Genomic DNA, 56,029 nt, shown 5'->3' on the forward strand with positions numbered 1-56,029 from the left:
TGGTCGTGACGATTGGTCGGAATGTGGGATTTAATGCGTCCGGGCGAATCTATGTTTACTCGACCGAGCCGCAGCAGCCTCCGCCAGACGCTCCTCATGCGTACGGTTTGAACTTTCACCAGTACGTTCGCGAAGGTTAGGCGGATTCCCGAAATGGGAGCAGCTATTTCCTCGCTTGAAGTCATCGGTCCCGTCGTACATATACGGAAAACCTAGACCTCAGCATTCCGGCGAGGCATCTAAGCGTGGTTTCTATTCATGGCTTCGACGACTTACACGACCGATCTCAAGGGTTTCGATGAGTTTTCCGCGCGGGAACTCTATGATGTCCTGAGAATGCGCGTCGACGTTTTCATCGTCGAGCAGAACTGCCCGTATCCCGAACTCGACGGCAAGGATATCGATGCGCTGCATCTGCGGCTGCTGGAGGGTAGCGAACTGCTGGCCTCGGCGCGGATTCTAAAACCGCATGAACCGCGGGATGCGTCGAAGATCGGCCGCGTGGTCGTCTCCCCTGCCCATCGCGGCAAGCGTCTGGGCGACGCGCTGATGAGCGAAGCGATCGCCGCTTGCGAGCGGCTTTATCCGGAAAACCCGATCGCCTTGTCGGCGCAGGCTCATCTGCGCCGCTTCTATGAATCCTTCGGCTTTATCGGGACATCGCAGGAATATCTGGAAGACGGCATCCCTCATATCGATATGGTCCGCCAGCCGGCCACTCAGCCGGCATGAGGATATTGCCATGATCTATGTCGACGCCGATGCCTGCCCGGTAAAGCCGGAAGTCCTGAAGGTGGCCGAACGTCACGGCCTCGAAGTCACCTTCGTTGCCAATTCCGGCCTGCGCCCCTCGCGCGATCCGATGATCCACAATGTCATCGTCTCCAACGCCTTCGACGCTGCCGACAACTGGATCGCCGAACGCGCCGGCGCGGGCGATGTCGTCGTCACCGCCGATGTGCCACTTGCCGTGCACTGTGTCGCGACCGGCGCCTTCGTCAGCGGCCCCACGGGGCGCGTCTTCGACGAGACCAATATCGGCATGGCGAGCGCCATGCGCGATCTCGGCGCGCACCTGCGCGAAACCGGCGAGAGCAAGGGCTACAACGCCGCCTTCAGCCCGAAGGACCGCTCACGCTTCCTCGAAACCTTCGATCGCCTCTGCCGTCGCGCCAAGGGCCTTGCCGCGGAGGCTGGCGGGCAAAATTGATGTGGCTCGCACAGGCTCGCAAGTAACGGGTGGCATGGCAGGCATGCCGATTCCAACCTTGAAGTCGGCCGTTTCCTCACGCATATAGGCACTATCGCAGACGACTGCGGCATCCTCCGGGATGCAACTGTCGCGGGGACGGCCTCGCTCTTGAACAAGGAGAGTCGCATGGCCTGGTTTCTGCTTTTTCTCGCCGGTCTTTTTGAATGTGGCTGGGCGATCGGCCTTAAATATACCGAAGGCTTCACACGGCCGATACCGACGGCGCTGACTGTCATATCGATGGTGATCAGCATCGTGCTGCTCGGCCTGGCGGTGAAGCATCTGCCTATCGGCACCGCCTATGCGGTCTGGACCGGCATCGGCACGGTCGGCACCGTCTTTCTCGGCATCTGGCTGCTTGGCGATGAGGCAAGTGTCTCCCGCCTTGCCTGCATCACGCTGATCGTCGCCGGCATCGCCGGCCTCAAGCTTACCGCCTGACATGAGATCGAGGGGCGCCGCTGACGCCCCTCGGCTTATAGTTCAAACCGTCTTGCGGGTATCGACGGCAAAAGCGCCGGGACCGGAAAAGACCAGATACAGGAAGACGAAGCAGAACAGGATCGCGGCATCGCCCTGGTTGACGGCCGGGAAGAAGCTGCTCGGGGCATGCGCCATGAAATAGGCGACGGCCATTTCACCGGCCAGCAGGAAGGCGACAGGGCGCGTCAGCAGGCCGACGAGAATGAGGATGCCGCCGATCAGCTCAAGAAGGGCGGCGAACAGCATCAGCGGCGACAGCGCGCCGGACATCTGCGAAGCCGGGAAACCGAAAAGCTTCATCGTCCCGTGTTCGATGAACAGCAGTGCGGTGATGATCCTGAGAGCAGCCAGCCCATAGGGCTGATAGACGGAAAGACGGTCGAAAATCGACATTAAAACCCCTCGTTAACAAGAAACAACCGAGCGTTAGCCTGTCCTCGGCAAGGATTGAACACACGGATCGCTGACATTCGGTCACTTTTTCGATAGCAGGTAAACGTTTGACCGGACAGTTTTATTCACCAGCCAGCCGTCAAAGCGGAATGTTGTCGTGTTTCTTCCACGGATTGGCGAGATCCTTGTTGCGCAGCATCTTCAAACCGCGCGCCAGCCGCCGCCGGGTCGAATGCGGCATGATCACTTCGTCGACATAACCGCGCTCGGCGGCGACGAAGGGCGAGAGGAACCGGTCCTCGTACATCTTGGTATGGGCGGCGATCTTTTCCGGATCGGCGATATCCTTGCGGAAGATGATCTCGACGGCGCCCTTGGCGCCCATCACGGCGATCTGCGCCGTCGGCCAGGCATAGTTGAGGTCGCCGCGCAGATGCTTCGACGCCATCACGTCATAGGCGCCGCCGAAGGCCTTGCGGGTGATGACGGTGAGCTTCGGCACCGTCGCCTCGGCATAGGCAAAGAGCAGCTTGGCGCCGTGTTTGATGAGGCCGCCATATTCCTGCGCCGTACCCGGCAGGAAACCCGGCACGTCGACGAAGGTGACGATCGGAATGTTGAAGCAGTCGCAGAAGCGCACGAAGCGGGCCGCCTTGCGCGAGGCGTCGCTGTCGAGCACGCCGGCCAGCACCATCGGCTGGTTGGCGACAAAACCGACGGTCGAGCCTTCGACGCGGCCGAAGCCGCAGACGATGTTTTTGGCAAAGCTCGCCTGGATCTCGAAGAAATCCCCCTCGTCCGCCACCTTCCGGATCAGTTCCTTGATGTCGTAAGGCTTGTTGGAACTCGCCGGCACCAGCGTGTCGAGCGACGCGTCTATCTCTGTCACCGACTGGTAACATTCGATCTCCGGAAGCGGCGCCGTGTTCGAAAGCGGCAGGAAATCGATCAGCCGGCGCACCTGCAGCAGCGTTTCGACATCATTCTCATAGGCGCCGTCGGCAATCGACGAGCGCACCGTATGCACCACGGCGCCGCCGAGTTCTTCTGCCGTCACCGTCTCGTTGGTGACGGTTTTCACCACGTCCGGCCCAGTGACGAACATGTAGGAAGTATCACGAACCATGAAGATGAAATCGGTCATAGCAGGCGAATAGACGTCGCCGCCGGCGCAGGGACCCATGATCACCGAGATCTGCGGAATGACGCCGGAAGCGAGCACGTTGCGCTGGAACACCTCGGCATAACCGCCGAGAGCCGCCACGCCCTCCTGGATACGGGCGCCGCCCGCATCATAGATGCCGACGATCGGCGCGCGGTTCTTCAGCGCCATGTCCTGCACCTTCATGATCTTCTCGGCATGCGCTTCCGATAGCGAGCCGCCGAAGACGGTGAAGTCCTTGGCGAAGACGAACACCGTGCGGCCATTGACCGTGCCCCAGCCGGTGACGACGCCGTCGCCGGCAATTCGGCTCTTGTCCATACCGAAATCGGTGGAGCGGTGTTCGACGAACATGTCGAATTCCTCGAAGGAGCCTTCGTCGAGGAAGAGATCGATGCGCTCGCGCGCCGTCAGCTTGCCGCGCTTGTGCTGAGCGTCGATGCGCGCTTCGCCGCCGCCCAGGCGGGCGACGTCGCGGCGCCGTTCCAGTTCTTCGAGAATTTCCTTCATGCGATCTCCCCTCGCCGCTGCGGGCGGCAATCCGGCGGTTAGAGCGTCGTGCTAATGAGCGCGCCCGCTGAGTGAGAAAACCGAGCGTATCCTTGCGGCGGCGTCTTCGGCCAGGATCTCGTCGGCAAGCTTGGGATCGGCAGCGATGCTGGTCACGTCGAAGGCGCTGACGGCGATGACCGAGCCGTCCTCGACCGAGGCCGCGTCGATGCTGACCTTGGCGACGTTGCGGTCCTTCTGGAAGCCGAGGCCCTTCTGGACGGAAACCACGCGGATCGTCAGCACCACCCGCGGCAGCACGGTGTCGCGCACGGTGGCGTTGATTGCCGCGTTCACGCGGTCGTTGATGCCGGAAAGCAACTCGGCCGGCATGTTCGGTCCGGAGAGAACGACGGCGCTGCGCACATCATAGACCGGCGCCGCCGGCTTGGTGGCCGAGAGGCTGCCGCAGGCCGTGAGCGCGACACAGACGAGTGTCGCCCGGCAAAAACACGACCTCAGCCAATTCATTGCAAAATCCCGCACCACCCGGTTGGAGTCGCAGACTTCGTCATAATGCATTGGAAGGCAATATGTTTCAGGCGCTTAAGGCGAAAAAAACATCCGCTGCGGCTTTGAACTCGGCAAAGCGCTTGGCCCGCCGCTCCTCGGCCTCCTCGTCGCTGCCCCAATGCTCGATCGTCCAATCCTCGTCGAGATGGGCAAGCGACCAGGCCTCCTCCACCGTCACCCGGCCCTCGGCGAAGGCAAGCGCCAGGATCGCCGAGCCGGTCAGCGTGGTGACCGTGTGGAGGGCGGCAAGCGCCATCGGGCTATCATATCTCGCGAGCGTAACGGCGAAGGCGGCAATCGCCTCGCGCGGCTGCTCATGCGGCATCACCCCTTCGACGAGGATGAAGCGGGCGCCGAGATCGGTCGCCGCCCAGTCGATCACCGGATCCCAGCGCTCGACCTGGCGCTCGACCAGCAGTTCCGGCTCCTCGGCGCGGTAGCAGATGAGGTCGCTGGATGAAAAGCGCAATATATCCTCGAAGATCGCCTGCGCGTTGGCGGCAACGCCGTCGAGTGCGGTGTTGACGAGCCGTGTCACCGGCATGCTCAGGGGATTGATCTCTTCGCCCTGTGCCTGCCATTCGGCGGCGACAAGCCGCGCCAGCGCTTCGGTCGGCACGGCGAGAACCTGCCGCGCCGGCGTGCGCACCATCTTGCCGTCGAGCGTGATCGCAAAACTACCCTCGTGCTCGGCAACGGAGACGTCGGTATAGAAGCGCTTCGGCAGCGGCTTCTTCATCTGGATCTGCGCGCGGCGGATAGGATCGGGATGGCTCAGGCCTTCGGAAAGGTCGTTCAGCAGATCGCGCATGGGATCACCTCAGGAAAAATTACGCAATATCTCGTTCGGATGGTAAGCGATCACATCGGCGCCGTTGGCGATCAACTCATCCACGCTGGCATAACCCCAGGCAACGCCGATCGCCTTGGCGCCGGCAGCTTTTGCCATCTGCATATCGTAAACCGCATCGCCGATGACAATGGTGTCGACAGCATTCATGCCGGTTTCATCGCAGCATTCGGTCACCATGGCCGGATGCGGCTTGGAGGGGCAATCGTCGGCGGTGCGCGCGACGATGAAATGCTTGTCGAAACCATGCGTCTCCATCACCACCTTGAGCCCGCGCCTGGATTTGCCCGTCACCGCGCCGATCAGCAAGTCATCGCGTCCGCTGATCGCGTCGATCATCTCGCGAATGCCGGGAAACAGCGGCTCCTTATAGTCAAGATCCTGACGCACGATCGAGAACAGCGATTTGTAATGCGCCGTCATGTCAATATCTTCCTGCTCCACATGCGGCCTGCCCTGCATGCGGGCGATCGCAATATCCAGCGACAGGCCGATGATGGCCTTGGTGTCTTCGAGTCGCGGTTCCAACTTGCCGAACTTGTCGAAGGTCCTGCGCATGGTTTCGTGGATCAGCGCAGCACTGTCCACCAGCGTGCCGTCGCAATCGAAAAGGGCAAGTTTCATTCGCTGTCCCTTTCAGCGCCGGCAAGGTCGAGACCGAGAAGGTTCCAGGTCTGCACCATATGCGCCGGCAGCGGCGCGCTGACGCGCAGTCGGCCGCCGGAGGGGTGCGGGATGTCGATGTGACGGGCGTGCAGATGCAGCTTCTTCTGAACGCCGCCTGGAAAATCCCAATTCGGATCGTCGTCGAAATATTTTGGATCGCCGATGATCGGATGGCCGATATGCAGGGCGTGGACGCGCAACTGGTGGGTACGGCCGGTATAGGGCTCCATCTCCAGCCATGCGAGGTTCTGTGCCGCCGTCTCCAGCACCCGGTAGAAGGAAATCGCATGGTCGGCGCCGTCCTCGCCGTGCTTGGCGATGCGCATGCGGTCGCCGTCGACGGTCGGCTCCTTGACGAGCCAGGTCGAAATCTTGTCCTCGTGCTTGCGCGGCACGCCCTTGACCAGCGCCCAGTAGGTCTTTTTGGTGTCGCGCTCGCGGAAGGCGGCCGTCAGCTTCTGCGCCGCGCCGCGCGTGCGGGCGATAACGAGAACACCCGATGTGTCGCGGTCGAGACGGTGAACAAGCCGCGGCTTCTCGCCCTTCGGGCTGGTCCAGGCTTCGAGCATCTGGTCGATATGCCTGGCCACACCCGAGCCGCCCTGCACCGCAAGACCAGGGGGCTTGTTGAGTACGATTACCTTTTCGTCCTCGTGCAGCACCATGCGCGACAAGAGTTGGAAATCCGTCGAATGTTTGAGATCCTTGCCGGCGATCGGTCCGGATTTCAGCTTCGCATCGACATCCATCGGCGGCACGCGCACCGTCTGGCCGGGCTGCACGCGCGCATCCGATTTGACACGCCCACCGTCAACGCGCACCTGGCCGGAGCGTAAGAGCTTCTGCAGCGGACCGAAGCCGAGCCCGGGAAAGTGCACCTTGAACCAGCGATCGAGCCGCATGCCGGCTTCGTCGGGTTCAACCTTGATATGTTCTATGCCAGCCATAAAAAAACTTTCGGAAATTGCAGCGCAGGCCAAGCCGGCGTTCTTGCCGCAGCCTTTAGAGCATTTTCATGCAAAACGGAAACCGGAAAAGAAATCAGGCCAAAGCGCGCATGACGGCGAGCCCGGCGATGACGGCCGCCATCGAAAGCCCGACGCTCGCAGCGATGTAAATACCGCCGGCGACGGCCTCGCCGCGCTCGAACAGCGAGATTGCATCCAGCGAGAAGGCCGAGAAGGTTGTGAAGCCGCCGAGGAAGCCGGTGATCAGCAGGAGGCGCAGCTCCACCGAAGCATTGAACTTCCGCGCAATCAGCTCGGCGAAGACGCCGATGACAAAACAGCCGACGACATTGACGGCGAGCGTGCCCCAGGGAAATGCCGGACCCATGAGTCTCAGCGCCCATTGGCCGACATAATATCTGAGAAGAGAACCGATGGCGCCGCCGACGGCGACGAGAAGAGCCTGGATCATCAGCCAGATTTATCGCAACTCTGCAGCGATTCCAATCGGGAAGGAATGAATTCTTACCATCCGGTAAAATGCCGATGATTTTTTTATAATGGCGCCAAGGTCGTACCGATACGCTGACGACATGACCCAGCTCCTGTCCATATCGGCGAGCACCGCCGCCATTGCCTTCGACTCGCTCCGAATCCCGCAGCGTGTCGCGACGAGCACCGCCGCCCGCGATGCGCGCCGCGTTGCCGACCGGCAGTTGAAGGCCGAAGGCACTCAGGAAATAGACGAGCCCTCCAGCATCATCCAGTCGACCGAAGTGGCCCTCGACCTGATGGCCAAAGGCAACCGCCAGCCGCAGGCCGGCCTGAAGCAGGCGCTGCGATCCTACGAAGACTTCTGAGGCCCATCACCTTCCAAACGAAAGCCTGCGACTGCGGTTACAGTCGCAGGCTTTTCTGTTTAATCAGTCTACTTCATTTGCCTTGGGCGGACAGCACCCGCAGGACCAGATCGACCTTGCCGGCCTTTTCGAAGGTCAGCGTCACCGGCACCGTATCGCCCTGCTTGAACAGCGTCTTCACTTTCTGGAACATCAGGTGCAGGTTGCCGGGCTGGAGCTTGACCGTCTCGCCGGCACCGATGGCGATACCGTCCTTCAGCTGGCGCATCCGCATAACATTGTCCTTCGTCACCATCTCGTGGATCTGAACCTCACCAGCTGCGGGCGAGCTGACGGACACCAGGCGATCGTCCGTCTGGCCGTTATTCTTCACCGTGAAAAAGCCGCCGCCGACCGGCTGGCCGGGCAGCATTGCCTTGGCGAACCCGCCGGAGATTTCGAGATCGCCGGCCTTGACCGTGTCGCCAGCCGGTGCGGCAGCGCCCGCCATAGCGGACATGTCCATGCCGGCCATATCGGCATGATCGTGACCATGATCCTCACCGGCAACGACCTTCAACAGCGGCGCCGGGCTTTTCATCCCATGCGCGTCACCGCCTTCCTTGGCCACCTGATCCCAGGCCTCGACCGTGTCGCCGCACATCTGCGTCACCGGAAAAGCGAGCGAGGTGCCGGCTTCGACGCCCGATACCTTACCCTGGATGACGAAGGTGTCGTAGAAATCGTCGGAGAGATTGCCGTTCTTCCAGCGCACTTCGATCGCACCCGTCTTCACCTTGTCGCCGTGATTGTCATAGGTCTTCTGGTAGTCGCCCTTGATCACCTCGAGTTCCCAGCCGGCCTTCGGCTGCGGTTTGGCGAAGACGAAGCCTTCCGGCAGCTTGACCCGCACTTCCGTGGTCGCCTTGCTGTCGCAGCCATGCGGCACCTGCAGCGTAGCGAGAATGGTGCTCTCCTGCTTCGCCTCTCTGTCGAGGAAGGTCACATGCGCCTCGGCGCCGGCAAAGGCGGTCACGGAAAGAAGGGCGGCAAGCCCGAATGTCTCGCCAAGTGTCTTGATAGTTTTCATCGGATGTCTCCTCGCCGGCCGCGGACTTCTCTCGGGCGGACCGGCATTCTGCATCATGGATTGCGAAGGCAAATCAGGCGAGGACGGGAGGCGCGCGGGAATTCGGCCGGCTGACAGCGCTTGCACCGGCAACGGCTGAAGTTTCGATCGGCGCGTTGATCAGCGAGGCGAACTTGCGCTCGAGCCAGGAGCCCGCATCCGGCGTCGGCAGGATGACGGATGCCGACAGCCGGCAGGCTTCGCAATTCGACTTGAAGGCGAAGGTCTTGCCGTCGGCTTCTTTCACGGTGATGCAGAGCGAGGCGAAAGTGCCGTCGGGCAGCACATAGGCCGCGGCATCGTAACCTTCGGAGGCGACAGCCTGCGGCGCCTGATGGGCGAGGCCGAGCAAAGCCAAGCTCAATGCGCAAAGCATGCGCAGGAAGAGCGTCGCTTTCAGTCCGGTCTGTCGCATGAAATCCCCTTCAACAGCATGTCGCGATAGCCGTTTTCCCCGCGAAATGCAAAAGCAGATTTGCTGCAGATCAGGGCTCAGCCGGCATATGGCGACAAAAATTTGTCCGGTCACGACATTTGGCCTTGCCAAGTGCTGCACCCGCCGGATAATTGCGCCAACCTTGTTGGGAGAAGCCGGTGCTTTCGCCACCGGTGCCGAAGGAGCAACCGCCCCGGAAACTCTCAGGCAAAAGGACCAGCAAGGGGCAGACGGAACTCTGGAGAGAAGCGTTCTCGAAACGCTCGCCGAAGGGATAACAATCTCAGGCAAAGGGACAGAGGGGGCTCAGGAGAGAAGTGCGCAGCCGCGCCTTCAGATTTGAGCCCGCGCCTTCGCGAGAAGGCGCAAACCCCGGAGGCGTCTTTTGGACGATACTGCTGCCCTGAAGAAAACCCCGCTGCATGCCCTGCATCTTTCGCTCGGCGCCCGCATGGTGCCGTTCGCCGGTTACGACATGCCGGTGCAATATCCCGCAGGCGTGATGAAGGAGCATCTTCATACCCGCGCCGAAGCCGGCCTCTTCGATGTCTCCCACATGGGCCAGGTCATCGTGAAGGCGAAGTCGGGCAGCTACGAGGATGCGGCGCTGGCGCTCGAAAGCCTGGTGCCGGTCGACATCCTAGGCCTTGCCGAAGGCCGCCAGCGCTACGGCTTTTTCACCGACGACACCGGCTGCATTCTCGACGACCTGATGATCGCCCATCTCGACGACCACCTCTTCGTCGTCGTCAACGCCGCCTGCAAGGAGGCCGATCTCGCCCATCTGCAGGCCCATATCGGCGACCAGTGCGACATCACCCTTCTCAACCGCGCTTTGATCGCGCTGCAGGGGCCGCGCGCAGTCGCCGTTCTCGCCGAACTCTGGGCCGACGTCGCTGCAATGAAATTCATGGATGTGCGCCACTGCCGCCTGCACGACGTTTCCTGTCTTGTTTCCCGCTCCGGCTATAGCGGCGAGGACGGCTTCGAGATCTCGATTCCATCAGACAAGGCCGTGGATGTCACCATGAGGTTGCTCGAACATCCGGACGTACAGGCGATCGGCCTCGGCGCCCGCGATTCGCTGCGCCTCGAAGCCGGTCTCTGCCTCTACGGCAACGATATCGATACGACCACCTCGCCAGTGGAGGCAGCGCTCGAATGGGCCATGCAGAAGGCAAGGCGCGGCAACGGTGCGCGTGCCGGCGGCTTCCCGGGCTCCGGCCGCATCCTATCCGAACTCGAAAACGGCGCCGCGCGCCGTCGTGTCGGCCTGAAGCCGGAAGGCAAGGCGCCAGTGCGCGGCCATGCCAAGCTTTATGCCGATGCCGAGGGCAAGATCGAAATCGGCGGGGTCACCTCGGGCGGCTTCGGCCCCAGCGTCGAAGGTCCCGTCGCCATGGGCTACGTACCGGTCTCCCATGCTGCGGCAGGCACGCTCGTCTATGCAGAGGTGCGCGGCAAATATCTGCCGACCACCGTCAGCGCCCTTCCCTTCGTCACACCGACCTACAAACGCTAAACCTTTTCCAGAGAGGACGAACAATGCTGAAATTTACCGAAGAACACGAATGGCTGAAGATCGAAGGCGGCGTTGCGACGGTCGGCATCACCACCTATGCCGTCGAACAGCTCGGCGACCTGGTTTTCGTCGAGCTGCCGGAAGTCGGCGCGACCTTCTCCAAGAACGGCAATGCCGCGACCGTTGAATCCGTCAAGGCTGCTTCAGACGTCTATTGTCCGCTGGATGGCGAGATCATCGAGGTCAATCCGGCCATCGTTGCAGATCCGTCGCTGGTCAATTCCGATCCTCAGGGCGCCGGCTGGTTCTTCAAGCTGAAGCTGGCAAACGCTGCGGACGCCGATGGCCTGCTCGACGAGGCGGCCTACAAGGAGCTCACTGCGTAATGACGACGCCGACAGAATTCCAGTTCACCGACTATCAGCCCTACGATTTCGCCAATCGCCGCCATATCGGCCCCTCGCCGGCCGAGATGACCGACATGCTGAAGGTGATCGGCTATAACAGCCTCGATGGTCTGATCGACGCGACGCTGCCGCCCTCGATCCGCCAGAAGGCGCCGCTCGTCTGGGGCGCGCCGATGACCGAGCGCGAGGCACTCGACAAGCTGCGCGAGACCGCCAACAAGAACAAGGTGCTGGTCTCGCTGATCGGCCAGGGTTACTACGGCACGATCACGCCGCCGGTCATCCAGCGCAACATCCTCGAAAACCCCGCCTGGTACACAGCCTATACGCCCTACCAGCCGGAGATCAGCCAGGGTCGCCTGGAAGCACTGCTGAACTACCAGACGATGATCTGCGACCTCACCGGCCTCGACGTTGCCAACGCCTCGCTGCTCGACGAGGCGACCGCGGCCGCCGAAGGCATGGCGATCGCCGAGCGCGTCGCCAAATCGAAGGCAAAGTCTTTCTTCGTCGATGCCGACTGCCATCCGCAGACCATCGCCCTGATCCGCACCCGCGCCGAGCCGCTCGGCTGGAGCGTCATCGTCGGCAATCCCTTCACCGATCTCGATCCTGTCGACGTCTTTGGCGCAATCTTCCAGTATCCTGGCACGCACGGTCACGTGCATGATTTTACCGGCCTGATCTCGCGCCTGCATCAGACCGGCGCCATAGCGATCGTCGCCGCCGATATCCTGGCGCTGACGCTGCTGAAATCGCCTGGCGAAATGGGTGCCGATATCGCCGTCGGCTCCTCGCAGCGCTTCGGTGTCCCGGTCGGCTACGGCGGCCCGCATGCGGCCTATATGTCGGTCAAGGATGCCATCAAGCGCTCCATGCCCGGCCGCCTCGTCGGCGTTTCCGTCGATGCCCGCGGCAACCGCGCCTATCGCCTGTCGCTGCAGACCCGCGAACAGCATATCCGCCGCGAAAAGGCAACGTCGAACATCTGCACCGCCCAGGTGCTGCTGGCCGTCATGGCCTCCATGTACGCCGTCTTCCACGGCCCGAAGGGTATCAAGGCGATCGCCCAGCAGGTGCACCAGAAAGCCGTGCTGATGGCCAAGGGCCTGGAAAAGCTTGGCTATAAGGTTGAACCGGACACCTTCTTCGACACGATCACCGTCGATGTCGGCCATATGCAGGGTCTCATCCTGCGTGCAGCCGTCGCCGAAGGCGTCAATCTGCGCAAGGTCGGCGAAACCAAAATCGGCATGAGCCTCGACGAACGCACCCGGCCGGCGACGCTCGAAGCCGTCTGGCGCGCCTTCGGCGGCAATTTCACCATCGCCGATTTCGAGCCTTCCTACCGCCTGCCGAAGGGCCTGCTCCGCACCAGCGATTACCTCACCCATCCGATCTTCCACATGAACCGCGCCGAAAGCGAGATGACGCGTTACATCCGCCGGCTTTCCGACCGGGATCTGGCGCTCGACCGCTCGATGATCCCGCTCGGCTCCTGCACGATGAAACTCAACGCGACGGCGGAAATGCTGCCGATCACCTGGCCGGAATTTTCCGACATCCATCCCTTCGTGCCGGCCGCCCAGGCGCTCGGCTACCGCGAGATGATCGACGACCTGATCGAAAAGCTCTGCGCCGTCACCGGCTACGACGCCTTCTCCATGCAGCCGAATTCCGGTGCCCAGGGCGAATATGCCGGCCTGCTGACGATCCGCAACTTTCATATCGCCAATGGCGACGGCCATCGCGACGTCTGCCTGATCCCGACTTCGGCGCACGGCACCAATCCGGCTTCAGCCCAGATGGTCGGCATGAAGGTCGTCGTCGTCAAGGTGCGTGAAAACGGCGATATCGATCTCGACGATTTCCGCGCCAAGGCGGAGCAGCATGCTGCAAATCTCTCCTGCTGCATGATCACCTACCCTTCGACGCACGGCGTCTTCGAGGAGACCGTCAAGGAAATCTGCGATCTCGTGCATGAGCATGGCGGCCAGGTCTATCTCGACGGCGCCAACATGAATGCCATGGTCGGCCTGTCTCGCCCCGGTGACATCGGCTCCGACGTTTCGCACTTGAACCTGCACAAGACCTTCTGCATTCCGCATGGCGGCGGCGGACCCGGCATGGGCCCGATCGGCGTCAAGGCGCATCTGGCACCCTATCTGCCCGGCCATCCCGAAACCGACGGCCGTTCGGGTGCGGTCTCGGCCGCCGCTTTCGGCTCGGCCTCGATCCTGCCGATCTCCTGGAGCTATTGTCTGATGATGGGCGGCGAAGGCCTGACGCAGGCGACCAAGGTGGCGATCCTCAACGCCAACTATATCGCCGCCCGGCTGAAGGGCGCCTATGACGTGCTCTACAAGTCGGAGGCCGGCCGTGTCGCGCATGAATGCATCATCGACACCCGCCCGCTGGTCGACAGCTCCGGTGTCACGGTCGATGACGTCGCCAAGCGCCTGATCGACTGCGGCTTCCATGCCCCGACCATGAGCTGGCCGGTCGCCGGCACGCTAATGATCGAGCCAACGGAAAGCGAGACCAAAGCCGAACTCGACCGTTTCTGCGAGGCGATGCTGGCGATCCGCGAGGAAGCCCGCGCCATCGAGGATGGCCGAATGGATAAGGTGAACAACCCGCTGAAGAACGCCCCACACACGGTGGAAGATCTCGTCGGCGATTGGGACCGCCCCTACAGCAGAGAACAAGCCTGCTTCCCGCCCGGCGCCTTCCGTGTCGACAAATACTGGTCGCCAGTCAACCGCGTCGACAATGTCTATGGCGACCGCAACTTGATCTGCACCTGCCCGCCGGTGGAAAGCTACGCGGAGGCGGCTGAGTAGCGGTCAAGCCTGACGCAGCGAAGGGCTGAGCAATCCAAGCCCCTTCCATCATGGGAGGGGCTTTCCTAATTCTGATAGAAATGTGCGGCTAACCTGTCTGGTTAGCAGCCGATGCAGGCTCAATTCCTCGGCAGGGGCACCAGTTTCCCAGTTCCCCTGCTCTCTTTTCGGCGTCGATGCCGTGCCGGTTTGCGGGCTAGAACAGGATGATTTTAGGCCCGGTGGCCTAAAATCTGAATCCTGTTCTACATTATATAGTTAGAGCATGATGTCGTCCGAAAACCGCTTACACTTTGCGGCATCATGCTCTAGAAGCGCTCGCCGACCATATCCTCGCTTTTGGCCCACAATGCCCTGGCCGTCTCGGGATCGAGCGCGTAGGTGCGCACGCCTTCGGAAATCGGGCTGATCTCCGCATCCGTCACTTCGGAGACGTGGCAATTCTCGCAATATTTGCCGCCGACCACGTCTGCCGGCGCGACGAAACCCGCCCAGACGGAGGTAGCCGCACCCTGAGGAATCGTCTTCCACTGGAAGGGCGGCTTGCCCTCGGCGGCGAGTGCTGCGTTGATCTGCGTCATCATGCCTTCAATCATGCCAGGGTCGAGATGACGGTCGAGCTCGGTCTGGATGCCGCCGGGATGTAGTGCCGTTGCACGGATGCCGTGCTCCTTGAGGCGCCGGTCGAGTTCCACCGCGAACAGGATATTTGCGGTTTTCGACTGGGCATAGGCCGCCCAGGGCTCATAGGTCTTGCTCGCGAAATTGAGGTCATCGAGGCTGAAAGGTGCCATGCGATGGCCCGAGGATGCGACGATCACCACTCGGCCGCCCGATTTGACGAGCGGTGCGATGCGGTTGACCAGCACGAAATGGCCGAGATGGTTGGTGCCGAACTGCGTTTCGAAGCCATCGGCGGTGCGGCCGAAGGGAGCGGCCATCACGCCGGCATTGGCAATGACGACATCGAAGGGGCGGCCATCCGAAATGAGCGCATCGGCGCAGGCGCGCACGCTTGCCAGAGAGGCAAGATCAAGCTCGACGATATCAACGCTGCCGCCATTGGCCGCACCGGCGCGCACGACTTCCGTTGCCGCCCTCGCCTTTGCAAGGTCGCGTGCCGTACCCGTCACCTGCGCACCATGGGCTGCCAGCACGCGCGCGGTTTCCACGCCGAGGCCGGCCGAAACACCCGTCACCAGAACACGCTTGCCCTTGAGATCGACGTCGGCAAGCACCTCATCGGTGGTTGATGTCGCGCCAAAAGGTCCACTCATGATTATCTCCTTGACTATGGACGCACCGCTCCAGGCTGGTGGACCATTGCCCGCCGGCCTCAAATGAAATAAAAGGAGGATGCCTCCAGATAAATATGGAGGGCTCCTCCGTTTATCAAGGGGACTTCTCGGAAATGGCCGAAAAAAGTGACGAGCCCACCGTCCGAAAGCCGCGTGCGGATGCCGAACGCAATCGTCTTCTGCTGATGGAAACGGCAAAGACCGTCTTTGCCGACAAGGGTTCCAGCGCCAGCCTGGAGGAAATCGCCCGCATCGCCGGCGTCGGCATCGGCACGCTCTATCGCCATTTCCCGACGCGCGATGCATTGGTTTCCGCCATCTACCGCAACGAGACGGCGCAGCTTGCCGCTGCCGCCAAAAGCCTTGCCGAGATACATCCGCCTGTCGAAGCGCTTCGCCTGTGGCTGGTGCAGTTCGTGGATTATGTCGTGACCAAACACGGCATGTCCGAAGTGCTGGATTCTTTGGTCGGCGGCACCTCCGAGCTCTATGCCGGTTCTGCCGATTTGATCATAGGTGCCGTCAATCTGCTGGTGGATCGCGCAGTCGCCACCGGTGAAATCCGTCTGGCGATGGACCCGCTCGATATCCTGCGCGCCCTGGCGGGCGGCGCGAGCATCAGCAGTGGCCCCGCCTGGCGGGATGCGGCAAGGCAACTCATCGATATTCTGATTGCGGGTATGAGGGCCAGTCGCTGAGGCTGTTTCGGATGGAGGTGCGCGAGAATGGCGACATCGACATGGAGGATTTCCGCGCACAAGGATCAAATTTAACCTTTCTTAGCAAGTCTCTGTTAGCAATTCAGAAAGGCGGCTTCCATCAACATGGATCTCCGTCGATCCCTTGTTCTGCGTGCAGGTTCCTATGCGTCCATCGGCAGTGCCAGCAATCCTCCTCGCCGCCCTGATCCTGTCGGGATGCGCTGCCAGTTCCGGCGCCGAAGATGTGCTGGGCAACGTGCCGTCGCCGGAAACGACCAATGCCATCGCCCAGCCGAGCGGCCCGATTCCTGCCGCCGCCGTTGGTGATCCTGCGCCGCAGGCAAGCCCGCCGCAGCAGGCGCTGCGCTGGGCGGGAGAGGTTCCGGAGCCGCAGGCGCTCGTGCCCGCCAACAGGCCGGTCGGCATGCCGCTGCCGACAGATAAACCGGTCGCGCTGCTGATGCCGTCCAATCCCGCCGGCAATGCAATGCCCGATGTCGGCACGAGATCGCCGACACGCGGACAAATTTACGGCCACCGCTTCCGCGATGCCAAGCCGATCAACTTCGGTTCCACTTCGCCGAGAAAGCTTGCCGTGCACGGCGTCGACGTGTCGCGCTGGCAGGGCGAAATCGACTGGGAGACGTTGCGGCGGCAAGGTGCCAACTTCGTCTATATCAAGGCGACCGACGGCGGCGATCACCTAGATCCGATGTTCAAGAAGAACTGGCGCCGGGCCAAGGAAGCCGGCCTGAAACACGGCGCCTATCACTTCTTCTACTGGTGCCGGACAGCCGGTGAGCAGGCCGACTGGTTTATCCGCAACGTGCCGAGGGAAGCCAACGCTCTTCCGCCCGTCATCGACGTCGAATGGAACGGCGAATCGAGCTGCAAGAGGCGCATCTCTCCCGCACGTGTCCGGGAAAAGATGCAGGTTTTCATGGACAAGCTGGAGCGCCATTACGGTCAGCGCCCGATCATCTATACCGCGCCGGATTTCTACCGCGACAATTTGAAGGGTCAACTGCTCGACTATCCCTTCTGGCTGCGCTCTGTGGCCGCTCATCCCTCCAAGGTCTATCCCGGCCGCAAGTGGGTCTTCTGGCAGTATTCCGGCTCCGGCCTTTCCGAAGGCGTCGACGGCAAGATCGACCTCAACGTGTTCAACGGCAACGAGAGCGATTGGCATGACTGGGTGGCGTCGCGATAGCGAAGCTGGCCATGGCCCCGCGCCCCGACCCCGTTCCGTGCCAATCCGGAACAAATGGATGCGAAGATGCGCGAACCTACAGGTCTTTGCTAACGCAACGCCTTCAACATTCCCTAAGCCCTTGCGTGTACAAGAATTTCATCCAGTTCCGGGGAAACGGCTGATGAGCATATCGGGCATTATGAGCACTGCTCTTTCGGGGATGCGAGCACAGACGACGCGTGTCGGCGCAATTGCCAACAACATCGCCAACAGCAGCACGCCGGGTTATGCCACGCTGAACACCAGCCTCACCTCCGTTGAGACGGGCGGCGTCCAGGCCGTCGTCAGCCCGACGGCGTCAGATGTCGATCCGGCTGCCGAATTGATCGACCTGATCGAAGCCGAGCAGAGCTACAAGGCAAATGCCGTGGTCTTCGAGACTGGCGCCGACATGTGGGAAGTGCTCATGAGCATCAAGCGCGACTGAACACGCCCAATTTCATCGGAGACTTGCTAGCGGAAATTTCCCACCAGCCTGAGGGCGGCTGTCAGGAATGCGCCGGTTCGCCCTGGCGTTGAGCCGCAAGGGCTGCCAGATCGGCGGGCTTCAGCTCGACCGATTCGCCGCAGCCGCAGGCCGATGTCTGGTTCGGATTGGTGAAGGTGAAGCCGGAGCGGAGCGTCGTCGTTTCGAAGCCCATCTCGGTCCCGAGCAAATAGAGAGCTGCCGACGGCTCGACCCAGACTTTGGCACCGTCGCGCTCGATCAGATCGTCCTTGGCATTGGGCTCGGTCACCAGATCGATGGTATATTCCATCCCGGCGCAGCCGCCCTTCTTGATGCCGACGCGCACGCCCTTGGCATCAGGCCCCGAATTCTCGACGATCGCTTTGACGCGGGCCGCAGCACCGTCCGTCATGCTCATGATTGCAAAGCCCATCGGCTCATTCTCCTTCCGCAACCGGGGTCAAGATCCGGTGCATCGTGATTCAAATGTAGTCGTCCGAGGTAAACGGATCAATACCGCGGGACGTCAATACCAGCCAACGGCGACCTGCGCCTCTTCGGACATGCGATCCGGCGTCCACGGCGGATCGAAGGTCATCGCGACCTCGACGCCCGACACGCCTTCGACGGCGCCGACGGCGTTTTCGACCCAGCCGGGCATCTCGCCGGCCACCGGGCAGCCGGGTGCAGTCAACGTCATCATGATCTTCACCATCCGGTCGTCTTCGATGTCGATCTTGTAAATCAAACCAAGTTCGAAGATGTCGGCGGGAATTTCAGGATCGTAGACGGTCTTCAGCGCGCTGATAACGTCGTCGCTCAGCCGCGCCAGCTCATCGGCCGGAATGCTGGAATGCACGATGCCTTCGCGCACGTCGATCTTCTGTTCGCTTTCGTCCAGGCTCATCACGGACACTCCTCAAGCAAAGAACTTGCGCGCATAATCAAGCGCATCGGCCAGGGCATCGACCTCGGCGCGAGTATTGTACATGCCGAAGGATGCACGGCATGTGGAGGTGACGCCGAAGCGTTTCAAGAGCGGCATGGCGCAATGCGTGCCAGCCCTGACCGCAACACCCTGCCGGTCGATCACCATCGAGACGTCATGGGCGTGGATGCCGGCAAGCTCGAAGGAAAAGATGCTGCCCTTGTCGGGCGCCGTCCCAAAGACGCGCAACGAGTTGACGGATTTCAGCCGCTCGACCGCATAGGCGGCAAGATCGGCCTCATGCTTGGCGATCGCCTCGCGGCCGATCTTCTCCATGTAGTCGAGCGCATAACCGAGCCCGATCGCCTGCACGATCGGCGGCGTGCCGGCCTCGAAGCGATGTGGCGGGACGTTATAAGTGACCATATCCTCGGCGACCTCGAAGATCATCTCGCCGCCGCCCTGGAACGGCCGCATCTCATAAAGCCGCTCCTTCTTGCCGTAGAGCACGCCGATCCCGGATGGGCCGTAGAGCTTATGGCCGGTCATGACGTACCAGTCGCAATCGATATCCTGCACATCGACAGGTAGATGGACCGCGCCCTGGCTGCCGTCGATCAGCACCGGAATGCCGCGCTCATGCGCGATCCGGCAGACCTCCTTGACGGGAACGATCGTGCCGAGCGCATTCGACATATGGGTGATGGCGACGAGCTTGGTGCGCTCCGTCAGGCTCTTTTCGAAATCCTCGATATGGAAGGCACCTTCATCATCCACGGGCACCCAGACGAGCTTGGCGCCCTGCCGCTCGCGGATGAAGTGCCAGGGCACGATATTGGAATGGTGCTCCATGATCGTGAGCACGATCTCGTCGCCTTCGCCGATCTTCGGCATGCCCCAGCCATAGGCGACGGTGTTGATCGCTTCTGTCGAATTCTTGGTGAAAACGACGTCGTTGACCGAAGGCGCGTTGAGAAAGCGGCGGACCTTCTCGCGCGCTGCCTCATAAGCGTCCGTCACCGCATTCGAGAGATAATGCAGGCCGCGATGCACGTTGGCATATTCGTGGCTATAGGCATGCGAGATGGCGTCGATCACCACCTGCGGCTTCTGCGCCGAGGCGCCGTTGTCGAGATAGACCAGCGGCTTGCCATGCACCTTCTCCGCCAGGATGGGAAAATCCCGGCGGATGGCTTCGACGTCGTATTGCGTGGCCGGCGCTATCTTGTCCATTGGTATATCCGATCAGGCGTGCTTTTCGAGCCACGCCGAAATCACGCCTTCCAGCGCCTCGACCAGGGCCTCGTCTTCCAGTTCCTCGACGATTTCGGCAACGAAGGCGTTGACGAGCATCGCCCGCGCCTTGTTCTCCGGAATGCCGCGCGCCATCATGTAATAGAGATGGTTGGCGTCGATATCGGTCACCGTCGCGCCGTGACCGCACTGGACATCATCGGCGAAGATCTCAAGCTCGGGCTTGACCGAGAATTCGGCGTCGTCGGACATCAGCAGCGTGTTGCAGGCCATCTTGGCATCGGTCTTCTGCGCATCGGGCGCCACTCGGATCATGCCCTGGAAGACGCCCTTGGCACGGTCGAAGACGACGTTGCGGATCACTTCGGTCGAGCCGGTATTCGGTACGTCGTGGCCGAGCACCATCGTCACGTCGGTATGGCTTTCTGCTCCGAGCAGGTTGATGCCGCGCAACGTCAGATCGGCGCCTTCGCCCGTCACCTTGATATGCAGCTCCTGCCGGACCAGCTTGCCGCCGGCATTGATGACGAAAAGCCGCAGCTTGGCGTCAGCGCGAAGATCGATGCGGATCTGCCCGAGATGCGTATCGTCAGCCCCCTGCTGCTGCAGAATGATCCAGGTCAGTTCGGCCCCTTCGCCAACCGTGATGTCGCTGACATGGGACACCAGCGCCGCATCGCCGGTCACCGTGAGGTGACGCTCGATGACCGTCGCCTTGGCACCGGCGCCGAAGGACACGGGAAGGCGCGTATGTGTCTGCCCACCGGCATGGATGAACTGGATTTCAAGGGGGTTTTCAAGCGCGGTATCGGCAGGCACGTCGACGACATAGCCGTCGCGCACGAAGCTGCCATTGATGCGGCCGACCGCGTCGTCGGAACCGAGTGCATCCAGGCCACCCGCGGCAGATCCGTCAAGCAGACGTTCGGAATAGGCCGAAACGCCAAGACCGTCGACCGTAGCCTTCTGGTTGGAATGGCCCTGGATCACCGCCAGCACCGTGGCATCAGCAACGAGCGGCTCCAAAGCCTGCGAGCCGGCATCGCCCGCCTGCTGCGGGACAGTGCGCAGCAGGTTCTTGAGGTCGCTATAGTGCCAGGCCTCGACGCGGCGCGTCGGCAGGCCGGCTTTCTTCAGGTCGTCGAGAAGCCGGTCGCGCAGTGCCGTCACCGCGCCATTGCCCGGCAGCTCGCCGATCTGCTGGTTGAAGGCCTCGATCAGCGCCGTCTCGGCCGCAGTCAGGCGGCTCGTCGTCTGCATATTCATGGACGTCGTCCTTTCCACCCGAAATCAGGCCGCCGTGCCGATGATGTCGGCATAGCCGTTGGCTTCCAGCTCATGCGCCAGCGTCTTGTCGCCCGACTTGATCACCTGGCCCTTGTAGAGCACGTGGACGGTATCCGGCACGATATAGTCGAGCAGGCGCTGGTAGTGGGTGATGACCACGACCGCGCGGTCTGGCGAGCGCAGCGCATTGACGCCGTCGGCGACGATCTTTAGCGCATCGATGTCGAGGCCGGAATCGGTTTCGTCAAGCACGCAGAGCTTCGGTTCGAGCAGCGCCATCTGCAGGATCTCGGCCCGCTTCTTCTCACCGCCGGAGAAGCCGACGTTCAGCGGCCGCTTCAGCATCTCGGTATTGATCTGCAGTTTGCCGGCGGCATCCTTGACGCGGCGCATGAAATCCGGCGTCGTCAGCTCGTCCTCGCCGCGCGCCTTGCGCTGCTCGTTCATTGCCACCTTGAGGAACTGCATGGTGGCGACACCCGGAATTTCAACCGGATACTGGAAGGCGAGGAAGATGCCCTTGGCGGCGCGTTCGGAGGGATCGAACTCGAGAATGCTCTCGCCATTGTAGAGAATGTCGCCCTCGGTGACTTCGTAATCGCTGCGGCCGGACAGCACATAGGAGAGCGTCGACTTGCCGGAGCCGTTCGGCCCCATGATCGCGGCAACTTCGCCGGCTTTCACGGTCAGGTTCAAGCCACGGATGATCTCGGTGCCGTCTTCGGCGATGCGGGCATGGAGGTTCTTGATTACAAGCATTTCGTTTTTCCTGTGTACTCGGGCACAAGCGACCCAGCGTCTGTACAAAAGTGGATGTGAAGATCAGTTTATAAGAGGCGCTTAAGTGCCACAAAGGCAATAAGCACCATGGCGGCTCCCGCAATGCTCATTATCCAGCTCATTCTCTCCGCGTTCGGCCGTTTGCGGCGAAAAACGAAAAGACTGGCAACCGCCACGCCAATCGGTGTGGCCACCTGATCAATAAACTGCGCAGTTTCCATGTCAGCCGACCGAGCCTTCCAGCGAGATGCTGATCAGCTTCTGCGCCTCGACGGCGAATTCCATCGGCAGTTCCTGCAGGACCTCCTTGACGAAGCCGTTGACGATCAGTGCGATCGCCGCTTCGGTCGGGATGCCGCGCTGCAGGCAGTAGAACAGCTGGTCCTCGGAGATCTTCGAGGTCGTCGCTTCATGCTCGAACTGCGCCGTCGAATTCTTCGCCTCGATGTAGGGCACGGTATGGGCGCCGCACTTGTCGCCGATCAGCAGCGAATCGCACTGAGTGAAGTTGCGCGCGTTCGACGCCTTGCGGTGAGCCGAAACCTGGCCACGATAGGTGTTGTTGGAAACACCGGCGGCGATGCCCTTGGAAACGATGCGGCTCGACGTGTTCTTGCCGAGATGGATCATCTTGGTGCCGCTGTCGATCTGCTGATGGCCGTTGGACACGGCGATCGAGTAGAATTCGCCGCGGCTGTCGTCGCCGCGCAGGATGCAGGACGGATATTTCCAGGTGATCGCCGAGCCGGTCTCGACCTGCGTCCACGAAATCTTCGAGCGATCGCCGCGGCAATCGCCGCGCTTGGTGACGAAGTTGTAAATGCCGCCCTTGCCGTTCTTGTCGCCCGGATACCAGTTCTGCACCGTCGAATATTTGATCTCGGCATCGTCGAGCGCAACCAGCTCGACCACGGCGGCATGCAGCTGGTTTTCATCGCGCTGCGGCGCTGTGCAGCCTTCGAGATAGGAGACGTAGGCGCCCTCTTCCGCGATGATCAGCGTACGCTCGAACTGGCCGGTGCCCTTCTCGTTGATGCGGAAATAGGTCGACAGCTCCATCGGGCAACGAACGCCCTTCGGCACGAAGACGAAGGAACCGTCGGTAAAGACCGCCGAATTGAGCGTCGCATAGTAGTTGTCGCTCGTCGGAACGACGGAACCGAGGTACTTCTTCACCAGTTCCGGATACTCGCGGATGGCTTCCGAGATCGACATGAAAATCACGCCGGCCTTTTTCAACTCTGCCTTGAAGGTGGTGACGACCGAGACGCTATCGAAAACGGCGTCGACCGCGATCTTCGGCTTCTCGACGCCGGCAAGGATCTCCTGCTCACGCAGCGGGATGCCGAGCTTTTCATAGACCTTCAACAGCTCCGGATCGACATCGTCGAGCGACTTCGGACCCGGCGTGCTCTTCGGCGCGGCGTAATAATAGATGTCGTTGAAATCGATCTTCGGATAGTTGACGCGCGCCCAGGTCGGCTCTTCCAGCGTCAGCCAGCGCCGATAGGCCTCGAGACGCCATTCCAGCATCCATTCCGGCTCCTGCTTCTTGGCCGAAATGAAGCGGATGATATCCTCGGACAGGCCTTTCGGCGCCTTGTCCATCTCGATGACGGTCTCGAAACCGTATTTATACTGGTCCACATCGATCAGGCGCACCCGGTCGATTGTTTCCTGCACGGCAGCCATCTCATTCTCCAATCTCGCCGGATACAAGGTCCGGCAGCTTGTAGTGTTTGGGCAATTGTCTTGCCCTTTATGTAAGAGGCCAAAAGGGACTTTTCAGCCCGATTGGCAAGCAGAAATTTGCGTTTCCGCAAGTTTTGATACGGGGCAAGCCGCCTCCCCAGCCGACCTGCGCCGGTTGGCGATCTTTGCGAAAGCCGCAATCGCCCTGTCGATATCCTCTTCCGTCGTCGAAAAGCCGAGCGAGATGCGCAGAGCGCCGAGCTTGGCGTCACGGCCCATCGCCGTCAGCACATGGCTTTCGCCGAGCCGGCCCGATGAGCAGGCCGAACCTGCGGAAAGTGCAACGCCTTCGAGATCGAAGGCGATCTGTCCGGTCTCGGCCTTCAGCCCCGGCAAGGTGAAGAAGATCGTATTGGTGACACGCTCGCCACCCTCGCCGTGGATCATCACATCGGCTGCCGCCTGACGCATGCCGGCTTCGAGCCGCTTGCGCAACGCGCCGATCGCCGCATTGCGCGCCTCGAGTTCGTCGGCCGCCGCTTCAGCTGCCGCGCCGAAGCCGATTAGCGCCAGCGAATTCTGCGTCCCTGAGCGGTGACCCCGCTCCTGCCCGCCGCCCTGAATCAGCGGCCTGGGCATCAGCGCTTCGCCCTGCGCAATGAGCGCGCCGGCACCCTTCGGCCCGCCGATCTTGTGCGAGGAAACGATCATGAAGTCCGCGCCGATCCTGACGATATCGAGCGCGATGCGGCCGGCCGCCTGCACGGCGTCGACGACGAAGAGCCCGCCATAGGCGTGGACGATCTTAGCCGCCGCCTCGACCGGCTGGACGATGCCCGTCTCGTTGTTGACGAGCATGATGGCGACCATCGGCAGGCCGGCGGCCTTGTCATGCGCATCGAGCAGGAGGCCGAGTGCATCGAGATCGACGATGCCGGCTTCCGTCACCGGGATCTCCGTCATATTCTCTTTGGCGAAGCGGCCGCCTTCGCGCACCGCTGGATGCTCGATCGCCGAAAAATAAAGATGGCCAAGGCGAAGCGGCGTGCGGCCCATGCGGAAATCCGGCGTCAGCACCAGATTGGCAGCCTCGGTCGCGCCGCTGGTAAAGACCACATTGCCGGCATCGGTGCCGGCAAGTGCTGCCACCTTGCGTCGTGCGCCTTCGATGGCGGCGCGCGCGGCGCGACCCTCGCCATGCACGCTGTTCGGATTGCCAAACACGTCGATGGCGCGCATGATCGCCGCGCGTGCCGCGGGGTGCAGCGGCGCTGTGGCATTCCAGTCGAGATAAAGGCGTGGCGGCGCCATGATCTTCAGTCCTGCGCTTGACGAGCTTGCTTCAGCGGCCGCGGTTCATTTTTCTTGAAATTTCCGCCGGGCTTGCCTTATGACACGTTCCACGATGCGTGGATCGCCATGCAAGTTTCGAATTGTTCTAAACTGCGTTTTAGAAAAGCTGACAACACTAGTCAAGTCATGTTGTCATCCAACGCAGCGCGAACGCGAAATAAAACCCGGAGTACCAATGCCCGAAGTTATTTTCAACGGCCCAGCCGGCCGTCTTGAAGGCCGCTACCAGCCCTCCAAGGAAAAAAGCGCGCCCATCGCCCTGATTCTGCATCCGCATCCGCAGTTCGGCGGCACGATGAACAATCAGATCGTCTATCAGCTCTTCTACATGTTCCAGAAGCGCGGGTTCACGACGCTGCGCTTCAATTTCCGGGGAATCGGCCGCAGCCAGGGCGAATTCGACCACGGCGCCGGCGAGCTCTCGGATGCCGCCTCGGCGCTCGACTGGGTACAGAGCCTGCATCCCGATTCCAAGACCTGTTGGGTCGCCGGTTATTCCTTCGGCTCCTGGATCGGCATGCAGCTCCTGATGCGCCGGCCGGAGATCGAAGGCTTCATGTCGATCGCGCCGCAGCCGAACACCTACGATTTTTCCTTCCTGGCGCCCTGCCCATCTTCCGGCCTGATCATCAACGGCGAGGCCGACAAGGTCGCGCCGGAAAAGGATGTCAACGGCCTGGTCGAGAAGCTGAAGACCCAGAAGGGCATCCTCATCACCCACCGCACCGTTGCCAATGCCAACCACTTCTTCAATGGCCAGGTGGAAACGCTGATGGGCGAATGCGAGGATTATCTCGACCGTCGCCTCAACGGCGAACTGGTGCCGGAACCGGCCGCCAAGCGGATTCGCTGACACCAAAAATCTCAGCCTCATCAATGCCATGACGGTCCGGAACACAACCGGGCCGGCTGTGCCGGAACAGATCACCTATCGTGTTGCAATCCATGTTGCAGTGCGGTAGGGTCCTCGCGATCCTAACAAAAGCGAGGTCCGCAATGACCAAGTCGTTCGGGGAAGTCCTGGATAAGTATAGGGGAATTGGTCCGGGGTTCGATTTCCTTCGAATAGGGCTCGCCTTTTCCATCGTATTGACCCATTCCTTTCTGTTAACCGACAACAATGACTTCATCAGGGGGTCGGTATTCTGGTTCACTGAATACGCTCTTGTTCCGATGTTCTTCGCGTTGAGCGGATTTCTGATCGCCGGCAGCGCCCAGCGCCTGAGCCTCCGGAATTTTCTGATCAACCGAGGCTTGCGCATCGTCCCGGCCCTTGCCGTCGATATCGTCGTTTGTTCGCTGATCATCGGGCCGATCATTACGGTCGTTTACCACTCCGAATATTTTACCGATCAGCGGTTTTTCAAATACTTCCTGAATATCGTCGGCTGGATCCACTACGAGCTGCCGGGCGTCTTCCAGGATAATCCGAGCCAGCGCGTCAACGGCGCTCTGTGGACGGTTCCCTGGGAAATCTTCTGCTACATCATCATGTCGTTCCTGATGATCACCGCCATCGTGAAGACGCGCTACAAGCTGCTGGCGGTGACGATCGCCTACATCGTCATCGGCCTTATCGTGCAGAAAATGCCCTATCTGTTGCCAGGCTCGATCAAGCCTATCGCGCGCTTCCTCTTCATGAGCCGCGGCTCGCAGCTGATCACGGCCTTCATGATGGGCATCGTCGTCTATCAGTTCAAAGCGGTCATTCCGCATTCCCGCTGGCTATTCGCTGCCGCCTGCCTGGTTTGCATCGTCGCCATTCTCACCCTCGACAGCAGTGCGACGGAGTCGGTGCTCAACCGTCCGCTGGTCATCACTTCCCTCGTTTACATCACCGTCTTCATCGGCCTGACTGAGGTGCCCATTCCGGCCTTTTTCAGGAAAGGCGACTATTCCTACGGCGTCTATCTCTATCACGACCCGTTTTTGCAGATCTGGATCAGCTCGTTCCCATCGGTTTTCCTCTATCAGAAATATGGTGCGCTGGCGCTCTATCTCGTCGGCCTGCCATCGGCTCTCGCCGTCGCGGTGCTGTCCTGGCATTTCATCGAGAAGCCGATCCTCGGCCTTCGCAAGAAATTCTCCTTCATCGCCCAGGTCAGGGGCGTCGAGGATGGCCATCAGGCTGGGCGCGAATCCCATGTCCGGCCGGTCGCCGTAAAAAGCTAGGAGTCTTTCGTCAGCCGCATATCGGCGGTGAGTTCGAAAGCCATGTCCAGCACTCCATCGATCAGGATCGGCGCGCGTTCGTGCATGCCGATCTTTCTGAGGACGCGCTGCGAGGCGGTGTTTTCGGGATGCGTGAAGGCGATGAAGCCCGATGCAAACTCCCTTTCGAAGAACCAGTCGGCAAGCGCGCTCGCCGCTTCCGTTGCCAGGCCCTTGCCCCACGCCTCCTCGCGCAGGGAATAGCCGAGTTCGAATTGCTCGTTCCTGAACTTCGAAATCCCCGCGCGACCGACGAAGCTGCCGTCCTCGGCGAGGAGCTTGTATTTGGTCGTGCCGACGCCTGCCTGTTCCTCGAACCAGCCGCGCAGCCGCTCCTGAGCCCTATCGAGGCTCCATGGCGCGTTACCGGGAAGATATCGGGTCGTCGCCATCGTCGAATGCAGTTGCTGCACGAGAGCCGCATCGCCTTCGTCCCACATGACGACGGTCAGCCGTGGCGTCTTCAGCATGACTCTTTGCTCTGTCATGGCGTTGCCAGCACCCCACCGCTGACGGGAGTCGCGACCCCTGTCGTGCCGGGGAATGTCAGCGGCAGCCCGTCCAGCGATCGGACGGCGAGATAGGCCCAGGCCTCGGCTTCCATCGCATCGCCGTCGAAGCCCGCCTCCTCGGCCGTCAACACCCTCGAGCCCAGCCTTTCGGCCATGGCCGAGAACTCCGCCATCACGGTGGCGTTCAGCCGCCCGCCGCCGCACACGATATAGATCGCTGGGGTCTCCGGCAGAAAACCGGCGGATTTGATGATCGAGGCGGCGGCGACATGCGCCAGCGTCCGGGCACCGTCTTCAAGACCCGCCTCCTCCGGCCGAAGCGGCGCAAAATCGCCACGGTCCAGCGAACGGCGAACATTGCCGCGGAAGAACGGGCTTTGCAGATAACGTTCCGCCAGGCTGGTCACGACCTTGCCGCGCCCACCGATCTCGCCGCCGGGGTCATAGGTTTTGCCGGTCTGCATCTCCACCCACTGGTCGATCAGCGTATTGCCCGGACCGCTGTCGAACGCCGATATCCGTCCGTCCGTGCCGATAAAGGTCAGATTGGAGATGCCGCCGATATTGACGAAGCACACCGCCTGTCCCGCCTGCTGGAATTTTCCCGCAAGTGCTGCGTGATAGGCCGGCACCAGCGGCGCGCCCTGCCCGCCATGAACCATATCGTTGGCGCGCATGTCGTAGACCACCGATATGCCGGTTCTCTTGGCCAGTTCCCCGCCGTCGCCGATCTGGATCGTCAATCCCTCATCAGGGCGATGAAGCACTGTCTGACCATGGAAGCCGAGAACATGGACGGTATCGGCCGCGATATCGAAACGCCCCATGAATGCCGTAACGGCAATTGCATGCCGCGCCGTCAGTTCAAGCTCGATATCGCGAAGCTCAGCCGGTCGCTGGCTTCTCTCACTGAGTGGACGCGACAGTTCCAGCGCCCGTTTGAGCCGCCCGCGAAAATCCGCGTCATAGGGCACGCCCATGAACGGCCCGCGCTCGATAAAGCCGCGGCCGTCAGTCCTGATCAACGCGACGTCGATTCCGTCCATCGACGTGCCGCTCATCAGCCCAATCGCGGTCCTGATGACATCCATGAGGCTTGCCTCCCATGCGATTCCCGGATGCACTTTTATAAAAACAGTGCTAAACGCGCCGCGACAGATCAACAACAACGAACTTGCTTCAAGCCCGCATGGGGTGCGAAGCAGACACCAAGAGACGAAACCTATGTCCGAGTTCAAGTCCGATTTCCTCCGCACGCTGAAAGAGCGCGGCTTCATTCATCAGATCTCCGATGAAAGCGGCCTCGACGACCTGTTCGCCAAGGAAACCGTGACGGCCTATATCGGCTTCGATCCGACCGCGCCCAGCCTGCACGCCGGTTCGCTGATCCAGATCATGATGCTGCACTGGATGCAGAAGACCGGCCATCGCGCCATCTCGCTGATGGGCGGCGGCACCGGCATGGTCGGCGATCCCTCCTTCAAGGAAGAGGCGCGCCAGTTGATGACCGTCGATACGATCGAAGGCAACATCGCCTCGATCAAGCGCGTCTTCTCCAATTACCTGAACTACGGCGACGGCCCCAAGGACGCGCTGATGATCAACAATGCCGAATGGCTGCGCTCGCTGAACTACCTCGAATTCCTGCGCGATGTCGGCAAGCACTTTTCGGTCAACCGTATGCTGTCCTTCGACAGCGTCAAGACGCGTCTCGACCGCGAACAGTCGTTGTCCTTCCTGGAATTCAACTACATGATCCTCCAGGCCTACGATTTCGTCGAGCTTGCCAAGCGCTACGATTGCCGCCTGCAGATGGGCGGTTCGGACCAGTGGGGCAATATCGTCAACGGTATCGATCTCGGTCACCGCATGGGGACACAGCAGCTCTATGCGCTGACGTCGCCGCTGCTGACGACGTCGTCCGGCGCCAAGATGGGCAAGTCGGCGACCGGCGCTGTCTGGCTGAACGCCGACATGCTCTCGGCCTATGATTTCTGGCAGTACTGGCGCAACACCGAGGATGCCGACGTCTCGCGCTTCCTGAAGCTCTACACGACGCTGCCGATGGATGAAATCGCCCGTCTCTCCGCTCTTGGCGGTTCGGAGATCAACGAGGTCAAGAAGATCCTTGCGACCGAGGTAACGGCGATCCTGCACGGCCGCCAGGCCGCTGAACAGGCTGCCGAAACCGCGCGCAAGACCTTCGAGGAAGGTGGCCTCTCGGAAAATCTGCCGTCGGTCGACGTGCCCGCCTCCGAGCTCGACGCTGGCATCGGCCTGCTGTCGCTGATCGTTCGTGCCGGCCTTGCCTCATCGAACGGCGAAGCCCGCCGTCACGTCCAGGGCGGCGCCGTCCGCATTAACGACGAGGCCGTCAACGATGAACGCAAGATGATCGGCAGCGGTGAAATCACCACCGACGGCGTCATCAAGCTCTCGCTCGGCAAGAAGAAGCACATTCTGATCCGCCGCGCGGCGTAAGGGCCTCAATTCCGAACCAATATCGAAGCCGGCGTCCTCGCCGGCTTTTCCTCGCCTCGTTATTCGGATCGGCGAGCAAGATCATTCGGCTCCCCGCCGGTATTCCGCGTCATCTCGTCTGGTCTCTTAAGAAGATAGCCCGGCGGATCGACGCTTGAAGCCGGCTTCACCCGCGACCACCAGCTGATCGAGAAGATCGGCGGCGTCATCATCGCGTCCAGAGGAACCGTCAGGACGTGGTCGGAACGGATGACCGCCTCTTGCGATTTCAACCGCACGCTCTTTTCCGCAGAAAGCGACACACGACCATCATGGCGGCAGATGCAAAAGAAACTGTCCGGGCGCACTGCATGGCATCCTCCGACACTGCACCGGCCGTTGCCTGCTGACCGGGACAGTATAGTACATCAGATTTCCCTCAAATAGGCAAAGCGTCACTACCGAATTTGTCAGCCTGGGCGAATCGGTTTTGTCGAGGAGGAGCCCACGCACTTCTCTGCTGCAAAGCGCCACGACCCGCATAACGCATACTTTGTCGGAACCTTTTCCGCCCGCCGGGATTTGCGACCAGATTGGATTGGAGCCCCGGCATGATCAACGACCTCTGGTATAAGAACGCTGTCATCTACTGCCTGTCCGTCGAAACATTCATGGATGCGAACGGTGACGGCGTCGGTGATTTTCAGGGCCTGATGCGGCGCCTCGATTATCTTTCCGGCCTCGGCGTGACCGCGATCTGGCTCATGCCGTTCCAGGCGTCGCCCGGTCGCGACGACGGTTACGACGTTTCCGATTATTACAATGTCGACCCGCGCTATGGCTCGCTCGGCGATTTCGTCGAGTTCACCCACGGCGCCAAGCAACGCGGTATCCGGGTGCTGATCGACCTGGTGATCAATCATACATCCAGGGACCATCCCTGGTTCCAGGACGCAAGGAGCGATCCACGCTCGCGCTATCGCGACTGGTACGTCTGGTCGGATAAAAAACCTGATAATGCCGATCAGGGCATGGTCTTCCCGGGCGTCCAGAAGACGACCTGGACCTATGACGACAAGGCAAAGGCTTATTATTTTCACCGCTTCTACGATCATCAGCCCGATCTCAATACATCGAACCCCGAGGTGCAGGCGGAAATCCTCAAGATCATGGGCTTCTGGATCCAGCTCGGTGTCTCCGGCTTCAGGATGGATGCCGCCCCTTTCATCATCGCGACAAAAGGCGCCGACGTTACCAAGCCTGTCGAACAATTCGATATGCTGAGGAAATTTCGCGAATTCCTGCAGTGGCGCCTGGGCGATTCCATCATTTTGGCGGAGGCCAATATCCTGCCGAAGGACAATTTCGAATATTTCGGCGATGATGGCGACCGCATGCAGATGATGTTCAATTTCCAGGTCAATCAGGCGCTGTTTTACGCTTTCGCCAGCGCCGACACGCGGCCGCTCAAGAAGGCCATGGAGGCGACGAAACCGCGCCCGGCGACCGCGCAATGGGGCCTCTTCCTCCGCAACCATGATGAACTGGACCTCGGCCGGCTGACGGAAAAGCAGCGCAATGCGGTATTTGCCGCTTTCGGGGCCGACAAGAACATGCAGCTTTACGACAGGGGCATTCGTCGTCGCCTGGCGCCGATGCTCGGCGGCGACCACCGCAGGATCGAAATGGCCTACAGCCTGCTGTTTTCGCTGCCCGGAACGCCTGTCATACGCTACGGCGACGAAATCGGCATGGGCGACGATCTGTGCCTGCCCGAGCGAAATTGCGCACGCACGCCGATGCAGTGGTCGACCGAACCGGAGGGCGGATTCACCAAAAGTAAAAAGCCCATCTCGCCTGTCATCAAGGACGGCCCCTACGGCTTCCAGCATATCAACGTTGCCGAGCAGCGGCGTGACCCGAACTCGTTGCTGAACTGGACCGAGCGAATGATCCGGATGCGCAAGGAAGCTCCTGAGATCGGCTGGGGCGACTTTTCCGTGATCGACACCGGTGACGACGGCGTGCTGGCGCTTCGTTACGACTGGCGCGGCAATTCCGTATTGATCCTGCACAATCTGCATGCGCGGCCGGCGGAAGTGACTTTCGACGCCGACTTAGGCGAACACGGCCGACAACTCATTGATATCGCCGATGGCGAAAGCAGCAAGGCAGATGAAAAAGGATTTCATACCGTCATGCTCGACGCATACGGCTATCGCTGGTATCGCGTCGGCGGTCTCGATTATCTTCTGAGGCGAAAGGAGATTTAGCCCAGAGGAGATCACAGGCCGTCCATGGTCGGTTCCAGTCTTTCCCTTCTACTGGAACTCAAAAATCTGCCGGAAGACGCCCGGCGCGATGATCGACAGCGGGTTGATCTGCAGGTTCGGCTGGTCGAACTTGCCTGTCAGCTTGAAGGTGATGCCGATCAGGCCGCGGTCGCTGCCATTGCCGAGGATGACGCCGATCAGCGGCAGTTCGGCGAACAGGCGGTTGAGGCCGTAGGCGGGCATGAAGGTGCCGGTCATGTCCATGTTGCCCTTGCGGTCGCGCACGATGCCCTGGAAGGTTGCGCCGATCTGGTCGCCGCGCAGCACGCCGTTCTCGATGCCGACCATGCCATTGCGCGAGACGACACGGGCAAAGCCGCGTTGGAAGCGCTGCGACGAGGTATCGATGTCGCGCTTGACCGCCTCGTTGAGGCTGCGCTGCTCATTTCCGACCGGTGTCGAGACAATCGAGCGCAGGCGTTGTTCGTTGACGATCGCGAAGCGGCGCACGTCGAGCGAGCCGTCCCAGCCGCCCTCCGCCCCCAGCCGGATCGCCAGATTGAGCAGGCCGCCCTGCATGTGCTGGTAGAGATCGGCGAAACGCGATACCGCGCCGGCATCGCCGCTGGTGATGTTGATGACGCCGCCGTCCTTCATCTGGCTGACCACGGCCTCACCGCTGTCGGTAACGGCGGAAAAATTGAGCGCCTGCAGTTTGTCGCCGCGCAGTGATATTTGCGCCTGGAAATTGCCGACCTTCTCGTCGTTGAAGCCGATGACGTTCTTCAGCCTGGCGCGCACCGATACGCCGGTGTCGCCGGCATCCCCATCACCATCACCGTCCGAGCCGGATTTCAACCGCTGGATGACCGGCCGCGCATCGGCGCTGTCGCCGGAGACCGAGACGTCGAAATTGCCCTTGCTGCGCTTCACCGACAGGGCGAAATCGTCGAGCGAAGAGAGCTTGACGCTGTCGAAATCGGCTGAGATCAGCCCACCCTTGCCGATGTTCAACGATCCATTGGCGCCGAAACCGTCGCCCTTCAGCCGGAAGTTCTTGATCTGGGTATTGTCGGCCGGGCCTGACGTTTCGAATTCCGCCGTGGCGGCAATGCCGCTGCCCTTCGACCAGCCGATCCAGGGCAGTTCGAGCAGCGACTTGGTGAGGTCGAGCTGGACGTCCTGCCGGTCGTCGTCGATGCGGGTCAGCACCATCTTCACGCTGCCGCCGACGATGCCGGAAAGGCCGGGTATCAGCTTGTTGCGCTGGTCCTCGGAAAGGGTCGCAGTGATCACCCGTTGTTTGGCCGCTGTGTCGGATGCCTCGACCGGTTCGGTAAGATCGATATCGGCCGGGACGCCGTCGATCTGGGCCTTTGCGTCAAGCGTGATCCGTTTCGGGTTGCCGTTCAGCGTGCCGTCGAGATTGCTGATCATCCGGCCGGAAAACGGCTTGGCAAGATCGATATCGGTGAGCTTCATTGCCGCCGTCCATTCGGCCGGCGGCGGGTTTTGCGAAGAGAGCAGGCCGAAATGGGCCTTCACATTCGCCTCGATCCGGCCCTTGAGATCGTCGGGCGTAAAGCCGGCGCGCTGCAGCACCCGGATCGGCCGGTAGGTCAGAAGCTCGCCGACGGCGTCAGCCGCCCCGGAGACCGCGAGATCGATATCGGCCATCAGCGGTTTATCGTAGGTGGCGGGCAAGACGAACGTCCCCTGCCCGAGGCCGACCGACCGGCCGGAGGGGAAATAGGACGTACCGTTCTTGATCGCGATCGTCGCAACCGGGCCGGTCAGGTCGAAATGTGCTGACGTGTCGCGGATCGGCGGAATGTCGCCGGCGACGTTCATCCGCGCCTCCGCAATGTCGAAGCCGATGCGGATCTGGTTGGCGTCGAGCTTCAGGCCCCTGCCGCCGGCTGCCTCGTCCAACCTGCCGAAAGGAATGAAGACGGATATCGTGGCGTTGGTGACGGTGCCGCCGAAGAGATTTCCGTGCACCCAGGTGCGCACCTTGGGCGCCATCCAGAACGGCCAGAGCTGCTTGATCGCTGTCGTCTGCAGCTGCGCCGACTGGCCGGCGAAGCTGATCTCCGGCGATTTGTCGCCGAGCTTGACGTGGAGCGATCCGTAGAGCGCGCCGAGCGGGCTGGAAGCGGTTATGTTGGGAAACTGGAATTCGCGGCCGGCGACCATGTAGCGCCCGGTCGCCTGGATGTCGAAGGAGAGCGGCTGCTCGCCGGAGCCGGCGGGAGCTGCCGTGCCGCCGCTGACGAGCAGGTCGATGCCGAAGCCTTTGCCCGCCTGCGGGTCGAGTTTGTCGAGATCGATCAGCGCGCCATTGATGGGAAGCGTGGTCGCGCCGAACCGGGCGTTCGATCGGGCGATCTCGATCGTCTGCTTGGCGAAATCGTAGACGAGATTGATTTGCCCGCCCGACAGCTGCTGCGGATCGCCATCCGCATAGATCTGGCCGGGATCGATATCGATTGTCGCCGCAAGCGCCGGCTGCACGCCATCGCGCCCTCTGGTGGCCGACACGGTGAGGTCGGCAAAGGCGCTGAGCCCTTGCCGTATTGCGCCCTGATCGTTGCGTTTCAGCCCGAAGGGCGTGAGGTCGGCATGCTTCAGCGTCGCCACGACCTTGGACACGTGGCCATCTTGCTTCTCGGCCAGCACGTCGAGCTCCGCCACTTCGCCGTTAAGCGCGACTTCGCCGGTTAATTGCAGCGAGGACGGGCCGGCATGGGCAAAGACGAGATTGTCGATGACGAGCGACAGCGGACCGTTGGCGGTATCGGCAAGCTTGATATCGAGGCCGGAGATGCGCACCGAATTGGTCGAGCCGCGCGTCACGATGCTGTCGAACATGTCGAACTGCGAGAAGATCTTCTCCATCGCCGCTGGCATGGCGTCGATGCGCAGATCGTCGAGCTTGACGGCATTGCCGGAGGGCAGAAGCGCGGTATCGAGGGCGATATCCTCCGCTTCGATGTCCGCGACGGCGATGCGGCCGCGGAAAAGCTGCAGCGGATCGAGCCCCAGGCGCACCGAACCCGTCGTCGACAGGTGCTGGCCGCTCTCCTGGTCGATCATGTTGACGTTGCGCGCTTCCAGCGCCAGCCGGAAATCAGAGGTGAAGCGGATGACGGTGGAACCAACCTCGGCGCGGTAGCGCGGTCCGGCCACGCCATTCAGCGCCGCCTGCGCCTGCTGCGACAGCGGCTTGTCGAACATGCCGCTCTCGACGGTGAAAACGATGGCAGCGAGAATAACGAGGATCAGTCCCAGAAATCCTGAGGTCAGCTTCGCCGTGCGGCGCATCGACGAACGCGGCGGCGGGCAATGAACGATGATCGGATCCTCGGCCTGGGCGGACGGCAAGCGGTCCAGCGCAACGATATCCTTCTTGCGAAACGTGACCTTTTCGCCGCGGATGGCTGACATGCGCCCTTGGGCTCTCCCTTTAAGTGAAGAATTGAACCCGGCCATGCTGGACGGGTATCCGTCCACTATATAATTCGGGGAGAGAAAGTGTCATCCACAAACCCGGCAAAAGAAAGGTTTTCCCAATGGCGGTTCCCGGCATCGGCGTCTCGGCCCCTGATTTCAACCTTCCCCGCGACGGCGGCGGCCGCGTTTCGCTGGCCGAATTCCACGGTAAGCCGCTCGTATTGTTCTTCTATCCCAAGGACGACACCACGGGCTGCACCGCCGAATCACTGGCTTTCACGGCGTTAGCAGCCGAGTTCGAAGCGGCGGGTGCTGCCGTCATCGGCATGTCGCCCGATTCGGCCGCCTGCCATGACAAGTTCATCAAGAAGCACCGTCTTTCGGTGGCGCTCGCCTCGGACGAGGAAAAAACGACGCTGCAGGCCTATGGCGTCTGGAAGGAAAAGAGCATGTACGGCCGCAACTTCATGGGTGTCGAGCGTACCACCTTCCTGATCCGCCAGGACGGCACGATCGCCACCATCTGGCAGAAGGTGAAGGTGCAGGGCCATGCCGAAACCGTGCTCGAGGCCGTGAGGAACCTGGCGGCGTGACCGGGGATCTCACGATAACCTCGCTGCGCGGCGGCGCCATCGATGCGATCTCCTCCGCTGATCTTGACCGCAAGACGGCGCTTGCGCAGGAAAGCGCCACCCGCTGGTTCGCCCGCCGGGTGTCGCTGCGCTCGCCGCTTGATGCAGCCCTGCCCGACAGGCCCGGCCGTCCTGACAAACCGGTGCTGACGCCGCCGACCCAGGTGGAGAAGCGCTCGCTGCATACGCTCAAAGGCCGGATCGCGCTGCTGCACGCCATCGCCCATATCGAGCTCAACGCCGTCGATCTGGCGCTCGATATCGTCGCGCGATTCGCGACCGAGCAGGTGCCGAATTCCTTTTTCGACGGCTGGATGCAGGTCGCCTTCGAGGAGGCGAAGCATTTCCGCATGGTGCGCGCCAGGCTCAAGGATCTCGGCGCCGATTACGGCGATCTGCCCGCCCATGACGGTCTCTGGCAGGCCGCCCATGCGACGCGCAACGATCTGACGGCAAGGCTCGCCGTCGTGCCGCTGATTCTGGAAGCCCGCGGCCTCGACGTCACGCCGTCGCTGCAGGCGAAGATGCGCCAGACCGGCGATCTCGAAAGTGCAGCGGTGCTCGACGTCATCTACAATGACGAGAAAGGGCATGTCGCCGTCGGCGCCAAATGGTTCCGCTTTCTCTGCGCCCGCGAGAAGCGCGATCCGGCAAAGGCCTTCCAGGAGCTGGTGCGTGCCAATTTCCGCGGACCGCTGAAGCCGCCCTTCAACGACCTTGCCCGCGCCGAGGCCGGGCTGACGCCGTCCTTCTACCGCGCGCTTGCATCGATCAGCCACGCTTGAAGTCACTGAATTTATGACACGACGGCAGCAATGAAAGTATTCATTAACCATAACGGTGTCTAATTTCCGAAAGAGGCGTAGAGCATCAATCGGGAGAGCCTGCGTGAACAGCGGACATCAGCACCGGGTATTCGGCAGGCGGGCGCAGGAACATATCCTCATCCTCGCAAGCGGCGATAAAGTCCGCCATATGACGGTCCGGCCCTGGATGGCAGCACTTGCCTTCTGCTTCGTCGGCGTCTTCTCGATCGGCTACCTCCTGGCCACGTCCTATCTCGTGCTGCGCGACGACCTGATCGGCGCCACCATGGCCCGCCAGGCCCGCATGCAGCACGATTATGAAGACCGCATCGCCGCCCTCCGCGCCCAGGTCGACCGCATCACCTCCCGCCAGCTTCTCGATCAGCAGGTGGTGGAAGACAAGGTCGACAAGCTGATGGAGCAGCAGATGGCGCTGACCTCGCGCCATGGCAAACTCGACAATCTGCTCGACCGGGCCGAAAGCTCCGGCCTGACGGAAAAGGACGGCGCCCCGCCTGCGCCGTCTTCGCCCGTTCAGTCCTATGCACCCGATGTCAAGGACAAGCGCGCTTCGCTCTCCGGGACCGGCATCGAGGCGATCGAGAAACAGCTGGCGAGCGGTGCGCCCGCCGATGCGACGCCCGACAATTCGACGCTTGCCTATGTGCCGGCCACCGACACGGTCGGCGACCGTGCCGACCGCGTCTTTTCCAAGGTGACGCTGTCGCTGAAAGATGTCGAACAGGATCAGCGCAGCAGTGTCGAACAGTTGACGAGCGATGCCGGCAATGCCGCCAATGCCATCGAGACCGTGCTGACCCGCTTCAAGATTCCGATGCCCGAGACCGCTGCCAGGAAAGACGACGACGATGCCGTCGGCGGTCCTTATATCGAGCCTGAAAGCAACGACGACTTCAACAATTCGCTCGCAGCGCTCGACGGCGCACTGACGCGGCTCGAAGCGGTGCGCAGCACGGCCGAATCCCTGCCCTTCCGCAATCCCGCCATCGGCAAGGACGTGACCAGCCCTTTCGGCAATCGCCGCGATCCTTTTCTTGGCCGCCTCGCGCTCCATTCCGGCATCGACTTCCGTTTTTCGCCGGGCGAAAGGATCCGCCCGACGGCACCCGGCAAAGTGATCTCAGCCGGCTGGACCGGCGGCTACGGCAACTTGGTCGAGGTCGACCACGGCAACGGCATCTCAACGCGCTACGGGCATATGTCGGAGGTTCTGGTCAAGGTCGGCGACACGGTCGACCGCAACGACGTCATCGGCCTTGCCGGCAGCACCGGCCGCTCAACGGGCACGCACCTGCATTATGAAGTGCGCCAGGACGGCCATGCCGTCGATCCAGTATATTTCATGAATGCCGGCCTTAAACTCGCCACCTATATCAAGTAACTCCTGCCTGGTAACCAACGCTTCACTCTGCAATGGGTGCGGCGTCTCTATTTCTTGACTTGCCGGCCATTCGGGGCTATGTCGCGCTGCATTGCGGCATGCAATCCCGCCGACTCGTTCAGAGCGGCCGAACGGAACGGAAACAGTTTTCCCTTTGACGACATTTGCTGACCTTGGCTTGAGCCAAAAAGTGCTATCCGCTGTTACGGATGCGGGCTACACGATCCCCACGCCCATTCAGGCGGGCGCCATCCCGTTTGCGCTCGAGCGCCGCGATATTTGCGGCATCGCGCAGACCGGCACTGGCAAGACGGCATCCTTCGTGCTGCCGATGCTGTCGCTTCTCGAAAAGGGCCGTGCGCGTGCGCGCATGCCCCGCACGCTGATTCTCGAACCGACGCGCGAACTCGCTGCCCAGGTCGCCGAGAATTTCGAGAAATACGGCAAGAACCATCGCCTCAACGTTGCCCTTCTGATCGGCGGCGTTTCCTTCGAGGACCAGGACCGCAAGCTCGAGCGCGGCGCCGATGTGCTGATCTGCACCCCCGGCCGCCTGCTCGACCATTTCGAGCGCGGCAAGCTCCTGATGAGCGGCGTCGAGATCCTCGTCATCGACGAGGCCGACCGCATGCTCGACATGGGTTTCATCCCCGATATCGAACGCATCGCTAAGATGATCCCGTTCACCCGCCAGACGCTGTTCTTCTCGGCAACCATGCCGTCGGAGATCCAGAAGCTCGCCGACCGCTTCCTGCAGAATCCCGAACGTATCGAGGTCGCAAAGCCGGCTTCCGCCGCGGCAACCGTGACGCAGCGTTTCGTCGCCTCGCACGGCAAGGATTACGAAAAGCGCGCCGTCCTGCGCGAACTCGTCCGCGCCCAGACCGAACTCAAGAACGCCATCGTCTTCTGCAACCGCAAGAAGGATGTGGCCGATCTCTTCCGGTCGCTCGAGCGTCACGGCTTCTCGGTCGGCGCCCTGCATGGCGACATGGACCAGCGTTCCCGCACGATGACGCTGCAGAGCTTCCGTGACGGCAATCTCCAGCTTCTGGTCGCCTCCGACGTCGCCGCCCGCGGCCTCGATATCCCTGATGTCAGCCACGTCTTCAATTTCGACGTACCGATCCATTCCGAGGATTACGTCCACCGCATCGGCCGCACCGGCCGTGCCGGCCGCTCGGGTGCCGCCTTCACTCTCGTCACCAAGCGCGACACTAAATTCATCGATGCCATCGAGAAGCTAATCGGGGAAAAGGTCGAATGGCTGAGCGGTGACCTGACGTCGCTGCCGCCGCCGGCAGAAGACAGCCGGGAGAGCGAACGCCCGCGCCGCAACAGCCGCGAGCGTGGCGCCAGAGATGGCGCAACCCGAGATCGCGCGCCGAGAGAAAATGGCGACAGGGATCGTAGCCGCGGACGCGGCAGTCGCAGCGCTGCGAGTCATAAATCTGACAACGACATACAGGATAATGGCGTAGACGTGATTGAAGCAGCACCAGTAAAGGCCGACATCGTGAAGAACGAGCGCAAAGCAGAGCAGAAGCCGCAGAACAATGCGCGCAACAGTCGGCCTTACCCGGCAAACGACGACAGCCGCGACCGCCGCCGTCATCGCGACCACGACGACGGCCCAACCCCGGTCGGCTTCGGCGACGATATCCCGGCCTTCATGCTGATCGCCGGCAGCGCCAAGGTCTGATTTCCAATGGGCAGGCCCGGCATTGATTTTCCGGGTCTCGGCGTCGGCCTGGTGATTCTGCGCGACGCCAGGATCCTTCTCTACAAACGCATGCGATCACCGGAAGCCGGCTATTGGAATATCGTCGGCGGCAAGGTCGATCACATGGAGCCGGCAGAGACTGCCGCGCGCCGCGAGGCCGAGGAGGAAACCGGCCTGACGATCGGCCGCATCGAACGCCTCTGCATCAGCGAGCAGATCATAGATGCCGATCGCCAACACTGGATCTCTCTGCTCTATCTCGCTCACGACGTCGAGGGCGAGCCTCAACTGACCGAACCGGACAAGCTCTCGGATTTCGGCTGGTTTCCGCTGACGGATCTGCCCGAGCCGCTGTCGGCCTTCACCAAGGCGGCGATCGCAGCCTTGTCGACTGCTGAACGCTAGAGCATTTCCGCTTTTCTCCGAATCACGGAAATGCTCTATCTCTTTGTTTTCACGCAATTCCGGACGCAAAACCGCTACGCACTTTTGCTGGAATTGCTCTGCTATTCGGCGCGAAGCGACGCCTCATAGGCAAGCCTCACCCATTTCGCCATCAGATCGGGATCGTCGTAGGCCTCGTCGGGGATCGACCAATAGGGCATTTTTACCGGCTTGCCCTTCTTGCCCTCATAGGTCCATTGCGTGGCGCCGGCAGCGGCAAATTCCGGGGCGCTCGTCTCGTCGGCCTTCAGCAGCATCTCGTCGCGCACTTCAAGCGCAATGATCCGTCCGAGATGATAGATGCCTTTGCCGCCGAACATGCGCTTGATCGTGACGGGGCCGAGCCCCTGAAACATTTCCTCGATCCCGGCATTGTCCATTCTCTATTCCCTCGAAATCTCGATCGCTGCGGAAATCACAACGCGTGATAATCCCGATTCATATAGATGAGCGCCGGGTGTTTTTCGCTGAAGCGGACAGCCGCAACCTCGCCGAAGATGACATTGTGCGTCGGCATTTCCTTGATGTCGATCACCCGGCAATCGAAGGCGGCGAGCGCATCGGCCAGCACCGGCGCGCCGGTCACGAGCATCTCGAAACGGGCGCTGTCGAAACGGTCGTCATTGGCAAGCGACGTGCGCCCGGAAAAGGCGTCGGCGACGCTCTGATGATGAGCGCCGAGCGTGTTCAGCGCGAAGATGCCGCTGCGGAAGAAGATCTCGTTCTTCGGATTGGTGTTGTTGAGGCAGATCAGCACCGAGGCTGGATTGTCCGAGACCGAGCAGGCGGCGGTGATGGTGACGCCGCGGCGCAGTTCGCCCATCGCCGTCGTCACGAGTTGCACATGGCCGGCATACCGGCTCATGGCATCGCGATAAAGGCCGGGGTCGATATGCTGCCTGTTCAACACCTGCTTCTCCCGTATGCGTTTTATCCGGTTGGTCTTTGCTATCGCGCCAATATGGCGAGCATCGGTTACCTTTTCTACAATAGCACCGGTGAAAAGCGCTGCGTTGCGCTTGTTTTTCTTTGACGATCGCGGCCTTGCGGATAAAAGGGCATGGACGATGGCTAGGGATCTCCGCCTTTCATGATCAACCTGCGTGGCATAGCAGCTTTTCTGGCGCTGCTGGGAGCGGCGGCTGAAAGCAATGCGGCCGGCGTGATGATCGGTGTCGTCGCCCCTCAGAACGGACCGCTCGCCCTCCTCGGCGCCCAGATTGCCGCCGGCGCCGGTTTCGAGATCCAGCAGTCCGGAAATACCCTCGTCGCCATCAACGAGACCTGCGAGGAGAATAGTGGTGCCGCGGTCGCCGATGCGCTTGTCAATGCCAAGGTGCAGGTGGCGGTCGGCTTTCTCTGCAGTGAGACGCTGGAAGGCGCGCTGCCGAAGCTGAAGGACGCCAATATTCCGGCGATCACCGTCTCCGTGCGCTCCCGCATCCTGATGGAGGATGCGCTGAAGAACGGCTGGCCGCTCTTCCGGGCGGCGCCCGCCGACGGCGCCGAGGCGGCAAAGGTCATCGAGGTGATCCTGAAAGACTGGGCCGCCGATCCGATCGCCCTGATCGAGGACGGCACCATCCATGGCCGCGAATTGACGGAAGCGGTCCGCAATGCGCTGGAGCAGAACGGCCTTAAGCCGGTCTTTACCGACACCTACCGGCCGGGACAGGAGCAGCAGATTGCCCTCGTCCGCCGCCTGAAACGTGCCGGCGCCACCAGGGTCTTCATCGGCGGCGACCGCAACGACGTCGCCGTCATCTCCCGCGACGCCAAGGCCGAGAACATCCCGCTGTCCATCCTCGGCGGCGATGCCATGCGCGCCGCCAATCAGCCGCTGCCGCTCGCAGATGGCGTGCGCGCCGTCGCCCTGCCCGAATACGCCCTACTGCCGGAAAGCGCAGCGACAGCCGATGCGCTGCGCGCCAAAGGCGTCGAGCCGGAAGGTTATGTCCTGCCGTCGCTGGCCGCAGCCCTCATTGCCGGCCAGGCGGGGCAAGCCGCCGCCGCGGCGGGCAAGCCCCTCCAGGAGATGCTTCTCGGCACGACATTCCAGACGCCGGTCGGCACTATTGCCTTCACCGGTGCGCATGAACTTTCGCAAAACCCCTACCGTCTGCTCGAATGGCGGGGCAACGGCTTTTTTCCACCTGCCGCGCCGACGCAATGAACGGCGCGCCAGCCTTGAATTCAGGCCCCGCGCTCTGGCGGCCCATACGGAGTAAGATTTGATGACGCTGCCCATTCGCATTGCCCCCTCGATCCTCGCAGCGGATTTTGCCAGGCTCGGCGAGGAGGTGCGCGACGTGACGGCCGCCGGCGCCGACTGGATCCATCTCGACGTAATGGACGGCCATTTCGTGCCGAACATCTCCTTCGGCCCGGATGTCATCAAGTCGCTGCGCTCCTATACATCAGCCACCTTCGACTGCCACCTGATGATCTCGCCGGTCGACGACTATCTCGAAGCCTTCGCCAAGGCCGGCTGCGACCGTATCACCGTCCATGCCGAAGCCGGACCGCATCTGCACCGCTCGCTGCAGACCGTCCGTAATCTCGGCAAGAAGGTCGGCGTGACGATCAATCCGGCGACGCCGCTTACCGCCATCGAGAACGTGCTCGACGATGTCGATCTCATTCTGATCATGTCGGTCAATCCCGGCTTTGGCGGGCAGAAGTTCATTCCGGCCATGGCGAAGAAGATCGCGGCGGCGAAGTCACTGATCGGCGACCGGCCGATCGAGCTCGAGGTCGACGGCGGCGTCACGGTGGAAACGGCGCCTGATATCGCGCGGGCGGGCGGCAACGTCCTCGTCGCCGGCTCGGCAATTTTCAAGGGCGATACGGTCGAGGATTACCGCCGGACAGTCGCCGATCTGCGTCAGGCAGCCGAAGGGGCACGAACATGAACAAACGTCTGATTATTGGTGGCATGCTTGCCGTCGCATTTGCCGGCCTGCCCGGCCTGTCACTTGCCGGCGATATCGCCAATATCCAGCCGATCGGTTTTTCCGCCGACGGCAAGGTTTTCGGATTTCAGGAGTTCGGCATCGAGGAGAGCGGCAACCTTCCCTACTCCAACACCTATTTCATCGATACCGAAGACGGCCACTATCTCGAGGGCACGCCCTTTCATACCGAGCTGACCGACAAGGACGCCAATCTTTCCAAGGCGCGGCGGCAGAACCTGACGGCGGCGCGCAGCCAGATGGACAAATACGATCTGCTGACCAATCCCGGCCTGATCGCCGCCTTCAATCCGCCGACCGAACTCGGCTCGCCCTCGAAGACGCTTCGCTACACGACGCTTGCAACCGACGGTCCGCCGAAAGCGCCTTATACGCTCTCGCTCGGCGAGATGCCGGTGCCGACGCCGAAGGATTGCGCTGCGGTCGACAAGCGGGTCATCGGCTTCAGCCTGCAGATGATCGAGAAGGAAGGCGCTCCGAACCGGCAGGCGGCGCGCCAGGCGACCGCGGTTCCCGCCGAGCGCGTGTGTTCCGTCGAATACCGGATCGGCGGCGCCGTGGTCTATCAGCCGGAAGGCGGAAACCAGGTTCACATCGCCCTCGTTCTGGCCTTCGATGCGGACAGGAACGGACGCTGGATTGCCGTTCCGGTTCATCCCTGAGCATGGATCGCCCGAGGACGGATCACCCGAGGACGGATCGCCCCAGGATGGATCGTCTAAGAGCTGCACGGCCGCCCTACCCCGACCTGATCGCCGGCGCATTGCTTTGGGGAATGCAGATGCTTGCCGCTGCCATGCTCGGCCTTTACCTGCGCAACGGCCTGCAGACGAGCCGCCTTGCCGAGATCGCCGCACTTTATTTCGCCGGCGGCCTGTTCGCCTGGCCGTTCGCCCTGCCGGTTGCCCGCTTCCTCGCCTTTGACAGACCGCTGGAAACACGTTTTGCTGCTTTTTTCGTGACGCTGACAGCGGCCACGATCCTGATGACCGCCTTCCTCTTCGCCATGGAATACCGGATGTTCTATTCGCGCTGGCATGCGCCCTTCGGCAGTATCGTCTGGGCGTTCCAGTTCGTCTTCACCAGCATCAGCGCCGTCTATCAGTTCCTGGTGATCGGCCTGCGCCTCTTCCTGCCGCTCGGCCTCGTCTGTCTTGTCGCAAGCAGCTATCATCTTGCCAAACGCATGCGTTGAGATTGCCGCCCTTCTTTGCTACAGGGGCGCTAACCTCGATAAAGCAAACCTCTTGAAGTGAAGGCAGCCGCCCATGATCCCGCGTTATTCCCGGCCCGAAATGGTCGCCATCTGGTCTCCCGAAACCAAGTTCCGCATCTGGTTCGAGATCGAGGCGCATGCCTGCGACGCGCTGGCCGAACTCGGCGTCATCCCGAAATCGGCGGCAAAGACGATCTGGGAGAAAGGCGGCGCCGCCACCTTCGACGTCGACCGCATCGATGAGATCGAGGCCGTCACCAAGCATGACGTCATCGCCTTCCTCACCCATCTCGCCGAGATCGTCGGCCCGGATGCGCGCTTCGTCCACCAGGGCATGACCTCGTCCGACGTGCTCGACACCTGCTTCAACGTACAGCTGGTCCGCGCCACCGACATCCTGCTTGCCGATATCGACCGCCTGCTCGCAGCGCTGAAAACCCGCGCCTTTGAACACAAGGACACCGTCACCATCGGCCGTTCGCACGGCATCCATGCCGAGCCCACCACCTTCGGCGTCAAGCTGGCGCTCGCCTATGCCGAATTCGAGCGCTGCCGCCAACGCCTCGTCGCCGCCCGCGAGGAAGTCGCGACCTGCGCCATATCGGGGGCCGTCGGCACCTTCGCCAATATCGATCCGCGCGTCGAGGAACATGTCGCCGAGGCGCTTGGCCTGAAGGCCGAGCCGGTGTCGACGCAGGTCATCCCGCGCGACCGCCACGCCATGTATTTCGCCACCCTCGGCGTCGTCGCCTCGTCGATCGAGCGCCTGGCAACCGAGATCCGCCACCTGCAGCGCACCGAGGTACTGGAAGCCGAGGAATATTTCTCGCCCGGCCAGAAGGGCTCCTCGGCCATGCCGCACAAGCGCAACCCGGTTCTGACCGAAAACCTGACTGGCCTTGCCCGCATGGTCCGCTCCTACGCCATGCCGGCGATGGAAAACGTCGCCCTCTGGCATGAACGCGATATTTCGCATTCCTCGGTCGAGCGCATGATCGGCCCCGATGCCACCGTGACGCTCGATTTCGCCCTGTCGCGGCTTGCCGGCGTCATCGAAAAGCTGCTGGTCTATCCCGAGAACATGGAAAAGAACCTCAACAAATTCCGCGGCCTCGTCCATTCGCAGCGTGTCCTGCTGGCGTTGACCCAGGCGGGCACCTCTCGCGAGGACGCCTACCGCCTCGTCCAGCGCAACGCTATGAAGGTCTGGGAACAGGGCAAAGATTTTCTCGAAGAGCTGCTTGCAGACGCCGAAGTCCGTGCTGCGCTTTCCGAAGAGGATATTCGGGAGAAGTTCGACCTTGGCTATCATACCAAGCATGTCGATACGATCTTCCGGCGGGTTTTTGGCGAGGCCTGAGCGGACCTGCAATCGACGATATAGCGGCGCCCTTGCAGGCGCCGTTTTTCCGCCGGCATACTTCCCCGTCGAGAATCTATCGGACGGCTTCTTTCCTTAGTCGCAGCCTGATCATAACTGGGAAGTAGATGCATGAGACAAGGATAGAAGGCAGAGAAATGATTAGGAAAAAAGCTAACAAGGTCAGCCTATGAATACTTCCGCCTGACAACAATAAGAAAGCCGCAGCAATCAGCAACAAAGTTACTGTAAAAATGTTAGACGACCAAAGAAATGGCCGCGAATTAATTTCGCTGTATTTCACACAATAAAAAATGAATAATATAAAAATGATTGGTAGCGAAACAATAAACTTTGGAATAAACGCGATAAAGCCGATATCGTCGAAGAAAAATGGCAAATGGCCTACCGTCATTCCTATGAAATAAGCCTGAAAGAACAGCTCGACCTGCGGCTCTCTAAGAAAGAGTCGTTCATTTTCCCCTGCCGAGTTGGATTTAATGAACTGAATATAAGTGCCGATTGTATTTCATAGTTTAGCTTTTCTCAAGCGGCCGTTATTTCTGCTTCGGCGCTTTGGCGGCAACAGAGCGTTTCCGCGCCTCCGCCTTTTTCGACGGCGCCGCATTTGCCGCTTCGGTTGACTCCGATACTCTGCAAGCCTCCGTCTCACCCCTGCCTTTGGCGGCCTTGGCGACCAGCTGGTTGAGGTGCTTCAGCTCTTCCTCGTCGAGATTTTCGATGCCGATGAAGCGGTTTTCGGCATGGCTGGTCAGGATGATTTCATTGAGCTTCGCCTGGATCGCCCGCGTGTCGCGCGTCTGGGCGTTCTGCAGCACGAAGACCATCAGGAAGGTGATGATCGTCGTGCCCGTATTGATGATCAGCTGCCATGTTTCCGAATAGTCGAAAAAGGGGCCGAGCGAGGCCCAGATGACGACAACCGTCAGCGCCAGGATGAAAGCAACGGGTTTGCCCGCCCATTCCGATGTCTTGGTTGCGAAGCGGGCAAACAGATGCTTCATCGTCACCTCTGAAAACCTCCCTCGAAGTCTCTGGAGCATGATGTCGGCGACGTCATGCTCCGCGCTAAACAAACTCCGAGGCAGGTTCGAGGTTCCCGGGGTATCTCAGATTCCCCCAGGGATCCCAGATTCCCCCGGGGCCGGGATTCCCCGCAGAAAGGGCTGTGGTTACGCTGTGGCTTCCCGCGCAATCAGCTTGCGATAGAGATGCCAGGTCGCATGGCCGAGGATCGGGATGACGAGTGCAAGCCCGGCAAAGATCGGGATCGTGCCGATCACGAGCATCGCGGCGACAATCAGGCCCCAGAGCAGCACCGGCACCGGATTGAGAATCGTCGCGCGGATCGACGCCGTGACGGCGGCCACCGCCCCGACATCGCGGTCGAGCAGTAGCGGAAAGGTGATGACGGTTATCGCCAGCACGACGAGCGCAAAGACGAAGCCGATGAGGTTGCCCCAGATGATCAGCTGCATGCCCTCCGACGTGCCGAAGACCTGGCGGAAGAAATCCCCCATGCTGCGCGGAAAGACCTCGCCGAGCAGATTGCTGTAGAGCGTCTGCGCCGTCACCAGCCAGACGATGAAGAGGCCGCAGAGCATCAAGCCGACCGCGACGATCGACGGCAGCGCCGGCGAATGGCGCACGTCGAGCGCATGCGTCCAGGACGCGTCGAGGCCAGCCTCGCGCCGGCGGCTGATCTCATAGAGGCCAATCGCTGCGATCGGGCCGATCAGCACGAAACCCGCCATCAGCGGGAAGACCATCGGCAAAAGGTTGGCGCCCGAGGTCCACAACGTCAGGAAAACGCCGGCGATCGGGTACATCAGGCACAGAAACACATAGTGGGACGGTTTCTCCATGAAATCGTCGTATCCGCGCTTCAGCGCGTCGAAGACGTCGGCGATACCGATGCGATTGACGACGGGCCGCGCTAAGCTTTCGCTTGCACCCGTCATGACGTGAAATGCCGCCATGGCTTTCTCCTCCTCAGCCGAGACCTGATCGGCGGCGGACAGCATCGGCGGGCAAGCCGATACGAAATCCGCAACCGGCACTGGAGGAATATAGCAACTTTCAGGGCCCGTGTCGCTCCCTCCCTTGACACCCCCTCTTGACATCTTGGACCAGCTTTCTCACATCGGCGGCATCATGAAAGCCTCAGACGCAGATATCCTCATCATCCCCGGTTACACCAATTCCGGCCCGAGCCACTGGCAGAGCCGCTGGGAGGCAAAGCTCAGCACGGCGCGGCGCGTCGAACAGGCCGAATGGACGAAGCCGGTCCGCGAGGACTGGATCGCCCGCATCGCCGAGGAGGTGAACGCTTCGACCCGCCCGGTCGTTCTCATCGCCCATTCGCTGGGCGTGCCCTCGGTGATCCATGCCATCCCGCATTTCCGCAACCGGGTGGCGGGCGCTTTCCTCGTCGCCCCGCCCGATGTCGCCAATCCCGATATCCGCCCGAAGCACCTGATGACCTTCGGCCCCTATCCACGCGATCCGCTGCCCTTCCCGTCGATCACCGTGGCCAGCCGCAACGATCCGTTCGGCAGCTACGAACATGCCGATGATGTTGCCAGCAGCTGGGGCTCCTTCCTCGTCGATGCCGGCGAGGCCGGCCACATCAATGCCGATTCCGGTCATGGCCCCTGGCCCGAAGGCACCATGGTCTTTGCCCAGTTCCTCGGCCGGCTCTCCGCTGATTGAGGAAAACCCGCATTCTCGCTTGTTGAGCAGGTGCTTTCTAAGTCTTTCTTAATGGAATGACAGCAGACTGCGCCGAGGTGAGATAAGCGAGAATGCCCGTGAAGAAAGCCCATCCAGAGGCCGGCGATGCGCATGGCGATGCAGCAGCGGCCGAGACAGGCATCAGCAATGGGGCAGCAACCGACGATTCCGACCTGGCCGAGCGCGAAAGCCGCTGGAATTATGCGCTGGTCGGCTCTGGCCTCGGCGTATGGGATCACAATTACCGTCTCGACCGAAAATATTATTCGCCGACGTGGAAGACCATCCGCGGCATGGCGCCCGAGGAGGAAGCCGACGGCGATTACCAGGCCTGGCTGCAGCTTGTTCACCCAGACGATCGCGATTTCGTTGTCCATGCGATCGACCGGCAGAATGCCGGCGATCCCAATTACCGGATCTTCGAATATCGCGAGCGCCACAAGGACGGCCACTGGGTCTGGATCGAGTGCCGCGGCGCCTGCGTCGAATGGGACGAGAACGGCGTGCCGACGCGCATCGTCGGCACGGACACGGATATTACTGCCCGGAAGCAGGCCGAAGAGACGCTGTCGCGTTTGTCGCGCCGCCTGGATCTGGCGTTAGAGATCTCCCGCATCGGCGTATTTGAAGCCGATATCGAGCACGATACCGTCGAATGGGACGACCGCCTCATCGCCATTTACGGGCTGCAGGGCGCCTCGCGCCAGATCGCCGGCGACGCCTGGGCGAAAAGTCTGCATCCCGATGACCGCGAGCGCGTGCTCGGCCTGGCCGACCGCAGCGTCGAAAGCGGCCGCGATTTCCAGCAGGAATATCGCATCATCCGCGGCGACGGCGCCGAACGCGTGATCCGCGCCCGCTCGGCCTTCTTCGTCGACGGCAACGGCCACCGCAAACTCATCGGCGCCAACTGGGACGTCACCGAAGAAGTCGCGCTCCGCAACGAACTGCAGCGCGCCAAGGATCTGGCCGAGGCGCGCAACCGCGAGCTCGAAGCCACCAAGGAGAGCATCGAGCACCTGGCACTACACGATTACCTCACCGGGCTGCCGAACCGCCGCTATCTCGACAAGATGCTGGATGAGCGCTCGGCCGAATGCCGGGCCAAGGGCCTGGCGCTAGCGATCCTCCATATCGATCTCGACCGTTTCAAGCAGATCAACGACACGCTCGGCCACCGAGCCGGCGACGCCATGCTGCAGCATGCCGCAAGCGTGCTGAGAACGTCCGTCCGCGCCGTCGATTTCGTCGCCCGCATCGGCGGCGACGAATTCGTCATCCTCTGCATTGTCGATCCCGCATCGAAGAAGATCGCCGGCCTTGCCGAGCGTGTCATCCGCGAATTGCGCAAACCCGTCAGATATGAGGGACACGACTGCCGTTTCGGCGCCAGCATCGGCATCGCCATCGACAGCGGACCGAAGCTCGACGCCAAGCAGATGCTGCTCGACGCCGATATCGCCCTTTATCGTGCCAAGGGTCTGGGCCGCAACCGCTTCGAATTCTTCTCGGCCGCTGCTCGCCGCGACATCATCTCCGCCAAGCACCTTGCCGACGAGATCCTGATCGGCCTCGAACGCAATGAATTCGTGCCCTTCTATCAGCTGCAGTTTGATGCCCGCACGCTCGATATTGCAGGCGTCGAAACACTGGCCCGCTGGCAGCATCCGGTGCACGGGCTGCTGACGCCCGACCGCTTCCTCGACATCGCCGAGGATCTCGACGTCGTCTCGACCATCGACGCCCTCATCCTGGAGCGCGCCATTGCCGACCGGAAGGTGTGGCTGAAGGACGGGCTGCCGATCCCGAAGATATCGGTCAACGTCTCCGCCAGACGGCTCGCAGATCCAGATCTGGGCAAGAAGCTCCGCGCCTTGAAGATCGAGCCCGGCACCTTCTCCTTCGAGCTGCTGGAATCGATCTCGCTCGACGATTGCGACGAGGCGGTGGCCGCCAACCTGAAAAAGCTGCGCAAGCTCGGCATCGACATCCAGATCGACGATTTCGGCACCGGCCATGCCTCGATCGTCAGCCTGTTGCGCTTGAGCCCGAAGACGCTGAAGATCGACCGCGAGCTGATCCGCATGCTGCCGCAATCGGCCGAGCAGCGCAAACTCGTCGGCTCGATCATCGATATCGGCCGCTCGCTGAACATCCTCGTCATCGCCGAGGGCGTCGAGACGGCGGAGCATATCCGCATACTCGAAGAACTCGACTGTGACACGCTGCAGGGCTACGCACTTGCCCGGCCGATGCCGGCCATGCAGATCCCCTCCTTCATTCGTTCCGGAAGCTGGCGGCACGGGCAAATCGCCGCTCGCGCCTTGCAGGCGCAGCTTCGTCGCGCGCTGCCAAGCAGAGCTGCCAAATAAAAACCTGCATAAGCGGCCCGCCATTTCGCCTTCATTCCACCGTAGAGGAAAAGGCGCTAAACTCCTCTTGCGAATTCATTCGATTCTCTTGGCGGTATTCCGTAAAATTGGAAACCAGGGCCACAGAATCTTGAAACCGGGGAAGGAGCGTCAGGCGGATTGTGAAACCCTCTCTTTTCCTTTAAGGGGACGCCACGAGATCGATCCACTCGCGCTATCCCAAGAGCGCCAACAATAGAGAATGACCACGATGAACCGTCGCCGCCGTATCTACGAGGGCAAGGCAAAGATTCTGTATGAGGGCCCGGAACCGGGCACTTTGATCCAGTTCTTCAAGGACGATGCCACTGCCTTCAACAAGAAAAAACACGAAGTCATCGATGGCAAGGGCGTCCTCAACAACCGCATCTGCGAATATATCTTCAGCCATCTGAACAAGATCGGCATCCCTACTCATTTCATCCGCCGGCTCAACATGCGCGAGCAGTTGATCAAGGAAGTGGAGATGATCCCGCTGGAGATCGTCGTGCGCAATGTCGCCGCCGGTTCTCTCGCCAAGCGCCTCGGCATCGACGAAGGCGTCGTGCTGCCGCGCTCGATCATCGAATTCTATTACAAGTCCGACGCGCTCGACGATCCGATGGTCTCCGAAGAGCACATCACCGCCTTCGGTTGGGCAAACCCTGCCGAACTCGATGACATCATGGCGCTTGCCATTCGCGTCAACGACTTCATGACCGGCCTCTTCCTTGGCGTCGGCATCCAGCTCGTCGATTTCAAGATCGAATGCGGCCGCCTCTTCGAAGGCGATATGATGCGCATCATCCTCGCCGACGAAATCTCGCCGGACAGCTGCCGGCTCTGGGATATCGAAACCCACGAGAAGATGGACAAGGACCGCTTCCGCCGCGATCTCGGCGGATTGCTCGAAGCCTATTCCGAAGTCGCGCGCCGTCTCGGCATCATCAATGAAAACGAGCCTGTGCGCGGCACCGGCCCGGTTCTCGTCAAGTAAGGCAGGAAAGACAAAGTGATCAAGGCTCGTGTCACCGTCACGCTGAAAAACGGCGTTCTCGATCCGCAGGGCAAGGCTATCGAGGGTGCGCTCAGTGCCCTCGGCTTCTCGGGCGTCGGCCATGTAAGACAAGGCAAGGTCTTCGACCTGGAGCTTGATGGCGCCGACAAGGGCAAGGCTGAGGCCGACCTCAAGGCCATGTGCGAAAAACTACTCGCCAACACGGTGATCGAGAACTACGCAATCGCGATCGACTGAACATTGCGAAATTGGCAATGCCCGAAGCACATCGAAACACTGTCGCCGCTTCGGGAACTGGCACAAACACAAGCAAGGTTTGAACAGCACCCATGAAATCAGCCGTCGTTCAACTTCCGGGCCTCAACCGCGACCGCGACATGATCGCCGCCTTGACCAAAATCTCCGGCCAGGCACCGGTAACGATCTGGCAGACGGAAACCGAGATCCCCGATGTCGATCTGATCGTCATCCCGGGCGGTTTTTCCTATGGTGATTATCTGCGCTGCGGCGCGATCGCCGCCCGCATGCCGGTCATGCAGGCGATCATCGACAAGGCTGCAAAGGGCGTGAAAGTCCTCGGCGTCTGCAACGGCTTCCAGATCCTCGTCGAGGCCGGCCTGCTGCCCGGCGCGCTGATGCGCAATTCCTCGCTGAAATTCGTCTGCCGCGAGATCAAGCTCGAAGTTGTCAATGCCGAGACGGATTTCACCCGCGCCTATGCGCAGGGCCAGGTCATTCGCTGCCCGGTCGCCCATCATGACGGCAATTATTTCGCCGACGATGCGACGCTGGCTGCGATCGAAGGCAAAGGCCAGGTGGTGTTCCGTTATGCCGAAGGCACCAATCCGAACGGCTCGATCAACGATATCGCCGCCGTCATGAACGAAAAGGGCAACGTGCTCGGCATGATGCCGCATCCCGAGAACCTGATCGAGGCCGCCCATGGCGGTTCGGACGGCCGCGGCCTCTTCGCCTCGGCGCTCGACGTCATCGCCGCCTGAACCCGCACGTCGCCCAAGCGCGCGTAGCGGTCTTGGGCAACGGGATGCACACGAAAATCCTTCTGTTCGGATCTGGAGCAATCGATGCGCCCTCGCCTCTCCGTCGCAAACGCCGCCCTGTTGACCGCTCTCGCAGCCATGGTGGCAGCCTGCCAGACGCCGGCGCCGACAGGCCCGAACCGCGCCGCGCTGCCGACGATGGAGCGCGTGGCCCTCGGCGCCAATGCCTGTTGGTTCAAATCGGGCGATCCGGCCTTTGCAGCCTACAAGCTCGCGCCGGAGCTCAATTCCTTCTCCGGCCGTCCGCGCATCCTGCTCGTCCATAAGGGCAGCCCGGAAAGTCGGCCGCTGCTCGTCGTGCAGGCCGAGGGAAGTCCGTCGCGCCTGCAGGCCTTCGGCCCGATGATGCAGGAACCGGTCGCCGGCCGCATCACCGCCGACGTCAATCGCTGGTCCGGCGGCAACAAGGCCTGCAGCTGATCCCGGCGATGACAGCGTTACGCGTCTTTTCAGACGCGCGAACAGCGCTGTAACTCTTTGAGTTCTGCATAATCAGTCCCAGAAAAACGACTTGCCGACTTCGCGCGCGGCATCGGACTGCGACACACCGATATCCTTGAGTTCGGTCGCCGTCAGGCCTCTCAGCGCGCGCCGGCCTTCCCGCTTCTGATGCCAGAGAAGAATGGCACCCCAGATTCGGCCCAAACGCGGCGTCACTTCGGCGGGCGTGTCGCGGAGGATGATTTGTCTCCTGTCATCACAAGAGACAATCGGTACAATCGGCATTTTGATCTCAGGCAAGGCAGACATTCCAAGAATCCTCTCGATTTGCCATTGGAATTGACTCATACGCTTGACGGGTACAATGTGCCAATATATACAATTGTCACCATGACAAATTGGCTTCCCGATATTTCCCGCGGCTCCGGGCCGGTCTATCTCCGGCTTGCCGACAGCATCGAATCCGCCATATCAAGCGGCGCCCTGCCCGCCGGCAGCAAGTTGCCGCCGCAGCGCAACCTTGCCTACGATATCGGCGTGACGATCGGCACGATCGGCCGCGCCTATGCGCTGGTGCATGAGCGCGGCCTGGTCGCCGGCGAAGTGGGGCGCGGCACCTATGTGCTGAACCGCTCCGAAACGCCGCCCGGCGAACAGATCGATCCGCTGACCGTCTCGCTCAGTGGCACCCGCATCCAGGATGCGCCTGCCAACAAGATCCGCTTCGATACGACAGCCGCGCCCGATCTCGGCCAGGGCAAGATCATCGCAGGCATCCTCGCCGAGATCGGCGAGCAGCATCTTGCCGAAATCTCCTCCTATTCCCGGAGCTTCCCGCGCAACTGGTTCGAGGCCGGCCGGTTGTGGCTTGCCCGCAGCGGCTGGACGCCGGAGGTCGAAAACATCGTGCCGACGCTCGGCGCCCATGCGGCGGCGATATCAGTCATCGCCGCCGTCTCGGCGCCAGGGGACAAGATCGTCTTCGAGGATCTCACCTATACCCAGGTCAGCCGCAGCGCCCGCCTTCTCGGCCGCCGCACGCTGACGGTCGATTCCGATAAACTGGGCGTAATTCCAGAGGATTTCGAACGGCTCTGTCAGCAGCAGCATCCGAAGATCGCCTTCCTGATGCCGACCGTCCACAATCCGACGTTGGCGATCATGCCCTATGAGCGGCGCGCGGCCATCGCCGCAATCGCCAGGAAACACGGCGTCTGGCTGATCGAAGACGACCTCTACGGCGGCATGGCCGACGACGATACGCCGCTGCTGGCCTCGATTGCGCCCGACCGCACCTTCCTCGTCAACGGCCTGTCGAAATCGGTCGCCGCCGGCGTGCGCGGCGGGTGGGTCGCCTGCCCGCCGCATTTTGCCCAGCGCATCAAGGTGACGCACAGGATGATCACCGGCGGCCTGCCCTTCATCCTGGCGGAGACCTGCGCGCGCCTCGTCGAGAGCGGCATGGCGCACGAGATTCGCAAGGCAAGTGTCGAGGAACTCTCCCGGCGCGTCCGGCTCGCCCGCGAACAGTTGCAGGGCTTCGATTTCGAATCACACATACACGCGCCCTTCCTCTGGCTGAAACTGCCGGAACCCTGGATGTCGGGCACCTTCAAGAATGCCGCCTTCCGCGACGGCGTGCTCGTCGACGACGAGGACGAGTTCAAGTCGGCGCGCGGAGAGCGACCCTATCATCGCGTTCGCATCGGTTTTTCCTCGCCGAAGACGGGGCAGGAACTGATCTCGGGCCTGATGATCCTGCGCCGGCTGCTGGAAAATGGCGGATCCGCCTATGATGGCGAAATATGACCTGTTGCAAATACACGTCATAATTCGGAAAAAACGCCGGAGCGTATTCCGAGCGCTTCACCGACTCAACCTCCATGTTACCTCTTTGTTGTTCCCGTCAGACGCGAA

At 61.4% G+C, this 56,029-nt stretch carries 58 protein-coding genes, 1 pseudogene and 1 riboswitch (1 of these 60 cut by a window edge); of the genes and pseudogenes, 32 read left to right on the forward strand and 27 right to left on the reverse strand.

The genetic code is table 11. From position 1 onward, the window contains the following. The 4 genes from BS630_RS16305 to sugE form a co-directional block, all read left to right on the forward strand. Positions 1-140, forward strand: partial view of a hypothetical protein gene (locus BS630_RS16305; RefSeq protein WP_077978239.1) — the 3' end only. 187 nt of this gene lie to the left of the window's left edge; 140 of the gene's 327 nt are visible here — the last part of the coding sequence; its start codon lies beyond the left edge, outside the window; it ends in the stop codon at positions 138-140. Between the two features lie 118 nt (positions 141-258). Beyond that, on the forward strand, positions 259-732 hold the full coding sequence (locus BS630_RS16310) for a GNAT family N-acetyltransferase (RefSeq protein WP_077978240.1): 474 nt from the start codon (positions 259-261) through the stop codon (positions 730-732). 10 nt (positions 733-742) lie between these two features. Continuing rightward, the gene (locus BS630_RS16315) at positions 743-1,210 is read left to right on the forward strand and encodes a YaiI/YqxD family protein (protein WP_077978241.1); all 468 of its coding nucleotides are present in this window, start codon (positions 743-745) and stop codon (positions 1,208-1,210) included. Positions 1,211-1,378: 168 nt separating this feature from the next. Then, entirely contained in the window at positions 1,379-1,693 is a 315-nt protein-coding gene (gene sugE / locus BS630_RS16320; protein WP_025394688.1) for a quaternary ammonium compound efflux SMR transporter SugE, read from the forward strand. A 42-nt stretch (positions 1,694-1,735) separates the two neighbouring features. Here sugE and BS630_RS16325 read toward each other — a convergent pair whose 3' ends face one another. The 7 genes from BS630_RS16325 to crcB all read right to left on the reverse strand — a co-directional run bounded on the left by BS630_RS16325 (position 1,736) and on the right by crcB (position 7,287). Further along, the gene (locus BS630_RS16325) at positions 1,736-2,128 is read right to left on the reverse strand and encodes a DoxX family protein (protein WP_025394689.1); all 393 of its coding nucleotides are present in this window, start codon (positions 2,126-2,128) and stop codon (positions 1,736-1,738) included. Between the two features lie 139 nt (positions 2,129-2,267). Beyond that, complete coding sequence (locus BS630_RS16330) at positions 2,268-3,800, reverse strand: acyl-CoA carboxylase subunit beta (protein WP_025394690.1); 1,533 nt, start codon at positions 3,798-3,800, stop codon at positions 2,268-2,270. Between the two features lie 51 nt (positions 3,801-3,851). Beyond that, positions 3,852-4,310 (reverse strand): calponin homology domain-containing protein, encoded by a 459-nt coding sequence (locus BS630_RS16335; protein WP_025394691.1) that lies wholly within the window; start codon positions 4,308-4,310, stop codon positions 3,852-3,854. Positions 4,311-4,377: 67 nt separating this feature from the next. Further along, positions 4,378-5,163, reverse strand: coding sequence for an ATP12 family chaperone protein (locus BS630_RS16340; protein ID WP_077978242.1), 786 nt, complete (start codon positions 5,161-5,163; stop codon positions 4,378-4,380). 9 nt (positions 5,164-5,172) lie between these two features. Further along, positions 5,173-5,826 (reverse strand): HAD-IA family hydrolase, encoded by a 654-nt coding sequence (locus BS630_RS16345; protein ID WP_077978243.1) that lies wholly within the window; start codon positions 5,824-5,826, stop codon positions 5,173-5,175. Beyond that, on the reverse strand, positions 5,823-6,815 hold the full coding sequence (locus BS630_RS16350; protein WP_003559680.1) for an RluA family pseudouridine synthase: 993 nt from the start codon (positions 6,813-6,815) through the stop codon (positions 5,823-5,825). The genes BS630_RS16345 and BS630_RS16350 overlap by 4 nt, the downstream gene beginning before the upstream one ends. 94 nt (positions 6,816-6,909) lie before the next feature. Next, positions 6,910-7,287 (reverse strand): fluoride efflux transporter CrcB, encoded by a 378-nt coding sequence (gene crcB / locus BS630_RS16355; RefSeq protein WP_003539962.1) that lies wholly within the window; start codon positions 7,285-7,287, stop codon positions 6,910-6,912. A 121-nt stretch (positions 7,288-7,408) separates the two neighbouring features. Between crcB and BS630_RS16360 the strand changes: the two genes are divergently transcribed. Next, the gene (locus BS630_RS16360; protein ID WP_017960595.1) at positions 7,409-7,675 is read left to right on the forward strand and encodes a hypothetical protein; all 267 of its coding nucleotides are present in this window, start codon (positions 7,409-7,411) and stop codon (positions 7,673-7,675) included. Between the two features lie 73 nt (positions 7,676-7,748). Here the strand turns inward: BS630_RS16360 and BS630_RS16365 are convergent, their stop codons facing one another. Both BS630_RS16365 and BS630_RS16370 read right to left on the reverse strand, forming a co-directional pair. After that, a complete protein-coding gene (locus BS630_RS16365) occupies positions 7,749-8,744 on the reverse strand; it encodes a DUF1775 domain-containing protein (protein ID WP_077978244.1) in 996 nt (331 codons plus the stop codon). Between the two features lie 73 nt (positions 8,745-8,817). Beyond that, positions 8,818-9,198: a hypothetical protein gene (locus BS630_RS16370; RefSeq protein ID WP_077978245.1), complete on the reverse strand. Its 381-nt coding sequence runs from the start codon at positions 9,196-9,198 to the stop codon at positions 8,818-8,820. Positions 9,199-9,355: 157 nt separating this feature from the next. After that, positions 9,356-9,448: riboswitch (glycine riboswitch) on the forward strand. 156 nt (positions 9,449-9,604) lie between these two features. Between BS630_RS16370 and gcvT the strand changes: the two genes are divergently transcribed. Genes gcvT through gcvP form a run of 3 tightly spaced genes read left to right on the forward strand, consistent with a single transcriptional unit; the run spans position 9,605 to position 13,991 of the window. After that, positions 9,605-10,741 carry a glycine cleavage system aminomethyltransferase GcvT gene (gcvT, locus tag BS630_RS16375; protein WP_077978246.1) on the forward strand — a complete coding sequence of 379 codons (1,137 nt, stop codon included), beginning with the start codon at positions 9,605-9,607 and terminating at the stop codon, positions 10,739-10,741. Positions 10,742-10,764: 23 nt separating this feature from the next. Beyond that, positions 10,765-11,127 carry a glycine cleavage system protein GcvH gene (gene gcvH, locus BS630_RS16380; RefSeq protein ID WP_077978247.1) on the forward strand — a complete coding sequence of 121 codons (363 nt, stop codon included), beginning with the start codon at positions 10,765-10,767 and terminating at the stop codon, positions 11,125-11,127. Then, a complete protein-coding gene (gene gcvP, locus BS630_RS16385) occupies positions 11,127-13,991 on the forward strand; it encodes an aminomethyl-transferring glycine dehydrogenase (RefSeq protein WP_077978248.1) in 2,865 nt (954 codons plus the stop codon). The genes gcvH and gcvP overlap by 1 nt, the downstream gene beginning before the upstream one ends. Positions 13,992-14,299: 308 nt before the next feature. On the opposite strand, the gene BS630_RS16390 is transcribed toward gcvP, so the two are convergent. Next, positions 14,300-15,268: an SDR family NAD(P)-dependent oxidoreductase gene (locus BS630_RS16390; protein WP_077978249.1), complete on the reverse strand. Its 969-nt coding sequence runs from the start codon at positions 15,266-15,268 to the stop codon at positions 14,300-14,302. Positions 15,269-15,363: 95 nt separating this feature from the next. On the opposite strand from BS630_RS16390, the gene BS630_RS16395 reads away from it, so the two are divergent. From BS630_RS16395 to BS630_RS16405, 3 genes are all read left to right on the forward strand, one after another. Next, positions 15,364-15,987 carry a TetR/AcrR family transcriptional regulator gene (locus BS630_RS16395; protein ID WP_077978250.1) on the forward strand — a complete coding sequence of 208 codons (624 nt, stop codon included), beginning with the start codon at positions 15,364-15,366 and terminating at the stop codon, positions 15,985-15,987. Between the two features lie 166 nt (positions 15,988-16,153). Then, on the forward strand, positions 16,154-17,200 hold the full coding sequence (locus BS630_RS16400) for a glycoside hydrolase family 25 protein (RefSeq protein WP_077978251.1): 1,047 nt from the start codon (positions 16,154-16,156) through the stop codon (positions 17,198-17,200). A gap of 163 nt (positions 17,201-17,363) precedes the next feature. Further along, positions 17,364-17,669, forward strand: coding sequence for a flagellar basal body rod protein FlgC (locus tag BS630_RS16405; RefSeq protein ID WP_077978252.1), 306 nt, complete (start codon positions 17,364-17,366; stop codon positions 17,667-17,669). A 61-nt stretch (positions 17,670-17,730) separates the two neighbouring features. On the opposite strand, the gene sufA is transcribed toward BS630_RS16405, so the two are convergent. From sufA to BS630_RS16440, 8 genes are all read right to left on the reverse strand, one after another. Beyond that, on the reverse strand, positions 17,731-18,123 hold the full coding sequence (gene sufA, locus BS630_RS16410) for a Fe-S cluster assembly scaffold SufA (RefSeq protein WP_018072227.1): 393 nt from the start codon (positions 18,121-18,123) through the stop codon (positions 17,731-17,733). 93 nt (positions 18,124-18,216) lie between these two features. Beyond that, complete coding sequence (locus tag BS630_RS16415) at positions 18,217-18,597, reverse strand: SUF system Fe-S cluster assembly protein (RefSeq protein ID WP_003559708.1); 381 nt, start codon at positions 18,595-18,597, stop codon at positions 18,217-18,219. Between the two features lie 12 nt (positions 18,598-18,609). After that, entirely contained in the window at positions 18,610-19,851 is a 1,242-nt protein-coding gene (locus tag BS630_RS16420; RefSeq protein ID WP_077978253.1) for a cysteine desulfurase, read from the reverse strand. 12 nt (positions 19,852-19,863) lie between these two features. Continuing rightward, positions 19,864-21,138: a Fe-S cluster assembly protein SufD gene (gene sufD / locus BS630_RS16425; protein ID WP_077978254.1), complete on the reverse strand. Its 1,275-nt coding sequence runs from the start codon at positions 21,136-21,138 to the stop codon at positions 19,864-19,866. A 24-nt stretch (positions 21,139-21,162) separates the two neighbouring features. Then, the gene (gene sufC, locus BS630_RS16430) at positions 21,163-21,918 is read right to left on the reverse strand and encodes a Fe-S cluster assembly ATPase SufC (RefSeq protein WP_077978255.1); all 756 of its coding nucleotides are present in this window, start codon (positions 21,916-21,918) and stop codon (positions 21,163-21,165) included. A 68-nt stretch (positions 21,919-21,986) separates the two neighbouring features. Beyond that, positions 21,987-22,160, reverse strand: coding sequence for a hypothetical protein (locus tag BS630_RS37030; protein WP_158081411.1), 174 nt, complete (start codon positions 22,158-22,160; stop codon positions 21,987-21,989). 1 nt (position 22,161) lies between these two features. Continuing rightward, positions 22,162-23,631, reverse strand: a complete 1,470-nt coding sequence (gene sufB, locus BS630_RS16435; RefSeq protein WP_020050101.1) for a Fe-S cluster assembly protein SufB — start codon at positions 23,629-23,631, stop codon at positions 22,162-22,164. A 93-nt stretch (positions 23,632-23,724) separates the two neighbouring features. Further along, positions 23,725-24,942, reverse strand: coding sequence for a cysteine desulfurase family protein (locus tag BS630_RS16440; RefSeq protein ID WP_077978256.1), 1,218 nt, complete (start codon positions 24,940-24,942; stop codon positions 23,725-23,727). 217 nt (positions 24,943-25,159) lie between these two features. On the opposite strand from BS630_RS16440, the gene BS630_RS16445 reads away from it, so the two are divergent. Together BS630_RS16445 and BS630_RS16450 are read left to right on the forward strand one after the other, a co-directional pair. After that, on the forward strand, positions 25,160-25,837 hold the full coding sequence (locus BS630_RS16445; RefSeq protein ID WP_003559715.1) for an alpha/beta hydrolase: 678 nt from the start codon (positions 25,160-25,162) through the stop codon (positions 25,835-25,837). Positions 25,838-25,980: 143 nt separating this feature from the next. Then, positions 25,981-27,156 (forward strand): acyltransferase family protein, encoded by a 1,176-nt coding sequence (locus tag BS630_RS16450; RefSeq protein ID WP_077978257.1) that lies wholly within the window; start codon positions 25,981-25,983, stop codon positions 27,154-27,156. Here BS630_RS16450 and BS630_RS16455 read toward each other — a convergent pair. Then, entirely contained in the window at positions 27,153-27,683 is a 531-nt protein-coding gene (locus BS630_RS16455; RefSeq protein ID WP_077978258.1) for a GNAT family N-acetyltransferase, read from the reverse strand. The genes BS630_RS16450 and BS630_RS16455 overlap by 4 nt on opposite strands. Further along, positions 27,680-28,798: an anhydro-N-acetylmuramic acid kinase gene (locus BS630_RS16460; protein WP_077978259.1), complete on the reverse strand. Its 1,119-nt coding sequence runs from the start codon at positions 28,796-28,798 to the stop codon at positions 27,680-27,682. The genes BS630_RS16455 and BS630_RS16460 overlap by 4 nt, the downstream gene beginning before the upstream one ends. A 133-nt stretch (positions 28,799-28,931) precedes the next feature. On the opposite strand from BS630_RS16460, the gene tyrS reads away from it, so the two are divergent. Then, positions 28,932-30,188, forward strand: coding sequence for a tyrosine--tRNA ligase (tyrS, locus tag BS630_RS16465; protein ID WP_077978260.1), 1,257 nt, complete (start codon positions 28,932-28,934; stop codon positions 30,186-30,188). Positions 30,189-30,247: 59 nt separating this feature from the next. Here the strand turns inward: tyrS and BS630_RS16470 are convergent. Further along, a pseudogene (locus tag BS630_RS16470) lies at positions 30,248-30,540 on the reverse strand (hypothetical protein). Between the two features lie 238 nt (positions 30,541-30,778). Here BS630_RS16470 and BS630_RS16475 point away from each other — a divergent pair. Further along, positions 30,779-32,440 (forward strand): alpha-amylase family protein, encoded by a 1,662-nt coding sequence (locus BS630_RS16475; RefSeq protein WP_077978261.1) that lies wholly within the window; start codon positions 30,779-30,781, stop codon positions 32,438-32,440. Between the two features lie 48 nt (positions 32,441-32,488). Here BS630_RS16475 and BS630_RS16480 read toward each other — a convergent pair whose 3' ends face one another. Continuing rightward, the gene (locus BS630_RS16480) at positions 32,489-35,887 is read right to left on the reverse strand and encodes a YhdP family protein (RefSeq protein WP_077978262.1); all 3,399 of its coding nucleotides are present in this window, start codon (positions 35,885-35,887) and stop codon (positions 32,489-32,491) included. 125 nt (positions 35,888-36,012) lie between these two features. Between BS630_RS16480 and BS630_RS16485 the strand changes: the two genes are divergently transcribed. The 5 genes from BS630_RS16485 to BS630_RS16505 all read left to right on the forward strand — a co-directional run bounded on the left by BS630_RS16485 (position 36,013) and on the right by BS630_RS16505 (position 40,861). Further along, the gene (locus BS630_RS16485) at positions 36,013-36,486 is read left to right on the forward strand and encodes a peroxiredoxin (protein WP_012757610.1); all 474 of its coding nucleotides are present in this window, start codon (positions 36,013-36,015) and stop codon (positions 36,484-36,486) included. Then, positions 36,483-37,310, forward strand: coding sequence for a ferritin-like domain-containing protein (locus BS630_RS16490; RefSeq protein ID WP_077978263.1), 828 nt, complete (start codon positions 36,483-36,485; stop codon positions 37,308-37,310). Before BS630_RS16485 ends, BS630_RS16490 begins: the two co-directional genes overlap by 4 nt. Positions 37,311-37,413: 103 nt before the next feature. Continuing rightward, on the forward strand, positions 37,414-38,733 hold the full coding sequence (locus BS630_RS16495) for a peptidoglycan DD-metalloendopeptidase family protein (protein WP_077978264.1): 1,320 nt from the start codon (positions 37,414-37,416) through the stop codon (positions 38,731-38,733). A 154-nt stretch (positions 38,734-38,887) separates the two neighbouring features. After that, entirely contained in the window at positions 38,888-40,435 is a 1,548-nt protein-coding gene (locus BS630_RS16500; RefSeq protein ID WP_077978265.1) for a DEAD/DEAH box helicase, read from the forward strand. A 6-nt stretch (positions 40,436-40,441) separates the two neighbouring features. After that, positions 40,442-40,861, forward strand: coding sequence for an NUDIX domain-containing protein (locus BS630_RS16505; RefSeq protein WP_077978266.1), 420 nt, complete (start codon positions 40,442-40,444; stop codon positions 40,859-40,861). Between the two features lie 101 nt (positions 40,862-40,962). Here the strand turns inward: BS630_RS16505 and BS630_RS16510 are convergent, their stop codons facing one another. Together BS630_RS16510 and BS630_RS16515 are read right to left on the reverse strand one after the other, a co-directional pair. Beyond that, positions 40,963-41,280 (reverse strand): TfoX/Sxy family protein, encoded by a 318-nt coding sequence (locus tag BS630_RS16510; RefSeq protein ID WP_017964468.1) that lies wholly within the window; start codon positions 41,278-41,280, stop codon positions 40,963-40,965. Between the two features lie 35 nt (positions 41,281-41,315). Then, positions 41,316-41,810: a flavin reductase gene (locus tag BS630_RS16515; protein WP_020050115.1), complete on the reverse strand. Its 495-nt coding sequence runs from the start codon at positions 41,808-41,810 to the stop codon at positions 41,316-41,318. Between the two features lie 180 nt (positions 41,811-41,990). Here BS630_RS16515 and BS630_RS16520 point away from each other — a divergent pair, with 180 nt between their 5' ends. From BS630_RS16520 to purB, 5 genes are all read left to right on the forward strand, one after another. Continuing rightward, positions 41,991-43,073 (forward strand): branched-chain amino acid ABC transporter substrate-binding protein, encoded by a 1,083-nt coding sequence (locus BS630_RS16520; protein ID WP_077978267.1) that lies wholly within the window; start codon positions 41,991-41,993, stop codon positions 43,071-43,073. 61 nt (positions 43,074-43,134) lie between these two features. After that, positions 43,135-43,812 carry a ribulose-phosphate 3-epimerase gene (gene rpe / locus BS630_RS16525; RefSeq protein ID WP_077978268.1) on the forward strand — a complete coding sequence of 226 codons (678 nt, stop codon included), beginning with the start codon at positions 43,135-43,137 and terminating at the stop codon, positions 43,810-43,812. Next, on the forward strand, positions 43,809-44,534 hold the full coding sequence (locus tag BS630_RS16530) for a DUF2259 domain-containing protein (RefSeq protein ID WP_077978269.1): 726 nt from the start codon (positions 43,809-43,811) through the stop codon (positions 44,532-44,534). The genes rpe and BS630_RS16530 overlap by 4 nt, the downstream gene beginning before the upstream one ends. Positions 44,535-44,581: 47 nt before the next feature. Then, positions 44,582-45,067, forward strand: a complete 486-nt coding sequence (locus BS630_RS16535) for a hypothetical protein (protein ID WP_027667533.1) — start codon at positions 44,582-44,584, stop codon at positions 45,065-45,067. 73 nt (positions 45,068-45,140) lie between these two features. Then, a complete protein-coding gene (gene purB, locus BS630_RS16540) occupies positions 45,141-46,448 on the forward strand; it encodes an adenylosuccinate lyase (protein WP_077978270.1) in 1,308 nt (435 codons plus the stop codon). Positions 46,449-47,005: 557 nt separating this feature from the next. On the opposite strand, the gene BS630_RS16550 is transcribed toward purB, so the two are convergent. Together BS630_RS16550 and BS630_RS16555 are read right to left on the reverse strand one after the other, a co-directional pair. After that, the gene (locus tag BS630_RS16550; RefSeq protein ID WP_077978272.1) at positions 47,006-47,473 is read right to left on the reverse strand and encodes a low affinity iron permease family protein; all 468 of its coding nucleotides are present in this window, start codon (positions 47,471-47,473) and stop codon (positions 47,006-47,008) included. A 168-nt stretch (positions 47,474-47,641) separates the two neighbouring features. Beyond that, positions 47,642-48,448, reverse strand: a complete 807-nt coding sequence (locus BS630_RS16555) for a DUF2189 domain-containing protein (protein WP_077979196.1) — start codon at positions 48,446-48,448, stop codon at positions 47,642-47,644. 175 nt (positions 48,449-48,623) lie between these two features. Here BS630_RS16555 and BS630_RS16560 point away from each other — a divergent pair, with 175 nt between their 5' ends. The 6 genes from BS630_RS16560 (at position 48,624) to BS630_RS16585 (ending at position 54,091) form a co-directional block, all read left to right on the forward strand. Continuing rightward, positions 48,624-49,181 (forward strand): RBBP9/YdeN family alpha/beta hydrolase, encoded by a 558-nt coding sequence (locus BS630_RS16560; protein WP_077979197.1) that lies wholly within the window; start codon positions 48,624-48,626, stop codon positions 49,179-49,181. A gap of 92 nt (positions 49,182-49,273) precedes the next feature. Then, on the forward strand, positions 49,274-51,574 hold the full coding sequence (locus tag BS630_RS16565) for a putative bifunctional diguanylate cyclase/phosphodiesterase (RefSeq protein ID WP_077978273.1): 2,301 nt from the start codon (positions 49,274-49,276) through the stop codon (positions 51,572-51,574). Positions 51,575-51,824: 250 nt separating this feature from the next. Further along, on the forward strand, positions 51,825-52,589 hold the full coding sequence (purC, locus tag BS630_RS16570) for a phosphoribosylaminoimidazolesuccinocarboxamide synthase (RefSeq protein ID WP_003540062.1): 765 nt from the start codon (positions 51,825-51,827) through the stop codon (positions 52,587-52,589). A gap of 15 nt (positions 52,590-52,604) precedes the next feature. After that, positions 52,605-52,847 (forward strand): phosphoribosylformylglycinamidine synthase subunit PurS, encoded by a 243-nt coding sequence (purS, locus tag BS630_RS16575; RefSeq protein WP_077978274.1) that lies wholly within the window; start codon positions 52,605-52,607, stop codon positions 52,845-52,847. A gap of 92 nt (positions 52,848-52,939) precedes the next feature. Next, positions 52,940-53,611, forward strand: a complete 672-nt coding sequence (purQ, locus tag BS630_RS16580) for a phosphoribosylformylglycinamidine synthase subunit PurQ (RefSeq protein WP_077978275.1) — start codon at positions 52,940-52,942, stop codon at positions 53,609-53,611. An 84-nt stretch (positions 53,612-53,695) separates the two neighbouring features. Next, positions 53,696-54,091: a hypothetical protein gene (locus BS630_RS16585; RefSeq protein WP_077978276.1), complete on the forward strand. Its 396-nt coding sequence runs from the start codon at positions 53,696-53,698 to the stop codon at positions 54,089-54,091. A 72-nt stretch (positions 54,092-54,163) separates the two neighbouring features. Here BS630_RS16585 and BS630_RS16590 read toward each other — a convergent pair whose 3' ends face one another. Next, positions 54,164-54,421: a DUF1127 domain-containing protein gene (locus BS630_RS16590; RefSeq protein WP_077978277.1), complete on the reverse strand. Its 258-nt coding sequence runs from the start codon at positions 54,419-54,421 to the stop codon at positions 54,164-54,166. An 81-nt stretch (positions 54,422-54,502) separates the two neighbouring features. On the opposite strand from BS630_RS16590, the gene BS630_RS16595 reads away from it, so the two are divergent. Then, positions 54,503-55,921: an aminotransferase-like domain-containing protein gene (locus BS630_RS16595; protein ID WP_077978278.1), complete on the forward strand. Its 1,419-nt coding sequence runs from the start codon at positions 54,503-54,505 to the stop codon at positions 55,919-55,921. Positions 55,922-56,029: the final 108 nt, after the last annotated feature.

The organism is Rhizobium laguerreae, from assembly GCF_002008165.1.
GTDB classification, from domain to species: Bacteria; Pseudomonadota; Alphaproteobacteria; order Rhizobiales; family Rhizobiaceae; genus Rhizobium; species Rhizobium laguerreae.

Coding starts and splice junctions, on each gene's coding strand:
- BS630_RS16310 (WP_077978240.1), top strand. CDS start 259: ATGGCTTCGACGACTTACACGACCGATCTCAAGGGTTTCGATGAGTTT.
- BS630_RS16315 (WP_077978241.1), top strand. CDS start 743: ATGATCTATGTCGACGCCGATGCCTGCCCGGTAAAGCCGGAAGTCCTG.
- sugE (WP_025394688.1), top strand. CDS start 1,379: ATGGCCTGGTTTCTGCTTTTTCTCGCCGGTCTTTTTGAATGTGGCTGG.
- BS630_RS16325 (WP_025394689.1), bottom strand. CDS start 2,128: ATGTCGATTTTCGACCGTCTTTCCGTCTATCAGCCCTATGGGCTGGCT.
- BS630_RS16330 (WP_025394690.1), bottom strand. CDS start 3,800: ATGAAGGAAATTCTCGAAGAACTGGAACGGCGCCGCGACGTCGCCCGC.
- BS630_RS16335 (WP_025394691.1), bottom strand. CDS start 4,310: ATGAATTGGCTGAGGTCGTGTTTTTGCCGGGCGACACTCGTCTGTGTC.
- BS630_RS16340 (WP_077978242.1), bottom strand. CDS start 5,163: ATGCGCGATCTGCTGAACGACCTTTCCGAAGGCCTGAGCCATCCCGAT.
- BS630_RS16345 (WP_077978243.1), bottom strand. CDS start 5,826: ATGAAACTTGCCCTTTTCGATTGCGACGGCACGCTGGTGGACAGTGCT.
- BS630_RS16350 (WP_003559680.1), bottom strand. CDS start 6,815: ATGGCTGGCATAGAACATATCAAGGTTGAACCCGACGAAGCCGGCATG.
- crcB (WP_003539962.1), bottom strand. CDS start 7,287: ATGATCCAGGCTCTTCTCGTCGCCGTCGGCGGCGCCATCGGTTCTCTT.
- BS630_RS16360 (WP_017960595.1), top strand. CDS start 7,409: ATGACCCAGCTCCTGTCCATATCGGCGAGCACCGCCGCCATTGCCTTC.
- BS630_RS16365 (WP_077978244.1), bottom strand. CDS start 8,744: ATGAAAACTATCAAGACACTTGGCGAGACATTCGGGCTTGCCGCCCTT.
- BS630_RS16370 (WP_077978245.1), bottom strand. CDS start 9,198: ATGCGACAGACCGGACTGAAAGCGACGCTCTTCCTGCGCATGCTTTGC.
- gcvH (WP_077978247.1), top strand. CDS start 10,765: ATGCTGAAATTTACCGAAGAACACGAATGGCTGAAGATCGAAGGCGGC.
- gcvP (WP_077978248.1), top strand. CDS start 11,127: ATGACGACGCCGACAGAATTCCAGTTCACCGACTATCAGCCCTACGAT.
- BS630_RS16390 (WP_077978249.1), bottom strand. CDS start 15,268: ATGAGTGGACCTTTTGGCGCGACATCAACCACCGATGAGGTGCTTGCC.
- BS630_RS16395 (WP_077978250.1), top strand. CDS start 15,364: ATGGAGGGCTCCTCCGTTTATCAAGGGGACTTCTCGGAAATGGCCGAA.
- BS630_RS16400 (WP_077978251.1), top strand. CDS start 16,154: ATGCGTCCATCGGCAGTGCCAGCAATCCTCCTCGCCGCCCTGATCCTG.
- BS630_RS16405 (WP_077978252.1), top strand. CDS start 17,364: ATGAGCATATCGGGCATTATGAGCACTGCTCTTTCGGGGATGCGAGCA.
- sufA (WP_018072227.1), bottom strand. CDS start 18,123: ATGGGCTTTGCAATCATGAGCATGACGGACGGTGCTGCGGCCCGCGTC.
- BS630_RS16415 (WP_003559708.1), bottom strand. CDS start 18,597: ATGAGCCTGGACGAAAGCGAACAGAAGATCGACGTGCGCGAAGGCATC.
- BS630_RS16420 (WP_077978253.1), bottom strand. CDS start 19,851: ATGGACAAGATAGCGCCGGCCACGCAATACGACGTCGAAGCCATCCGC.
- sufD (WP_077978254.1), bottom strand. CDS start 21,138: ATGAATATGCAGACGACGAGCCGCCTGACTGCGGCCGAGACGGCGCTG.
- sufC (WP_077978255.1), bottom strand. CDS start 21,918: ATGCTTGTAATCAAGAACCTCCATGCCCGCATCGCCGAAGACGGCACC.
- BS630_RS37030 (WP_158081411.1), bottom strand. CDS start 22,160: ATGGAAACTGCGCAGTTTATTGATCAGGTGGCCACACCGATTGGCGTG.
- sufB (WP_020050101.1), bottom strand. CDS start 23,631: ATGGCTGCCGTGCAGGAAACAATCGACCGGGTGCGCCTGATCGATGTG.
- BS630_RS16440 (WP_077978256.1), bottom strand. CDS start 24,942: ATGGCGCCGCCACGCCTTTATCTCGACTGGAATGCCACAGCGCCGCTG.
- BS630_RS16445 (WP_003559715.1), top strand. CDS start 25,160: ATGCCCGAAGTTATTTTCAACGGCCCAGCCGGCCGTCTTGAAGGCCGC.
- BS630_RS16450 (WP_077978257.1), top strand. CDS start 25,981: ATGACCAAGTCGTTCGGGGAAGTCCTGGATAAGTATAGGGGAATTGGT.
- BS630_RS16455 (WP_077978258.1), bottom strand. CDS start 27,683: ATGACAGAGCAAAGAGTCATGCTGAAGACGCCACGGCTGACCGTCGTC.
- BS630_RS16460 (WP_077978259.1), bottom strand. CDS start 28,798: ATGGATGTCATCAGGACCGCGATTGGGCTGATGAGCGGCACGTCGATG.
- tyrS (WP_077978260.1), top strand. CDS start 28,932: ATGTCCGAGTTCAAGTCCGATTTCCTCCGCACGCTGAAAGAGCGCGGC.
- BS630_RS16475 (WP_077978261.1), top strand. CDS start 30,779: ATGATCAACGACCTCTGGTATAAGAACGCTGTCATCTACTGCCTGTCC.
- BS630_RS16480 (WP_077978262.1), bottom strand. CDS start 35,887: ATGTCAGCCATCCGCGGCGAAAAGGTCACGTTTCGCAAGAAGGATATC.
- BS630_RS16485 (WP_012757610.1), top strand. CDS start 36,013: ATGGCGGTTCCCGGCATCGGCGTCTCGGCCCCTGATTTCAACCTTCCC.
- BS630_RS16505 (WP_077978266.1), top strand. CDS start 40,442: ATGGGCAGGCCCGGCATTGATTTTCCGGGTCTCGGCGTCGGCCTGGTG.
- BS630_RS16510 (WP_017964468.1), bottom strand. CDS start 41,280: ATGGACAATGCCGGGATCGAGGAAATGTTTCAGGGGCTCGGCCCCGTC.
- BS630_RS16520 (WP_077978267.1), top strand. CDS start 41,991: ATGATCAACCTGCGTGGCATAGCAGCTTTTCTGGCGCTGCTGGGAGCG.
- rpe (WP_077978268.1), top strand. CDS start 43,135: ATGACGCTGCCCATTCGCATTGCCCCCTCGATCCTCGCAGCGGATTTT.
- BS630_RS16530 (WP_077978269.1), top strand. CDS start 43,809: ATGAACAAACGTCTGATTATTGGTGGCATGCTTGCCGTCGCATTTGCC.
- BS630_RS16535 (WP_027667533.1), top strand. CDS start 44,582: ATGGATCGTCTAAGAGCTGCACGGCCGCCCTACCCCGACCTGATCGCC.
- purB (WP_077978270.1), top strand. CDS start 45,141: ATGATCCCGCGTTATTCCCGGCCCGAAATGGTCGCCATCTGGTCTCCC.
- BS630_RS16550 (WP_077978272.1), bottom strand. CDS start 47,473: ATGAAGCATCTGTTTGCCCGCTTCGCAACCAAGACATCGGAATGGGCG.
- BS630_RS16555 (WP_077979196.1), bottom strand. CDS start 48,448: ATGGCGGCATTTCACGTCATGACGGGTGCAAGCGAAAGCTTAGCGCGG.
- BS630_RS16560 (WP_077979197.1), top strand. CDS start 48,624: ATGAAAGCCTCAGACGCAGATATCCTCATCATCCCCGGTTACACCAAT.
- BS630_RS16565 (WP_077978273.1), top strand. CDS start 49,274: ATGCCCGTGAAGAAAGCCCATCCAGAGGCCGGCGATGCGCATGGCGAT.
- purC (WP_003540062.1), top strand. CDS start 51,825: ATGAACCGTCGCCGCCGTATCTACGAGGGCAAGGCAAAGATTCTGTAT.
- purQ (WP_077978275.1), top strand. CDS start 52,940: ATGAAATCAGCCGTCGTTCAACTTCCGGGCCTCAACCGCGACCGCGAC.
- BS630_RS16585 (WP_077978276.1), top strand. CDS start 53,696: ATGCGCCCTCGCCTCTCCGTCGCAAACGCCGCCCTGTTGACCGCTCTC.
- BS630_RS16590 (WP_077978277.1), bottom strand. CDS start 54,421: ATGTCTGCCTTGCCTGAGATCAAAATGCCGATTGTACCGATTGTCTCT.
- BS630_RS16595 (WP_077978278.1), top strand. CDS start 54,503: ATGACAAATTGGCTTCCCGATATTTCCCGCGGCTCCGGGCCGGTCTAT.